At 50.1% G+C, this 57671-nt stretch carries 51 protein-coding genes, 9 tRNA genes and 2 rRNA genes (1 of these 62 only partly in view); 51 read left to right on the top strand and 11 right to left on the bottom strand.

Annotation, left to right across the window (positions count from 1 at the left end; genetic code table 11):
• Positions 1-2555 carry the 5' portion of an aconitate hydratase AcnA gene (gene acnA, locus NYR52_RS13590; protein WP_132221051.1) on the bottom strand. It extends 169 nt beyond the left edge of the window, so 2555 of the gene's 2724 nt are visible here — the first part of the coding sequence; its start codon is at positions 2553-2555; its stop codon lies off the left edge, out of view.
• A gap of 313 nt (positions 2556-2868) precedes the next feature.
• Here acnA and NYR52_RS13585 point away from each other — a divergent pair, with 313 nt between their 5' ends.
• Positions 2869-3618, top strand: a complete 750-nt coding sequence (locus tag NYR52_RS13585; RefSeq protein ID WP_259435831.1) for an IclR family transcriptional regulator — start codon at positions 2869-2871, stop codon at positions 3616-3618.
• A 132-nt stretch (positions 3619-3750) separates the two neighbouring features.
• A complete protein-coding gene (locus tag NYR52_RS13580) occupies positions 3751-4104 on the top strand; it encodes a hypothetical protein (protein WP_132221047.1) in 354 nt (117 codons plus the stop codon).
• A 305-nt stretch (positions 4105-4409) separates the two neighbouring features.
• On the opposite strand, the gene NYR52_RS13575 is transcribed toward NYR52_RS13580, so the two are convergent.
• On the bottom strand, positions 4410-4712 hold the full coding sequence (locus NYR52_RS13575) for a pyridoxamine 5'-phosphate oxidase family protein (RefSeq protein ID WP_259435830.1): 303 nt from the start codon (positions 4710-4712) through the stop codon (positions 4410-4412).
• Positions 4713-4743: 31 nt separating this feature from the next.
• Here NYR52_RS13575 and NYR52_RS13570 point away from each other — a divergent pair, with 31 nt between their 5' ends.
• The 8 genes from NYR52_RS13570 to NYR52_RS13535 all read left to right on the top strand — a co-directional run bounded on the left by NYR52_RS13570 (position 4744) and on the right by NYR52_RS13535 (position 11057).
• Positions 4744-5028 (top strand): hypothetical protein, encoded by a 285-nt coding sequence (locus NYR52_RS13570; RefSeq protein WP_158283266.1) that lies wholly within the window; start codon positions 4744-4746, stop codon positions 5026-5028.
• A gap of 407 nt (positions 5029-5435) precedes the next feature.
• A complete protein-coding gene (locus tag NYR52_RS13565) occupies positions 5436-6110 on the top strand; it encodes a 7-carboxy-7-deazaguanine synthase QueE (RefSeq protein WP_259436771.1) in 675 nt (224 codons plus the stop codon).
• A 6-nt stretch (positions 6111-6116) separates the two neighbouring features.
• A complete protein-coding gene (queC, locus tag NYR52_RS13560; RefSeq protein WP_132221043.1) occupies positions 6117-6806 on the top strand; it encodes a 7-cyano-7-deazaguanine synthase QueC in 690 nt (229 codons plus the stop codon).
• Positions 6807-6811: 5 nt separating this feature from the next.
• Entirely contained in the window at positions 6812-7198 is a 387-nt protein-coding gene (locus tag NYR52_RS13555; RefSeq protein WP_259435829.1) for a 6-pyruvoyl trahydropterin synthase family protein, read from the top strand.
• 12 nt (positions 7199-7210) lie between these two features.
• Positions 7211-7699 (top strand): preQ(1) synthase, encoded by a 489-nt coding sequence (queF, locus tag NYR52_RS13550; RefSeq protein ID WP_259435828.1) that lies wholly within the window; start codon positions 7211-7213, stop codon positions 7697-7699.
• Positions 7700-8005: 306 nt separating this feature from the next.
• A complete protein-coding gene (locus NYR52_RS13545) occupies positions 8006-9433 on the top strand; it encodes an RtcB family protein (protein WP_132221039.1) in 1428 nt (475 codons plus the stop codon).
• A 74-nt stretch (positions 9434-9507) separates the two neighbouring features.
• Positions 9508-9924, top strand: coding sequence for a BrxA/BrxB family bacilliredoxin (locus tag NYR52_RS13540; RefSeq protein ID WP_035952093.1), 417 nt, complete (start codon positions 9508-9510; stop codon positions 9922-9924).
• A gap of 95 nt (positions 9925-10019) precedes the next feature.
• A complete protein-coding gene (locus tag NYR52_RS13535; RefSeq protein ID WP_259435827.1) occupies positions 10020-11057 on the top strand; it encodes a UCP032817 domain-containing protein in 1038 nt (345 codons plus the stop codon).
• A gap of 44 nt (positions 11058-11101) precedes the next feature.
• Here NYR52_RS13535 and NYR52_RS13530 read toward each other — a convergent pair whose 3' ends face one another.
• Complete coding sequence (locus tag NYR52_RS13530; RefSeq protein WP_259435826.1) at positions 11102-11818, bottom strand: alpha/beta hydrolase; 717 nt, start codon at positions 11816-11818, stop codon at positions 11102-11104.
• A gap of 322 nt (positions 11819-12140) precedes the next feature.
• Between NYR52_RS13530 and NYR52_RS13525 the strand changes: the two genes are divergently transcribed.
• The 27 genes from NYR52_RS13525 (at position 12141) to NYR52_RS13395 (ending at position 34459) form a co-directional block, all read left to right on the top strand.
• Complete coding sequence (locus tag NYR52_RS13525; RefSeq protein WP_132221033.1) at positions 12141-13547, top strand: amino acid permease; 1407 nt, start codon at positions 12141-12143, stop codon at positions 13545-13547.
• Positions 13548-13724: 177 nt separating this feature from the next.
• Positions 13725-15674 (top strand): AMP-binding protein, encoded by a 1950-nt coding sequence (locus NYR52_RS13520; protein WP_259435825.1) that lies wholly within the window; start codon positions 13725-13727, stop codon positions 15672-15674.
• Between the two features lie 278 nt (positions 15675-15952).
• Positions 15953-16663: a sigma-70 family RNA polymerase sigma factor gene (locus NYR52_RS13515; protein ID WP_102993239.1), complete on the top strand. Its 711-nt coding sequence runs from the start codon at positions 15953-15955 to the stop codon at positions 16661-16663.
• 25 nt (positions 16664-16688) lie between these two features.
• Complete coding sequence (locus NYR52_RS13510; protein WP_132221029.1) at positions 16689-17723, top strand: anti-sigma-I factor RsgI family protein; 1035 nt, start codon at positions 16689-16691, stop codon at positions 17721-17723.
• 105 nt (positions 17724-17828) lie between these two features.
• Complete coding sequence (locus NYR52_RS13505; RefSeq protein ID WP_022736964.1) at positions 17829-18095, top strand: AbrB/MazE/SpoVT family DNA-binding domain-containing protein; 267 nt, start codon at positions 17829-17831, stop codon at positions 18093-18095.
• Positions 18096-18337: 242 nt separating this feature from the next.
• Positions 18338-19111 carry an enoyl-CoA hydratase-related protein gene (locus NYR52_RS13500; protein ID WP_259435824.1) on the top strand — a complete coding sequence of 258 codons (774 nt, stop codon included), beginning with the start codon at positions 18338-18340 and terminating at the stop codon, positions 19109-19111.
• A 15-nt stretch (positions 19112-19126) separates the two neighbouring features.
• Positions 19127-19921 (top strand): enoyl-CoA hydratase-related protein, encoded by a 795-nt coding sequence (locus NYR52_RS13495; RefSeq protein WP_132221025.1) that lies wholly within the window; start codon positions 19127-19129, stop codon positions 19919-19921.
• A gap of 312 nt (positions 19922-20233) precedes the next feature.
• On the top strand, positions 20234-21406 hold the full coding sequence (locus NYR52_RS13490) for a Leu/Phe/Val dehydrogenase (protein ID WP_259435823.1): 1173 nt from the start codon (positions 20234-20236) through the stop codon (positions 21404-21406).
• Positions 21403-22482, top strand: a complete 1080-nt coding sequence (gene pdhA / locus NYR52_RS13485; protein ID WP_246026888.1) for a pyruvate dehydrogenase (acetyl-transferring) E1 component subunit alpha — start codon at positions 21403-21405, stop codon at positions 22480-22482. Before NYR52_RS13490 ends, pdhA begins: the two co-directional genes overlap by 4 nt.
• Positions 22479-23459: an alpha-ketoacid dehydrogenase subunit beta gene (locus tag NYR52_RS13480; protein WP_259435822.1), complete on the top strand. Its 981-nt coding sequence runs from the start codon at positions 22479-22481 to the stop codon at positions 23457-23459. Before pdhA ends, NYR52_RS13480 begins: the two co-directional genes overlap by 4 nt.
• A 15-nt stretch (positions 23460-23474) precedes the next feature.
• Positions 23475-24719: a dihydrolipoamide acetyltransferase family protein gene (locus NYR52_RS13475; RefSeq protein ID WP_259435821.1), complete on the top strand. Its 1245-nt coding sequence runs from the start codon at positions 23475-23477 to the stop codon at positions 24717-24719.
• Between the two features lie 223 nt (positions 24720-24942).
• Entirely contained in the window at positions 24943-26313 is a 1371-nt protein-coding gene (locus tag NYR52_RS13470) for a cytochrome ubiquinol oxidase subunit I (RefSeq protein WP_259435820.1), read from the top strand.
• The gene (locus tag NYR52_RS13465) at positions 26297-27337 is read left to right on the top strand and encodes a cytochrome d ubiquinol oxidase subunit II (RefSeq protein ID WP_259435819.1); all 1041 of its coding nucleotides are present in this window, start codon (positions 26297-26299) and stop codon (positions 27335-27337) included. The genes NYR52_RS13470 and NYR52_RS13465 overlap by 17 nt, the downstream gene beginning before the upstream one ends.
• A gap of 840 nt (positions 27338-28177) precedes the next feature.
• Positions 28178-31215 (top strand): 23S ribosomal RNA (locus NYR52_RS13460).
• Between the two features lie 81 nt (positions 31216-31296).
• Positions 31297-31411, top strand: a 5S ribosomal RNA gene (gene rrf, locus NYR52_RS13455).
• A 135-nt stretch (positions 31412-31546) separates the two neighbouring features.
• A complete protein-coding gene (locus NYR52_RS13450; RefSeq protein WP_259435818.1) occupies positions 31547-31693 on the top strand; it encodes a hypothetical protein in 147 nt (48 codons plus the stop codon).
• Positions 31694-31820: 127 nt separating this feature from the next.
• Complete coding sequence (locus NYR52_RS13445) at positions 31821-31988, top strand: hypothetical protein (RefSeq protein ID WP_259435817.1); 168 nt, start codon at positions 31821-31823, stop codon at positions 31986-31988.
• 493 nt (positions 31989-32481) lie between these two features.
• Positions 32482-32691 carry a hypothetical protein gene (locus NYR52_RS13440; RefSeq protein ID WP_259435816.1) on the top strand — a complete coding sequence of 70 codons (210 nt, stop codon included), beginning with the start codon at positions 32482-32484 and terminating at the stop codon, positions 32689-32691.
• 77 nt (positions 32692-32768) lie between these two features.
• Positions 32769-33140 (top strand): hypothetical protein, encoded by a 372-nt coding sequence (locus NYR52_RS13435; protein ID WP_259435815.1) that lies wholly within the window; start codon positions 32769-32771, stop codon positions 33138-33140.
• A 179-nt stretch (positions 33141-33319) separates the two neighbouring features.
• The gene (locus NYR52_RS13430) at positions 33320-33601 is read left to right on the top strand and encodes a DUF4190 domain-containing protein (protein WP_259435814.1); all 282 of its coding nucleotides are present in this window, start codon (positions 33320-33322) and stop codon (positions 33599-33601) included.
• A gap of 227 nt (positions 33602-33828) precedes the next feature.
• A tRNA-Ser gene (locus NYR52_RS13425) sits at positions 33829-33922 on the top strand.
• Between the two features lie 42 nt (positions 33923-33964).
• A tRNA-Phe gene (locus tag NYR52_RS13420) sits at positions 33965-34040 on the top strand.
• 1 nt (position 34041) lies between these two features.
• Positions 34042-34117: transfer RNA gene (locus NYR52_RS13415), tRNA-Thr, on the top strand.
• A 3-nt stretch (positions 34118-34120) separates the two neighbouring features.
• Positions 34121-34194, top strand: a tRNA-Trp gene (locus NYR52_RS13410).
• Between the two features lie 8 nt (positions 34195-34202).
• Positions 34203-34276 (top strand) — tRNA-Cys (locus tag NYR52_RS13405).
• 10 nt (positions 34277-34286) lie between these two features.
• Positions 34287-34373, top strand: a tRNA-Leu gene (locus NYR52_RS13400).
• Positions 34374-34382: 9 nt separating this feature from the next.
• Positions 34383-34459: transfer RNA gene (locus tag NYR52_RS13395), tRNA-Arg, on the top strand.
• A 51-nt stretch (positions 34460-34510) separates the two neighbouring features.
• Here the strand turns inward: NYR52_RS13395 and NYR52_RS13390 are convergent.
• Positions 34511-35158, bottom strand: a complete 648-nt coding sequence (locus NYR52_RS13390; RefSeq protein ID WP_132222958.1) for a hypothetical protein — start codon at positions 35156-35158, stop codon at positions 34511-34513.
• Positions 35159-35400: 242 nt separating this feature from the next.
• Positions 35401-36495, bottom strand: a complete 1095-nt coding sequence (mnmA, locus tag NYR52_RS13385) for a tRNA 2-thiouridine(34) synthase MnmA (RefSeq protein WP_246026951.1) — start codon at positions 36493-36495, stop codon at positions 35401-35403.
• 126 nt (positions 36496-36621) lie between these two features.
• On the opposite strand from mnmA, the gene NYR52_RS13380 reads away from it, so the two are divergent.
• The 6 genes from NYR52_RS13380 (at position 36622) to NYR52_RS13355 (ending at position 43403) form a co-directional block, all read left to right on the top strand.
• A complete protein-coding gene (locus NYR52_RS13380; protein ID WP_259435813.1) occupies positions 36622-37974 on the top strand; it encodes a TrkH family potassium uptake protein in 1353 nt (450 codons plus the stop codon).
• Between the two features lie 237 nt (positions 37975-38211).
• Complete coding sequence (locus NYR52_RS13375) at positions 38212-39786, top strand: vWA domain-containing protein (protein ID WP_259435812.1); 1575 nt, start codon at positions 38212-38214, stop codon at positions 39784-39786.
• A gap of 10 nt (positions 39787-39796) precedes the next feature.
• On the top strand, positions 39797-40126 hold the full coding sequence (locus NYR52_RS13370) for a hypothetical protein (protein WP_022736944.1): 330 nt from the start codon (positions 39797-39799) through the stop codon (positions 40124-40126).
• A gap of 136 nt (positions 40127-40262) precedes the next feature.
• On the top strand, positions 40263-41663 hold the full coding sequence (locus tag NYR52_RS13365; protein ID WP_259435811.1) for a basic amino acid/polyamine antiporter: 1401 nt from the start codon (positions 40263-40265) through the stop codon (positions 41661-41663).
• 131 nt (positions 41664-41794) lie between these two features.
• Positions 41795-42415, top strand: coding sequence for a DUF47 domain-containing protein (locus NYR52_RS13360; protein ID WP_022736942.1), 621 nt, complete (start codon positions 41795-41797; stop codon positions 42413-42415).
• Entirely contained in the window at positions 42408-43403 is a 996-nt protein-coding gene (locus tag NYR52_RS13355; protein ID WP_259435810.1) for an inorganic phosphate transporter, read from the top strand. Before NYR52_RS13360 ends, NYR52_RS13355 begins: the two co-directional genes overlap by 8 nt.
• Positions 43404-43503: 100 nt before the next feature.
• Here NYR52_RS13355 and NYR52_RS13350 read toward each other — a convergent pair.
• A tRNA-Arg gene (locus NYR52_RS13350) sits at positions 43504-43580 on the bottom strand.
• Between the two features lie 9 nt (positions 43581-43589).
• Positions 43590-43676: transfer RNA gene (locus NYR52_RS13345), tRNA-Leu, on the bottom strand.
• 403 nt (positions 43677-44079) lie between these two features.
• Here NYR52_RS13345 and pepV point away from each other — a divergent pair.
• Positions 44080-45495 carry a dipeptidase PepV gene (pepV, locus tag NYR52_RS13340; protein WP_259435809.1) on the top strand — a complete coding sequence of 472 codons (1416 nt, stop codon included), beginning with the start codon at positions 44080-44082 and terminating at the stop codon, positions 45493-45495.
• A 40-nt stretch (positions 45496-45535) separates the two neighbouring features.
• Here pepV and NYR52_RS13335 read toward each other — a convergent pair whose 3' ends face one another.
• Positions 45536-46177, bottom strand: a complete 642-nt coding sequence (locus tag NYR52_RS13335; RefSeq protein WP_259435808.1) for an Asp23/Gls24 family envelope stress response protein — start codon at positions 46175-46177, stop codon at positions 45536-45538.
• A 21-nt stretch (positions 46178-46198) separates the two neighbouring features.
• Complete coding sequence (locus tag NYR52_RS13330) at positions 46199-47359, bottom strand: cysteine desulfurase family protein (protein WP_259435807.1); 1161 nt, start codon at positions 47357-47359, stop codon at positions 46199-46201.
• A gap of 174 nt (positions 47360-47533) precedes the next feature.
• Here NYR52_RS13330 and NYR52_RS13325 point away from each other — a divergent pair, with 174 nt between their 5' ends.
• Genes NYR52_RS13325 through nadA form a run of 3 tightly spaced genes read left to right on the top strand, consistent with a single transcriptional unit; the run spans position 47534 to position 51009 of the window.
• The gene (locus NYR52_RS13325) at positions 47534-49045 is read left to right on the top strand and encodes an L-aspartate oxidase (protein WP_259435806.1); all 1512 of its coding nucleotides are present in this window, start codon (positions 47534-47536) and stop codon (positions 49043-49045) included.
• Between the two features lie 12 nt (positions 49046-49057).
• Positions 49058-49906 (top strand): carboxylating nicotinate-nucleotide diphosphorylase, encoded by an 849-nt coding sequence (gene nadC, locus NYR52_RS13320; protein ID WP_022736936.1) that lies wholly within the window; start codon positions 49058-49060, stop codon positions 49904-49906.
• Positions 49906-51009, top strand: a complete 1104-nt coding sequence (gene nadA, locus NYR52_RS13315) for a quinolinate synthase NadA (protein WP_259435805.1) — start codon at positions 49906-49908, stop codon at positions 51007-51009. Before nadC ends, nadA begins: the two co-directional genes overlap by 1 nt.
• Positions 51010-51098: 89 nt before the next feature.
• Here the strand turns inward: nadA and NYR52_RS13310 are convergent, their stop codons facing one another.
• Together NYR52_RS13310 and NYR52_RS13305 are read right to left on the bottom strand one after the other, a co-directional pair.
• Entirely contained in the window at positions 51099-52256 is a 1158-nt protein-coding gene (locus tag NYR52_RS13310; RefSeq protein WP_259435804.1) for an SH3 domain-containing protein, read from the bottom strand.
• Between the two features lie 266 nt (positions 52257-52522).
• Positions 52523-53668, bottom strand: a complete 1146-nt coding sequence (locus tag NYR52_RS13305) for an SH3 domain-containing protein (RefSeq protein ID WP_259435803.1) — start codon at positions 53666-53668, stop codon at positions 52523-52525.
• Positions 53669-54003: 335 nt separating this feature from the next.
• Here NYR52_RS13305 and NYR52_RS13300 point away from each other — a divergent pair, with 335 nt between their 5' ends.
• The 4 genes from NYR52_RS13300 (at position 54004) to NYR52_RS13285 (ending at position 57586) form a co-directional block, all read left to right on the top strand.
• On the top strand, positions 54004-55143 hold the full coding sequence (locus NYR52_RS13300) for an HAD family hydrolase (protein ID WP_259435802.1): 1140 nt from the start codon (positions 54004-54006) through the stop codon (positions 55141-55143).
• Between the two features lie 142 nt (positions 55144-55285).
• A complete protein-coding gene (locus NYR52_RS13295) occupies positions 55286-55897 on the top strand; it encodes a superoxide dismutase (RefSeq protein ID WP_022736931.1) in 612 nt (203 codons plus the stop codon).
• A 169-nt stretch (positions 55898-56066) separates the two neighbouring features.
• The gene (locus NYR52_RS13290) at positions 56067-56348 is read left to right on the top strand and encodes an alpha/beta-type small acid-soluble spore protein (RefSeq protein WP_259435801.1); all 282 of its coding nucleotides are present in this window, start codon (positions 56067-56069) and stop codon (positions 56346-56348) included.
• A 137-nt stretch (positions 56349-56485) separates the two neighbouring features.
• Positions 56486-57586, top strand: coding sequence for an MGDG synthase family glycosyltransferase (locus NYR52_RS13285; protein WP_132222928.1), 1101 nt, complete (start codon positions 56486-56488; stop codon positions 57584-57586).
• The last annotated feature ends 85 nt before the right edge of the window (positions 57587-57671 follow it).

Raw genomic sequence — 57671 nt, 5'->3', positions numbered from 1 at the left:
GGAGTCACTTCGTCGTTCAAGCCGGCGATATCAATTTTCTCTGTGCCGTCAAGGCCGAGCGATTGCCAATTAGCTCCGTTGGCAAACTGTAACGGCAACACGCCCATGCCGACGAGGTTGCTGCGGTGGATCCGCTCAAAGCTTTCCGCGATGACAGCTTTTACCCCGAGCAAGTTGGTCCCTTTGGCGGCCCAGTCACGAGAAGAGCCAGTACCGTATTCTTTGCCCGCGATGACGACCAATGGGGTGCCTGATTTTTTGTATTCCATCGCTGCATCGTAGATGGACATCACTTGTTGGGATGGCACATGTTTGGTTACGCCACCTTCTGAACCCGGCACCATTTGGTTGCGAATGCGGATGTTGGCGAAGGTTCCACGTGTCATTACCCGGTCATTACCACGACGGGAGCCGTACGAGTTGAAGTCTTTGACAGCCACGCCTTTATCTTGCAAGTAGCGTCCAGCTGGGCTGGTCGGAGCGATGCTACCGGCGGGAGAAATATGGTCGGTGGTCACGGAATCGTTGAGCAGCGCCAGGATGTGCGCACCCGTGATCGGCTTGATTTCTTCCACATCGGCGGACATGTCGACAAAGAATGGAGGCTCTTGGATATAAGTTGAATCTTGATCCCATTCATACAGCACGCCTTTGGGGGTTGGCAGCTGGTTCCAACGTTCGTTGGCGTCAAAGACTTGCGCGTATTGTTTGCGGAACTGCTCGGCGCTGATTGCGGAGTTCATCACTTGACTGATCTCGTGCGAACTTGGCCAGATGTCTTTCAGATAGATGGCTTCACCCGCATCATTGTGGCCAATGGGCTCCGTAGCGAAGTCGATGTTCACCGTTCCCGCGAGCGCGTAAGCAACTACCAGTGGTGGGGATGCCAAATAGTTGGCTTTGACCAGCGGATGAATCCGTCCTTCAAAGTTCCGGTTTCCGGACAGGACTGATGCCACAGTTAAGTCGTTTTCTTCAATCGCTTTGCTCACTTCATCAGACAGCGGACCGCTGTTGCCGATGCAAGTGGCGCAACCGTAACCAGCGACAGTGAAGCCCAATTTGGCCAATGGTTCGATCAAACCGGCCTTTTCGAGGTAATCGGTTACCACTTTGGAACCAGGTGTCAAACTGCTTTTGACGAATGGTTTAACAGTGAGTCCTTTTTCAACCGCTTTTTTCGCTACCAAGCCGGCGCCAACCATTACGGACGGGTTGGAGGTGTTGGTACAGCTGGTAATCGCTGCGATCACAACTGCGCCTTGATCCAATTGATAGGAGGAACCGTCCGGCAGGCTGACTTGCGCTGATTTGGCGCATTCTTCTTCGCTCAAGCCGAAGCCGCGTTGATCGATAGGCTTGCGCAATGTTTCATTCCAAGCTTCTTTCATAGCGGTAAGTTCAATGCGGTCTTGCGGGCGTTTTGGTCCGGACAAGCTGGGGACGACGGTGCTGAGATCCAGTTCAACGGTGTCGGTGAAGACTGGGTCTGGCGTATCGTCGGTACGGAACAAGCCTTGTGCTTGGTAATATTCTTTCACCAAGGTGACCAATTCTTCATCCCGGCCAGTGTTGCGGAGGTAGTTCAACGCTTCGTCGTCGACGGGGAAGAAGCCGATGGTCGCACCATACTCAGGAGCCATGTTGGCGACGGTGGCCCGGTCTGCCAGGCTGAGATTGGAAAGTCCCGGTCCGTAGAACTCGACAAACTTGCCGACGACTCCTTTTTTACGCAGCATTTCGGTTACGGTGAGTGCCAAGTCAGTGGCGGTGGCACCATCTGGCAATTGTCCGGTCAGTTTGAAACCGATGACTTCCGGAGTGATGAAGTACAGCGGTTGTCCCAACATACAAGCTTCTGCTTCGATTCCGCCTACACCCCAACCGACGACGCCCAAGCCGTTGATCATCGTCGTATGGGAGTCGGTTCCGACAAGGGAATCAGGGAAAACGACAGTTTCACCGTCGACTTCGCGGGTAGCTGCTACATTGGCTAAGTATTCCAAGTTGACCTGATGCACGATCCCGGTTGCCGGCGGTACGGCGCGGAAATTGTCAAGCGATTCAGCTGCCCATCTGAGCAGGCGGTAACGTTCTTCGTTGCGCTCAAACTCCAAATTCATGTTGTACTCAAGTGCGTCTTGGGTTCCCGCTTTGTCAACCATAACAGAGTGGTCGATCACCAGGTCAACCGGAATAAGCGGATTAATGCGTTCTGGGTCGCCGCCGACGCGCGCCATAGCCGAACGGAGCGCGGCCAAGTCCACCACGGCCGGAACACCGGTGAAGTCTTGCAATACAATGCGGGCAGGCTTAAATGCGATCTCCTTGTCGGAGCGCTTGTCAGCCCAAGTGGCCAATTGTTCGATATGTTCTTTGGTTACAGCTTTGCCGTCGTATTGACGCACGGCTGCTTCCAGCAACACTTTGATGGAGAAAGGCAAGCGGGAGACAGGGCCAATCCCTTGCTCTTCCAATCCGTTCAGACGATAGTAAACATACTCTTGCTCCCCGACTTTCAGTTTGGAACGAACGTGAAACAGGTCGTTTGTCATCGTGGAACCTCCTTTTAGCGAACGCAAAATGATGTAGGTCAGTTTCATCTAGTGAAACTCGGTTTCTAATTTCGTTTTCATTATACAATGGTTTTGAAAAGTTGTATAGAGTGCTTTCATTGAAAAATCGCGGAATCTTTGTGCAAGCGGCGGGCGTTCTTTCTTTTCAAAAGGTCGGAATGCAGTATTCACAAGGGTTTTCGTAATCATCCTGCCTGTTTGAGGAGTCTTAAACATGCTTGTAGGTTTATCCCGCGTTTTTGGTATAATAGGTGAAAAGTTGTTTCGTAGAGTGAAACCGGAGGGGTAAACGGTGAGTGATGAGAAAAAGTCAACCGTGCGTGCGGCGGAACGGGCTTTGGATATCCTTCTCTGCTTTGTGGATGAAGGGAGCTTGGGCATGATGGAGATCGCCGAGCGTACCGGATTGAATAAAAGCACAGTATTTCGCTTGCTGGCGACGCTGGAAGGTAAGGGATTTGTGAAGCGGGATTCGGAGACGGACAAGTATCAGCTCGGTTTCCGCGTGTGGGAACTGGCTACTAGCCTCAACCAATCAGACGAACCGGCCGTTCTGTTTTTACCGGAGATGGAACGATTGCGAGATGAGTTGGATGAGACGGTTAGCCTGTATTACCGTATCGGCAAAGAGCGAGTCCGTGTCCAGGCGATTGAAAGCAAACAAGCCATTCGCCGCGTGGCGCCGGTCGGGGCGCGGTTGCCATTGTATTTGGGGGCTTCCAGCAAAGTGCTGATGGCTTATGCCAGTGAGGAAGAGCTTCAGGAGTTGCTGGCAGATCCCGATTGGCCTGACAATGTCAGCAAGGAAGTATATTTGGAACAATTGCAGCGCATCCACGACGACGGCTACGCCATCAGCGTTGAAGAGCGGGAAGCGGGAACCGCGGCGGTCAGTGTGCCTGTATTTTCACGGCAAGGGAGGTTGGTGGCGGCGTTGGCGGTGTCCGGCCCTGTTTCCCGCATGAATGTCAAGAAAATGGTACAGTGTGTGCCCAGTCTCAAAGAGTCAGCCCAGCGGATGGGCAAGTTGGTGCGTGAGTGAGGCCCCTAAAAAACACAAAGGGGCCTCACTCACTTGTGACAGTGTGGTGAGGGTTCGTGAAAAGTGGGAAGAGAGGCGCTTCGTTTGTGATATAAAAACTAGAGAGCAAAAGGGAAAGGGGAGCATGGCGTTATGAAAGTGGCGGCAATGGGATGCTTTTTGGGGTTTGTCTTCACTTTTCTGTTCACTTTGTACAGGTCCCAAGTGGAAAAAGCGAAACATGGGAAACTTCCTTCCTTGAGCAGGGCCAAATACCGTAAAATGTATGTCTCATCTTTTGTGTTTCTTGGTATTTTCATTATCGCGCTGCTAGCGGCCAAAGGGATGGGTGACGGCAAAGCAATACCGACTGTTTCTGATCCACCCACTTCCCAGTCAGAAATCGACGCAAATGGGACGTCGTCGAGCGACGATCTGGAGGATGACGACAAGCATGATAAAGATGAGTATAAAAAGAAGCGCAAGCATGACAACGATGATGACTGAGGCGGACAGCCCCATGGGCTTGGCGTGATTGCGGTAAAAATAAAAGAAGAACGCCTGCAAAGCGGCGTTCCTGTCATTGTTACAGCTCGACTTTAAACCGGTTTAACAGGATTTGTTTTATGCGTTGGCACTGTTGCTGGTGCCATTCATCACGATGATTTGATCCAAGGCGAAATTGATCACTTCAGCTTCATCGTCGGTAAAAGTCCATGTATACATATCATCGGTCGTTTTTGCTACCTGACTCCCTCCTCTTTTTCAGTCTGTTCAAGGAAAATGGCGGTTAGCCATGCCGGTCAAGACTTTTACATGTCATCTCGCTGGGTACGACTGCCGTAGCAAAGTGCTTCCGGTGCTGCGGTGGCTTCGGCGAGATCGGTGATGGGAGCGACGTTTCCAAACAACATGACGCCGGTGTAAGACGTGCCGGTCTCGGCCGGGACAGTGGACACGACGATGGTTTTGTACTCTTGGGCTAAAGTGAAACAGAGCGGGCTGGTGGCGGTGCTTAGCGCATCTGCTTTCCGCCCGCTTTCGCTTCCATGAAAATAAATCGCATCTTGATTACCAGACATCGTTGAACGGAACGACGTAAGTCCCTTCCGCATCGACGAGGCCCAAGTAGTTGACGCGGGTGGAATGAAGCAGTTGCCGCACCCGCTCTTTGTCATGCAAACGTTTGGTTTTGTGGAGGATCGGGCGTCTCGGGTTCCTTTGGCTGAACAACTGGCGCGGCAAGTGGTTGCTGCCAGCCGCTCAAGCCAGTTGCCGGCTGGGTCTGAACTACCCATGGTGCGCGCATGGGAACGGCGATTGCAAGTGTGCGGCGAAATGGTGCATTTGAGCAGCCCCGCCCGTGTGCCGGGATGTTTCCCCCGTCTGGTATTTCCACCCCGCCAGAGGAAGAGAGCGCCCACGTGTTGAAGCAAGTGGCAAGTCGGGCAGTAGAAGCTTCATGGCAAATGGAGCAGTAAGACCCTTTTGGACTGTTGCCGCCGCTCCGATCCAAGATTCAGAGTTTGTTAACGGGCAAAGATTTAAGGTGGGGAAACAATGGATGTCTTCCGGTTGTACCATTGGTGTTAGATGCGGTCACAGCGATACGGGTATTGTTTGCTTAATGTATGAGAGAGATCGTTACGGCCTTCTGTGTTTCTTTTTTGACATTGCCAATCATCTTCCTATTGCTAAGAGGGAAGCCCTTTTGCTAGCATGGCTAGTAGGTGTTTTTCATAGCGGCGACCGGAGTGTGTTGCCCCATTTTGTTGTAAAAGAGAAGAGGTGCATTTGTGCCACAAGCGCATCAAACGATAGATGAAGTGAAACTACCCATGGTCGAACTGTTTGAGACCGTAGAGGGGGAAGGGACACAGGCTGGGTATCCGACGACGTTTGTGCGGGTGTTCAACTGCAACCTGCGCTGTACGTGGTGTGATACGCCTTACAGTTATGCGCCGGCCAAGCCGGAATTTTTCGCTACCATCGCTGAGATTGTGGCAGAAGTGAAAAGGTACGGTCACCCCCGTATTTGCTTGACGGGCGGGGAGCCGCTCATCCACGGGGAGAAGTCACTTATGCTCATTGAGGCGTTGGCACAGCTGGAAGAAGTGGCAGACATCCACATTGAGACCAATGGCGCCATTCATTTGGCTCCGTTTCATGCTTGGCGGGAAGCCAATCCCGAGCGGGGGCAAAAGGTTCGGTTTGTCCTTGACTATAAACTGCCAGCCAGCGGGGAACAGGAGAAGATGATCGAGGAGAACTTCACTTTTTTGCGTGATACGGACGAAGTGAAGTTTGTCATCGCCGACGATACGGATTTTGATATGGCGGTTGAAGTAGTGAGACAGCGGATGAAACGGGGCGTCCCACTGTTCAGTCCGGTGTGGGAAAGCATGCCACCTGCCCGCTTGGTCGAGCGGATGTTAGCAGAGCGTTTGACGCAAGTGAAGTTGAATTTGCAATTGCATAAAGTGATTTGGGACCCAAATGCTAGAGGAGTGTGAGCAGGAATGAGCAAAAAAGCGGTCATCGTGTTGAGCGGGGGGTTAGACAGCACCACTTGCATGGGGATAGCCTTGGCAGAAGGGTATGAGTTGTACCCCATCACATTTCATTACAACCAACGCCATGACAAAGAAGTGGAGCATGCCCGCAAAGTTGCGGCACACTATGGGGTGGCTGAACGCCACAAAGTGGTGGATGTTTCCTTCCTCGGCCAAATCGGTGGCAGCAGCCTGACCGACACGGCGATGGAAGTGCCCACGGAGGGAGTGGGTGAGGGGATTCCGTCTACCTATGTGCCTGCCCGCAATTTAATCTTCTTGTCGTTGGCGACGGCTTATGCGGAAGTGATCGGTGCGCAAGTGCTGTACACCGGCGTCACGGCCGTGGATTATAGCGGCTATCCCGATTGTCGTCCGGAATTTATCAAATCGATGGAAGAAACCATTAACCTGGCCACCAAGCTGGGCGTCACCTCGGATGAGAAATTGCGAATCGCGACGCCGCTCATTTCGCTGACCAAAGGTGAAATCATCGCACGAGGCCTGGAGCTGGGCGTCCCATATGAATTGACCACCTCCTGCTACCAAGGGGAAGAGGAGGCTTGCGGGGAGTGTGACAGCTGTCTCTTGCGATTGAAGGGCTTCAAGGAGAACGGCGTACAAGATCCTATCCCATATAAAACGAAGATCGGGTGAGAATCATGCCTGGGAAATATACGTTGGTCAAGCACTTTTGGATTTCTTGTGCCCATCGCGTGCCTGGTGCGGGCAAGTGCGATCGGTTGCACGGGCACAATTACAAAATCACTTTTTGCGTAGAGGGGACGCAATTGGATGAACAGCAGATGTTGATCGACTTTCGTCAAGTAAAACATGCCATCGAGAAGAAATACGATCATCATCTGTTAAATGAATTTCCTGAGTTCGACCCCGCGCAAGGTGGACATGCCCCGACCACGGAGAAAGTGGCGGAAGTGTTCTTTTTAACGATTGAGGAATTATGCGAGCAAAAATCCAACCGCCCCATTGTGAAATGGGTGGAAGTAGAAGAAACCAATGAAGCGTTTGCCCGTTATGAAAGGGTGTAAGGAGGCAACTAGATGAGTGAGAAGCGACAGGAGCTCCAGCTCCATGCTCTCGGAGCTAAATCTGATTATGTGTTCCAATACAATCCGGATGTGTTGGAAACCTTCGACAACAAGCATCCGGGCACGGATTATTTCGTGAAATTCAACTGCCCGGAATTCACCAGCTTGTGCCCTATTACCAACCAGCCGGATTTCGCCACGATTTATATTAGTTACGTGCCGGACCAGAAGCTGGTTGAAAGCAAATCGCTTAAGCTGTATCTGTTCAGTTATCGCAACCATGGAGACTTTCATGAAAATTGTATTGTGACGATCATGAAAGACTTGATTGAGAAAATGGACCCCAAATATATTGAGGTGTGGGGGAAATTCCTGCCGCGCGGCGGGATCAGCATTGACCCGTATGCCAATTACGGCAAACCGGGTACGCGGTGGGAGCGGATTGCCGAACAGCGATTGGCGCAACATGATCTCTATCCGGAACGCGTGGATAACCGATGAGGATGTCACCCTCGGAGCGAACTAGCTCCGGGGGTTTTTTGTGTGATTAAATGTTTCAAAAGTGGATGCACGTGGAAAATCAGAGGGGAACATGTGGACGTTCTTCATGGGTAACCGTAGTTTTTGAAAAAATTTTTTTGACTCGCCGGCCATTTTACTTTTAAAAAAATCATCGGAAAATATCGTTCTTTACAAAAGATCGCGCATAATTATTCAAATCGCCGGTTGCCCCTTACGCGATAAGCCGGGCTCAGGGGTTTCTCCCCCGTCTGGTCGCAGTGGCAACGGGTGCAAAGGGGAAAAGGTATGATTAAACATCATGGAAACAATCATCGTGAACTGTCATTGGCGCACGGCACATTACATGTGTTTGCCAATGATGAAGTATTCGCATCCTTGGAACAACGCGTTTACGACATGGCTGATAACAATTTGCGCATTCCGCGCAATGTCTATATGAGCTATACTCCCGATGCTCACGTGGGGGTGGGTACGTGTATCGGAACAACGGCGGTCTGGAACATGAAGGATGGATTTGTCTCTCCGTCCATCGTCGGTTCTGATATCGGCTGCGGCATGAGGGTGCATCTGACACCGCTTACCAAGGACGACATCCAGTCGAAGTCGTTGCGGCGTGAAATGATTGAATCAATTGAGAAATATGTACCCGTCAACGAACGTCAATCTTCGTCCTATAGCAATATAGAGGTGGAAAAGGTGGTAACTGAGGGGATTGAAGGCCTGCCGGTCTCCTACATCCCCGACGAAAAGCCGTCGAAAAAAAGCAGATCCCTCACTCATGTGGAACATGCCAAGTTTAAATTTGTCAAAGATTACTTGTCCGCCGTCCCAGATAAGATGTGGGCACGCGCTTGGCAAACGATCGGGACATTAGGTGGCGGCAACCATTTTATCGAAATTCAAACCTTGGAAATCAATGAAGCGAAGCGTGATATCGCCGCCAAGTGGGGGATGTTTGACGGGCAAGTGGTGGTAATGATCCATTCCGGCTCTCGTGCCTGGGGTGGGATGATGGGGAATCAGTACACCCGCGACTTTCGCAACGCGATGGATTTATGGGGAATTGAGAATCCTGATCCTACCTTGGTATACGCACCGATCCAGAGCGCTGAGGGACAACGCTACATCAACCTGATGTATTCGGCTTTGAATTATGCAGTCGTCAACCGTCACATGATCGCGTTTGGTGTGCGCCAAGGTTTGAAAGATGTGTTTGGCTCCGCCTTTGAGATGCCGGTTCTGTATGATTTGATGCACAATTATGCCCTGCAAGAGTTTCACCGCAACAGAACGATGCTGGTACACCGCAAGGGGACGACCCGCGCTTTGCCGGCCGGTCATTTCCTCAACGCCAAACCTTACAAAGAGACGGGTCATCCTGCACTCATCCCCGGGTCGATGGGAACGGCTTCTTACATTATGGTCGGGGAAAAGGCGGGAGAAAAGAATTTCTATTCGATTTGCCATGGAGCGGGCCGTGTCCGCTCGCGCAAAGCGACCAAACAGGTGGTTACGATCGACCAATTTGCCCAGTCGATGAGAGTAGGTACGGAAGAAGAGATTATGGTGAATCAACGCACGTTGCGCGACATCTTGGATGAATGCCCGCAGGCGTACAAAGATGTGGATCAAATCATCGATTCTGTCGTTGGCGCAGGTCTAGCTTCGGTTGTGGCCAAATGTCATCCCATGGCCGTGATCAAAGGGATTTAAGTTCCAGCTGGGATGGGATACAATAAGGGCAAAGGAGGGAAGAGCAAGTGACTGAAAACTTCTACTTGCAACAAATGCAGACAATGGTTCAACATATGCGCGATGAGTTGACTTCGATCGGTGTGAAGGAGTTGCGTACCCCTGAAGAAGTGGATGAGGCGCTGAAAGGGGAAGGTGCCAAAGGGACCACCTTGCTCGTGATCAACTCGGTGTGCGGCTGTGCGGCTGGTCTGGCTCGTCCTGCCGTCGCGTTGTCGTTGAAGCATGATAAAGTTCCCGATCATTGGTATACGGTGTTTGCCGGCCAAGACCGCGAAGCGACGGAGCGGGCCCGTTCCTATTTGGTAGGTCAACCGCCGTCATCTCCGTCGTTTGCGTTGTTGAAAGACGGCCAACTGGTACATATGGTTCACCGTCATGAGATTGAGAATGTGCCGCTTGAAGAGATTGCGGCCAATCTGACCAACGCTTACGACAAATATTGTGATTGATGTGAGGACTCCCCTGTTTCTCCGGGGGAGTGCTCTCTTTTTTGAAAGCCCCAGGACGAGGGAGCCTTGACAGTGAAAGCGAAAGGGTGGTTCATGTGGAGGGAGTAGCGTTTATATTACTGGCCTTTTTCATTGCGATTATCATTTTGGTCAATGCGCTGTACCGCTCAGCTAAAAAGCCCCGCCCCAGCCAGTCGTATATTTTGCCCGACTTGGGGATGCAAGAACACAGTGAAGAGTTTGCGCAGGAATTGAAAGCACTCATCGATCACCTGGACAACGCGTTAGATGAAACCTATGTGGCGCGTGTAAAGGAACGCGTTTTCCGCGAGCATAAAGTGGGTTTGACCGAATGGGAAAACCGCTGGTTTGAGTGGAAACGGTACTTGGTGATGACCGCGCTGTTGAAGAGTGTTCCCATGTACAGCCGGGAAGTGGATGAAGTGTGGCATGAGATGCTGATGTTTACCCGCGAATACGAAGATTTCTCACGCCGTTTCTTAAGAACCACTTTGCATCACTCCCCAAATGATGGCGATCAAGCGCCTGACCCCTACGAGCGGGCATGGTTTGATGTGATCTATGTCTGCCTGTTCAAACCGACCAAATACAGTTCGCAAACATGGGGCGCCTTTTTGCGTCACCCGCTTCGCCGTGAGCTGATCTGGGCGTTAAAGGAAGATGATGTGGAAGAGATTGCGAGCCGCTATTTCAATACTCGTACTCAAGAACAGGTACCGCATGTGGCTAAGCTGGTTTCATCCTTGATCGTGTATCTGAAAGGGCAATTGGCCAAAATTGATGAGGTGGTCGCCAAAGAGGGACACACGGTGACGAAATTCAAGCGTTACCGTAAGAGCTTGGTACCGCAATCGAATGAAGCGTTGCTCATGTTGACAAGCGTCTTGTTTTTATCCGCTTATCATGATGAAGACTTTGCAACGCAACTGGCGCGGCTCCAATCACCGTCCGCGAAAGCCCATCATTCGAGCTCCGGCTCGGATGAGTTTGGATGTGCCAGTATCGACAACGGGGGAGATTCTGGGGGTTCGGGTGATTCTGATTCCGGGAACTCCAGTTGTTCGAGTTCCAGCTGCTCCAGTTCCAGCTCTGGTTGCGGCAGCTCGTCTTAATCAAAAAGCCATGACAAGTGAGTAAACTTGTCATGGCTTTTTTGTTATTGCCCAAAAAACAGGCGCAAGGCACGGGGCAGTTCACGCTGCCAGAACCCCCATGTATGGTCTCCCTCTTCCTCGTAATAGGCCACTTTTGCATTTTTTTCAAGCAAATGGCGTTTCATTTCGCGATTGCGTGCGACCAAGTCAAGGGTGCCCATATGTGTGGGAACCGCAATCTCCGACAAGCCGATCGATTGATAAATCTGAAGGTGTGAGAGGCTGGGTTGCCGCATCACTTCATCAATGGTTTGTTGCAGGAATGCTCCTGACTGGGATAAAACGCGGGAACAAACATCAGGATATTGAAGCGCCAAATGCAATGAGACGGTGCCACCAAGAGAGGAGCCGCCTATCACCAGGTCATCCCGTTTCGGACTGATGGGGTAACGGCTCCGCACCAAGGGAAGCAATTCTTCAACCACCATGCTCATATGCGGCACTTGCCGCTCTCCGATCGGCGAATATTCGCTGGTGCGGCGCTCTTTGTTCACCGGAATCGCCATCATGGCGAAGGGTGTAAGTTCTCCGGCTTCGATCAATGGCGTCGCTTGGGTGACGATGCGGCCCAAGTTGAAATAATCGGGCCCGTCATGAAGCACCAGCAGTGGCAAGTCGGTCAATGTTTCGTGGCCGGGAGGCAGATAAATGAGGATTTCTTTGGTTTCATTCAGCCAGCGGCTCGTTACCAATTCTTTCTTAATGGTGCGTTTTGCCATGTTGTCTCCGCCCTTTTCTGCATTGATTGTATACAGGTTCGTATTCAATGAATCGTGTCAAAATAGCTTTGATCGCTATATGTATTCAATACTATACCCTATTTTTGAAGTGATTTCCTGTTGATTATTTATTTGGTTGTCGTGTATATTTATACTACAAAGCGATAAAGTTTTAATATAATATATTCTCTACGAAAGGGTATAATAACGACGAGATAAAGGAATTGTTGGAGTTGGATAAAAATGAACCTTTTCTTTTTTTGAAAAAAATTATAATATCGACATATGATAGATTGCGTTGCAGTGACGAGGAGGAGGATTAATGCACGAAACTAATCAGCAGCAAGAATTGAAAAGGACAATGAAAAGCCGCCACTTGTTTATGATTGCCCTTGGGGGTGTGATTGGAACCGGGTTCTTTTTGAGCACGGGATATACCGTGGGGCAAGCCGGTCCATTTGGTGCGGTATTATCTTACCTCATCGGCGGTTTGAGCATGTACCTGATTATGCTATGTTTGGGGGAATTGGCTGTCGCCTATCCTGTTGCAGGATCATTCCAAGACTATACGACGAGATTTATTAATCCAGCGACGGGTTTTACGATCGGCTGGCTGTATTGGCTCGGCTGGGCGGTAACTGTGGCGCTCGAGTTGATCTCGATCGGAATGTTGATGGATCGTTGGTTTCCTGATGTTTCCCTGTGGGTATGGTGTTTGGTGTTTGGAATTATTCTGTTCGTTGTAAACGCTTTCTCTGCAAAGGGCTTCGCGGAGACGGAATTTTGGTTTTCCAGCATTAAAGTGTTAACGATTATTGTCTTTATTATCCTGGGTGGAGCGGCAATGTTCGGCTTTATCACGTTGAAAGGCGGAGAAGCTGCTCCGATGCTGAATAACTTTACGAAAGACGGCTTGTTTCCCAATGGATTTGGTGCGGTCTTGATGACCATGTTGGCAGTAAACTTCTCATTCCAAGGAACCGAATTGATCGGGATCGCCTCGGGAGAAAGTGAGAATCCTGATAAGACCATCCCACGGGCAATCAATCAAACCGTCTGGCGTACGATTCTTTTCTTCGGTCTGGCGATTTTTGTGTTGGCTGGCTTGATTCCCTGGAAAGAAGCTGGTGTGATGGAAAGCCCGTTTGTCGTAGCATTTGAGAAGCTGGGCATTCCTTACGCTGCAGACGTAATGAACTTCGTCATCTTGATGGCGCTGTTGTCTGTTGCTAACTCCGGATTGTACGCGACGACCCGGATGTTGTACTCCTTGTCACACAATGGCATGGCAAGCCCAATATTCGGCAAAGTGACCAAAAAGGGTGTGCCGCTAAATGCGTTGATCCTCAGCATGGGCTTTGCCTGTCTATCCCTGTTGTCCTATCGTTTCGCAGAAGACACCATTTATATGAGCTTGCTTTCCATCGCCGGAGTGACGGCGGTGCTGGCTTGGATGTCGATTGCCGCATCCCAATTCTTCTTCCGCATCAAATATGTGAAAGAAGGTGGGAAAGTGGAAGATCTGAAATTTAAGACTCCGCTGTTCCCGATTGTGCCGATCTTGGCCTTTGTGATCAACTTGGTGGTTTTGGTGAGCCAGTGGTTTGATCCTGCCACCCGCAGTGCGATCACCTTCGGTGTGCCGGCGATCATCATCTGCTACATTGTGTATTTCTTGTTCTTCAGAAAAAAATTCGCCGCATTACAAGCACAGCGGGTAACTGAATAAATTGATTAGGCAAATCGCCTTCCCAATGCGTAGCACTCCCTGGTATGCAGACAGGGGGTGTTTTTTTGTGTGTGTGATTAAAGACTAAAATCATTCAATATTGTGATTTTTCAATTGGAAAGTTAAAATGAATGTACAACGAGCCCTGATATTTCATGTGGGAAATGGAGTGGTACCATGTATAAACCGGTTTGGTTTCCCAAGCGGGAGATGATCGAGCAGACAAGGCTATATCGTCTGATGCATAAGTTGGGGTATGAAGATTATGATGCATTTTACCAAGAGTCAATTAAGGATATTGGTTGGTTTTGGGATGAAGTAGCCAAAGACATGTCGCTTGCTTGGACGGTACCTTATACAAAAGCAGTCGATTTGGAGAGAGGCATCGCTTGGCCGCGCTGGTTTGTCGGGGGGAGGTTAAATATTTCTGTCAACGCGCTGGATCGGTTTGCGGAAGATCCAGCCAGACGCCACCAGCTTGCCCTGATCTGGGAAGGCGACGACGGCGCGACGGAAAAACTGACGTACCGCGAATTGTTGCGCGAGGTGAACCGTTGCGCTCGCGGGTTACGTGAATTGGGCGTCCGACGGGGTGACCGGGTCGCGTTGTATCTGCCCATGATCGTGGAGAATGTGGTGGCGATGCTGGCGATTGCCCGGCTGGGCGCGATTTTCACCCCGTGTTTTTCCGGTTACGGCGCGGAAGCGGTGGCGACTCGAATGCAAGGCTGTGAAGCGAAGTGGCTCATTACGGCGGACGGTTACAAGCGCCGCGGAAAGACAGTGGCGATGAAAGAAGAAGCTGACCGGGCTGCGCAATTGTCTCCATCGCTTGAAAAGGTGATTGTGGTGCGGAGGCTGGGGAGAGAATGTCCTTGGCATGATTCGCGGGATGTAAGTTGGGATGAGTTGATGAAAGATATGGAACCGCTTCCACCCGTTGATACCGATGCCAGTGAGCCATTGATGATCATCTATACTTCTGGCACCACGGGCAAGCCGAAAGGAACGGTTCACACCCACAGCGGTTTCCCGCTCAAGGCCGCATTTGATGCGGGGTACGCTTTTGATGTGGGGCCTGGAGATGTACTGTTCTGGGTGACGGATATGGGTTGGATGATGGGGCCGTGGATGGTGTTTGGATCTTTACTGATGGGTAGCACCATGCTGTTGTACGAAGGCACTCCTGACTATCCCCAGCCAAATCGGTTGTGGCAATTGGTCGCGCGGCATGGGGTGACGCACTTGGGCATCTCCCCAACCTTGATCCGTTCTTTGATGAAAGAAGGGGAATCGTGGCTGGAAGGAAACGACTTAAGCTCGCTCCGGGTGTTCGGCTCCACGGGCGAACCATGGAATCCAGAGCCGTGGATGTGGCTGTTTGAGCAAGTGGGACGAAAGCAGATCCCCATTTTCAACTACTCAGGCGGAACAGAGGTGTCAGGTGGCATCTTGGGTAATCACTTTTTCAAACCGATTGCACCGTGCGGTTTTGCCGGCCCTTTGCCGGGAATGGATGCCGATGTGTGGGATGAACAGGGAAACCCGGTGCGCGGCGAAGTGGGCGAACTGGTGTTGCGTCAGCCTTGGGTCGGCATGACCAACGGCTTTTGGCAGGATGACGACCGGTATGAAGAGGCGTATTGGCGGCGTTGGCCCCAAACATGGGTGCATGGGGATTGGGTGGCCATTGATGAAGAAGGGCAGTGGTTTATCACGGGGCGTTCGGACGACACTCTCAACATCGCCGGCAAACGAATGGGACCAGCAGAAATGGAGTCGGTACTGGTGGACCATCCAGATGTCTTAGAAGCGGCCACCATCGGTGTTCCAGATTCGGTCAAAGGCGAATGCGCGGTGTGTTTTGTTGTGTTAAAAGTGGAGCCGGATGCGGGAGAGGACATAGAACGGGAGTTGATTCACTTTGTTGGCGAGAAGATGGGGAAAGCGTTGAAGCCGAAACGCGTTCTTGTCGTTGACGAGTTGCCGAAGACACGAAACGGCAAAATTTTGCGCCGCGTCATCCGAAGCGCCTATCTGGGGCGGGAGACCGGGGATTTATCGTCTTTAGAGAATCGTGCAGCTGTTGAAATCATACGAAAAATGGGAGATAATCATACAAACTGAAGAACGGTCTATAGGGGTAAAATATTTAAACACAGAGGTTCCTGTTCGATTCATTTTTAAATAATTTTAAAAATCGTTGGTTTCCTGTTAAAGGGAACCAATTTCTTTTATCCTGACCGAATATAAAAGGGTTGATTATTTTATGTTTTTAAAAAATCTTTCTTTTAATTAGTCAAATATGTGGGCAAACATGGTAAAATGATCTTGCTTCCGCGAAGAGAGACACAAAAAAAGGGAAACGATGCGAATAAATAGATAGGGAGAGGTGTCGGTATTGCATGTTCCGGGGAACTACAGATTTAGAAGCACGTGTGTTACAGGTGCAAACTGCTCACTCTCCTGAACAGAGAGACGATTTGTTGCGTGAATTGGAACCTCACGTTCGTCGAATCGCTTCCCGGGTTTGCCGGAGAGTGATAACGCAGCAAGATGATGAGTATATGATTGCTTATCGGGCGCTGGATGAAGCGTTGGAGAAATTCAAACCTGATTTTAATGCTTCATTTTTATCCTTCGCTTACAAAGTGATCCAGCGCCGCTTAGTCGATTATTTCCGTCAAGAGGGCAAGCATCATCGAGTGTTGCCGATGGGCGGGACTGGCACACGGGCTGATGAAAACCAAAATCAAGAACTTGTATCCGTATCCTTTGAAAGGCATAACAATGAAGAGTTGGATCGCATGCGCAGGATGGAAATTGAAATTTTCATCAAAGCTCTAGCCAAATTTGACATCAGCTTGAATGATTTGGCCAAGAAAAAGCCCAAGCATCGTGACACGCGTGAAAATCTCTTCCAGATAGCCAGACAGCTTGTAGCGGATCAAAGCTTGCTACATAAATTTTATACACAGAAAAGACCTGACAAAGAATTGGCTAAAGCTTTAGGTATGCATCGCCGAACGCTAAGCAGGCACCGCGATTATTTGATCGCGTTGACGATTGTTCGAGTGGAGGATCTTGGTTTGTTGCGAAGTTATATTGGATTGTGACGGGGAGAAAGGGGGGGCGGACCTTATGCACAAAGGAATTATAATGGAAGTGCAATCACGGCATTGGATTGTGCTCACCCCAGAAGGCGATTTTATCAAAGTACCAAGAACCAATCCTTCCTTATTGGTTGGGGAGGAAATCACTTTCCAAGCGACGAAGCGCAATCGCCGGAGGCTTGTCCCGGCATTTGTCTCCGTTGCAGCCGCCGCCGTACTGGGGATGTTTTTCGTTTTGCCGCAGCTGGCTCCAGATCAGGTTGATGCTCAAACATACATTTATGTTGATGTGAATCCGAGTGTGGAAATAGGCATAGATGAAGAGCGCAATATAGTGGAACTCCATCCGCTGAACAAGACAGCCAAACAATTATTGGATGGGGAAGAATGGAAAAAAGAGAGCCTCAACCAATTCGTTATCGATTTCTTAGGAAAAGCCAAGCAACACGGCTATGTACAACAAAAAGACCAAGTGGTGTTGTCCGGTTATAAAGAAGAGAAAAATAGTGAAGAAACGCTGGATCATCTCAAAACGATCCTGGACAACAAGAGCAAGCAGGAAAATTTGCAATTGGAAGTACGATCATTAGTCGTTCCCAAAAAAGTGAAAAGCAAAGCAAGCCAATTCGGCTTATCTCCTGTGAAGTACGCTGCTTGGCTGATAGCTAAAAAAGAAGGCAAACAATTGGAAGCTGAAGAGATGGAAGAAACGCCATTGACAGAGCTGGCGTTGGAAGTGCCGCCGGTTTCTGAGATGTTAAGTAAACCAGAAGTGTTGCCGGAGATTGTGGACATCATCGAGAAAGAACAGCCGAAGGCAACCGAGACGAAACAGGAACCGCGCACGACAGATGAGCCGAAGCCACCGGCCACAACGCCAAACAAGCAGGATGAACCAACACAAGAACCGCAACCTGAGCCGAATAACGAGCAGCCTGAGCAAGATCATTCGGGTACGGGTGACACAGGCGGGACAAATCAACCGCCAACGGATCACAATACTAATACGGACACATCACAAAGCACCGACACAAACACTGGATCGACGCAAAAGACGCCATAGCACATTACACCGTCCGATACCAGCCTAGTCCACGGCAAGGCTCGCATTTTCAGTTGCAAGCTGACACCTCCCACCAGCTTCAACAGAAAAGAGAGGGGCCAACCTATGAAGGGAATCGGGATCGTTCGGAAAGTAGACCACCTAGGACGCATCGTTTTACCCAAAGAACTTAGGGATATGATGAATATCAATCCCCATGACGGGGTGGAAATATATGTTGACAATAATAGTATTGTCTTAAAAAAATATAACCCCACATGCGTCTTATGCGGAAACGCCGATAAACTCTTTTATTTCCGAGAAAAAATCATTTGCGAAGAATGCGTTGAAGAAACCGCCAAATATGTGTTGGCATCCGGAGAGCAAAGATAAATGGCAAGGCATCCCTTTCAAAGGGGTGCTTTTTTCATGGTGCCCAGAAGCACAAGACTTTTGTACTGTGATGCTGGACAGCTGTTGTGTAACAAACTGACAAACAATCGCTTGTTTGGTAAAATAAAATCGTATCATCAGAAAAGAGAGTTTTTTTAAAAAAGTTTATTTGTAATCGCTTCCAACATATCAAAGCTGGATAAACACCAGATTGGATGTATGGAAGATGGAGGAGGGACAAAATGAGCGAAGCGCGCATAATGGTTGAAACCAAAGACCATGTTGCATTGCTCCGTTTGCACCGGCCGCATGTGCTAAACGCCTTGAACCAAGCATTGGTGAAACGGCTGGCTGATCTGTTGGAAGAGTTGGATCGGGAAGACGGGGTGCGCGCGATTGTCTTGACTGGTGGAGATAAAGCGTTTGCTGCTGGCGCTGATATTCAGGAGTTGGCCGGCATGGATGCGGTCGACTTTGTCAACCGGCCTTATTTTGCCGATTGGGAGCGCATTCGTCGGGTTGCTAAGCCGCTCATCGCCGCAGTCAAGGGATATGCCTTGGGTGGCGGGAATGAACTCGCCATGTGCTGTGACATGATTATCGCAGGAGAGTCGGCCAAATTTGGCCAACCGGAAATCAACATCGGCGTGATGCCGGGGGCGGGCGGTACTCAGCGGTTAACCAAGGCGATTGGCAAAGCGAAGGCCATGGAGCTGATTCTCACCGGCCGGATGTTGACGGCAGACGAGGCGCTAGCTTGGGGCTTGGTCAACCGCGTTGTGCCGGATGCGCAGGTAGAGGAAGAAGCATTGGCTTTGGCCGGGGAGATTGCTCGGAAGCCTCCTATCGCCGTCCGTTTGGCCAAGCAGGCGGTCAACCGAGCGCAAGAGTTGACCGTAGAGCAAGGATTGCAGTTTGAGCAACACGCGTTTTACTTGCTGTTTTCTTCGGAAGACCAGCAGGAAGGAATGAAAGCATTCATGGAGAAGCGCAAGCCCCAATTTAAGGGGAAATGAGGGAGGAACCAGATCATGAGTGAAGCGACGGTGTTACTGAATAAACAAGACGGCGTAGGGGTAATCACCCTCAACCGGCCGAAGGTGTACAATGCGATCAACCAGCAATTGAGCCGGGAGCTGGTGGATGTGCTACAACAAGTGGCCCAAGATGATGACATCCGGGCTGTTCTGATCACTGGGGCCGGCAAAGCGTTTTGTTCGGGACAAGATCTTGGAGACCGGTCCGCCATGCAGAAAAAGGGAGACCATTTCGCCTTGGGGGACAGTGTGCGTGAGCGGTACAACCCTTTGATTGAAACACTGTCGGGACTGGACAAGCCGGTGATTGCGGCAGTGAATGGTGTAGCGGCAGGAGCCGGTTGTAGTTTGGCTTTGGCTTGCGATATTCGTTTTATCACGCCATCAACCCGGTTTGTTGAAGCGTTTGTGCGCATCGGCTTGGCGGTTGACAGTGGTTCAAGCTATTTTCTGCCACGTTTAGTAGGCTTGGGCAAGGCGTTGGAACTGGCGATGAGTGGCCGGGATGTGGAAGCAGAAGAAGCGCTCTCCATCGGCCTGGCAGAGCGGATGGTCGAAGAGGGCAAATTGTTTGATGAGGCGTTCGCGTTTGCTCGGCAATTGGCTGAAGGTCCCACAGTGGCTATTGGTTTGACGAAGCGGGCGATCATCCGCGGGATGGAGTCTAGCCTCAGTGAGGCGCTGGAGTTTGAGGCCGAGGTGCAAGAGTTGGCTGGGCGCACACACGATTTCCTGGAGGGTGTTCAGGCATTTGCGGAAAAAAGAAAACCACAATTCAAGGGAAAATAAACCCTTTGCCAGCACAGTGTCATATGATGGATCAACAAGAAACTTTTGAAGGGGCGTGTTGATTACCCATATTCAACATACGGACGGAGGCGGGTTTTGTGTTTGCATTTCTAAGTCTTTGTCTGGGAGTTGTATCACTTGCTGGGCGGAGACAGCGGGCAACCAGGGTAGAAGAATCAAGACCCGCTTTCTCCCAGCAGCAATATCACTTGAATAACGTGCTCCCGGTGATTTTCGCATGGGAAACCGGCTTCTGTTTCACTGGCTAATCAACATGCATGACTTTGAATAATAAAGTGGAGATGGTTGATCATGGGGAGTCTGAAAATGGATCACCTTGAGCTAAAAGAGAAACGGGCGGAAATCGCCCAGATGCGTGATGTTTTCGCTCTGATGGAGGAACACGGTCATGAGCAGGTGGTATTTTGCCGGCATGCGCGTACGGGATTGAAAGCAATTGTTGCCATTCACAACACGACATTGGGGCCGGCCATTGGCGGATGTCGAATGATTCCTTATGAAACAACAGATGAGGCGCTGGAGGATGTCCTGCGTCTTTCTAAAGGGATGACTTATAAATGCGGATTGGCAGATGTGGACTTTGGCGGGGGGAAAATGGTGATTATCGGTGATCCCGCAGAAGATAAGTCTCCGGAGATGTTCCGAGCGGTCGGCCGGTTTGTCGGGGGGTTAAACGGCCGGTTTTTCACGGGTACGGATATGGGTACCGAACCAGAAGATTTTATTCATGCTGCCAGAGAATCAGCATCTTTTGTCGGCCTGCCTCAGTCCCATGGGGGGAGCGGAGATACTTCGATACCGACTGCGTTGGGCGTGTTGCAGGGCATGCGAGCCATTGCAGTGCATCTGTGGGGAACGCCGTCGCTGGCAGGGAAGAAAGTGGCTGTGCAGGGAATCGGCAAAGTTGGGAGCAAGTTGGTGGAGATGTTGTTGGAGGAAGGCGCGTTGGTGGTTATTGCCGATTTATGCGAAGAGCGTTGTGCGGAGTGGAAACAGCGGGCGCCAGAACAGGTTGAGATTAGTCAGGTTGATGTTATCCATCAGGTGGACTGTGATATTTTCGCGCCTTGCGCCCGGGGCGGGATCATCAACGATCGCACCCTTGACGAATTGCAGTGCAGAGCTGTAGTTGGCTCCGCCAACAACCAACTGGAGGAGGATCGACATGGCGATCTTCTGCATGTGAGGGGTATTTTGTACGCCCCTGATTATTTGGTGAACGCAGGAGGCCTGATCCAAGTGGCTGATGAGTTGGAAGGCTACCAGGCGGAGCGCGTCTTGGCCAAAACCAAAGCAATTTACGACATGGTGCTTGAAATATGCGAACGTTCCAAAAAAGAGAATATTCCAACATGTCGTGCCGCTGATCGCATCGTCGTGGAGCGGATGGAAAACATTGCGGATTTGCGCAGAATGATTCTCGGTTATGACCGCAATCAAAACAGAAAGGTGGGACGCGGGTGATCGGTCAATTGAATAAAGAGATGGTGCAGTATGTGACACCGGAAGGGGATTTGACCGAGCAGGGCCGCTCCTGCTGGCGGGCGCTTCCTGATGAAAGCAAGCTTCAGTTTTACCGTTGGATGACAATGGTGCGGCTGTTTGACCGCCGCGCCGTTCTGTTGCAACGCCAAGGTCGGATCGGAACGTACGCCCCATTGGAAGGACAAGAGGCGGCCCAAGTGGGCAGCGCCTTGGCCCTTTCCCGAGCCGATTGGATATTCCCCAGTTATCGTGAGCATGGGGTGGCGATGGTTGCCGGCATGCCCTTGTCCCAAATCTTCCTGTACTGGATGGGGCGGGTAGAGGGATGTGAAGCGCCGGAAGGTGTCCGATTGATGCCGCCGTATGTTCCGATTGCGACCCAGATTCCACAGGCGGTTGGTGCAGCTTGGGCTGCCAAGCTCAAAGGCGAAGAAAGTGTGGCTGTGGCTTACTTTGGCGATGGGGCGACCTCTGAAGGGGATTTTCATGAGGGATGCAATTTTGCCGGTGTGTTTCAAGTGCCAGTCATCTTGTTTTGTCAAAACAATGGGTATGCCATCAGCGTTCCTTTCTCCAGGCAATCAGCGACCGAAACCGTAGCAGAAAAAACGGCAGCCTATGCATTTGAAGGCGTCCGTGTGGATGGCAATGATGTTTTGGCCGTATATGACGCGATGCGGCAAGCCGTGGCGAAAGCGAAAACGGGGGGTGGGCCGACGCTCATCGAAGCGGTCACATACCGCAAAGGTTCCCATACCACGGCAGATGATGCCAAACGATATCGACCTGAAGCTGAAGTGAAAGAATGGGTTGAGCAAAAAGATCCGCTCCAGCGTTATGTACGGTTGCTCAAAGCGGAAGGGTTGTTGTCCGATGCGGACGAGTTGGCCTGGGAGGCAGAATGTAAAGAGCGCATCGACTTGGGCATTCGTGAGGCGGAATCGGCTACCCCGCCCCCAGCAACCCATTTGTTTGAGCATGTTTACGCCCAGATGGGTCCCAACGAACGACGGCAACGGCAACAATGTGAGCAAGGCGGTGGGCAAGTGGGATGAAGCAATTAACATTGGTGCAGGCGATCAACGATGCATTGCGGGTGGCCTTGGAGAATGATCCACGGGTGATTGTGCTTGGCGAAGATGTGGGTCGCAACGGCGGAGTGTTCCGAGCAACAGAAGGGCTATGGGAAACTTTTGGCGATGATCGTGTCATTGATACGCCATTGGCTGAAGCGGGTATTGTCGGCACATCGATCGGCATGGCCATCAACGGTCTAAAACCAGTGGCTGAAATCCAGTTTCTGAGTTTTATCTATCCAGGGGTTGAACAAATCATCACACATGCCGCTCGGCTTCGTACCCGCACGCAAGGAACCCATCCGGCTTCGTTGGTGATTCGCGCTCCGTATGGCGGTGGGATTCGCGCTCCGGAATTGCATTGCGATTCTACAGAGAGCCTCTTTGTTCATATTCCGGGATTGAAAGTGGTGACTCCTGCCACTCCGAGAGATGCCAAAGGGTTATTGCTGGCGGCGATCAACGATCCAGATCCGGTCATTTATTTGGAACCGATGAGGCTGTATCGGTCGGTGCGGGAAGAAGTGCCCGAGGGGTGGTTTGAAGTGCCGCTGGGCAAAGCACGCAAAGTGCGCGAAGGTGATGAGCTCACCGTGATCGCCTGGGGTGCGATGGTGCCAGTCGCTTCCGAAGCGGCTCAACAGTGGGAAAGACAAGGTGTCTCCTGTGACGTGATTGATCTGCGTTCCTTGTATCCGCTGGATGAAGAAACCATCATTGAATCCGTCAAAAAGACGGGCCGGGTAGTGATCGTGCACGAGGCACCGAAAACGGCGGGTCTGGGAGCGGAATTGACCGCTTTAATCAATGAACAGGCCTTTCTCTATCTGGAAGCTCCTGTTGCGCGGGTGACAGGCTATGATGTTCCGGTGCCGATGTATGCGTTGGAAGATGCATTCCGCCCTGATGTGAAACGTGTTTCCCAAGCGATTGAACAAGTGTTGGCGTTTGAATAGAAGGAGGGAGCTTGGATGTCGTTAGCCTTTCGCTTGCCGGACATCGGTGAAGGTGTGGCTGAAGCCGAGGTGGTCCGCTGGCTGGTCAAACAAGGAGACGAAGTGGAAGAAAACCAACCTGTCATAGAAGTTCAGACTGACAAAGCTGTGGTAGAATTGCCGGCACCCGCAAGCGGCAAAATGGCGGAATTGAAATGGAAAGAAGGCGATGTCGTCCCTGTCGGTGAGGTGCTGTATGTGATCGGGACGGAAGCGGGGCGAGAACAGGAACCGAAGGAAGTTCCGCACCAACCGAATGATTCCCACTCCAACGCATCGCCACCCGTACCGCAAAAGAAAAAGCGCGTGTTGGCTGCTCCTTCGACACGCCGGCTTGCCCGTGAGCTGGGTGTTGATCTGACTGAAGTTAAAGGGACGGGAGCCCATGGGAGGATTACTGCCGCGGATGTGCGCAACCATGCTGCTATGCACGGCGAACAATCAAGCGTGCAGGTGGCGCAGGCGGAGAGTTCGTTGATGGTGCCACCAACTATTATGCCGACCCCAACGGAAACCGGCGAGTGGAGCGAAACCGGCTTGTCCCCGGTGCGAAAGGTGATCGCGGAGCGCTTGCTGTTTTCTGTGACTCGCAAGCCGCATGCGACGCACTTCGCCGAATTGGCGGTGGATGGATTGGTAGAGTGGCGCCAGCGCCGCATGGCAGAGAGAGAAGAGGGTTCACCTCGCCTTTCCTATCTAGCAATCATCAGCAAGTTGGTCGCGCACACCCTAAAGCGCCATCCTCAATTTAACGCCCACTTTATAGAAGAGACGCAAATGGTTCGGCAGTACCATACCGTTCATTTGGGGATTGCGGCCGATACGCCCAAAGGGTTGTTGGTTCCCGTATTGCGGCAGGTCGAACGGAAAACGATGGAGCAATTGGCGCGGGAGCTTGATGAATTGACTCAAGCGGCGCGGGCAGGGAAGCTGTTACCGGAGCAGATGAAAGGGAGCACTTTCACGATCAGCAATGCAGGGGCGCTTGGAGGGACTTGGGCCACTCCTATTATTAATCCTCCGGAAGTGGCGATTTTGGCGCTTCATCCGATTGAACAAAAACCGGTTGTGAAAGAGGGGCAATTGACTGTAGGCTGGCGGATGAACATTTCATTGAGCTTTGACCATCGAGTGATTGATGGGGCTGATGCCATCCGGTTCACCCAGACACTTGAAACGTTTACGAAAGACCCCGGACGGTTGTTGCAAGAGCTGATATGACAATCGAATTGGTTATCGTGAGGACATCGCCTTAGCTGCCAAGGCGGTGTTTTTTGCATGCATAATGAGTTGTCGATTCGCGCATTCGAGGCAATGCGGTCGTCCCAAGGCGCGCCAGTCAACTTTATCAGAAAGGACATGGACTGCCATCCGCTTTTGTATAAAAATGAGCGGACTGCCAAGAATAAGGTTACATTATTTGGCAGAAAGGGCGGTTGTGTCAATGGATACAGTTACGCTGGCGCGCGCTTTTTTTGGGACATCCCTGGCATTTCACATCATTTTCGCCACACTGGGGATCGGGATTTCGGCAATGGTGTTTCTCAGCGAATTTCTTTATTGGTGGAAAAAAGATATTCATTACAGTGTCATGGCCAAACGCTGGACCAAATCGGTCGCCATTTTGTTGGGCGTGGCTATTCCCAGCGGAACCATCGTAGCCGTGCAGCTCAGCTTGTTATGGCCCGGATTTATGAAAATTGTGGGTCAGGTTATCTCAGTGCCGTTTCAGGTGGAGATTTTCGCCTTTTTCCTGGAGGCATTGGCTTTATCTATCTATGTGTATGCAGCTGATCGTTTGCCCCCGGCGTTTCGAGTGGTCTCCGTGTTCCTGGTTGCATTGGGAGCCACCGCTTCGGCTGTGTTAATCACGTCAGCCAATACATGGATGAACACACCCGCCGGTTTTACCATGCGAGCGGACGGTACGATTACGGACGTCAATCCGTGGAAAGCATTTTTTAACCCCAGCTTTTTCGGTAGCGCTTATCATGTCGTGGTTAGTGCCCTGATGACCGGGGCCTTTGTCGTGGTGTCGGTCGCTGCGTATCGTTTGTTAAAAAACAGGAAAGAAGAGGAGCGGAGCGTTCACCACAAGGCGTTGCTCTTGTCACTTGTCGTCGCCTTCATTTTCTCTTTTCTTACGGCTATGTCTGGACATGGTTCAGCACAAAATTTGCACCGTTATAGCCCGGAAAAGTTGGCCGCAGCCGAGGGGTTGTTTGAAACCCAACGCTATGCGCCGTTGGCTGTGGGTGGGTATGTCGATTATCAAAAAAAAGAAATCCGTTATGGAGTAGAGATTCCTTACATGCTGAGCGTGTTGGCGGGCGACCGTTTTGATACGGAAGTGAAGGGATTAAATGATTTTCCGCGTGAGACATGGCCGCCAGCTTATACGCACACCCTGTTCAATGTGATGGTGGGATTAGGCATGTTGTTGCTGGTGTTGGCCGCACTGGGATTGTTTGTTTATTGGCGTGGGAAACGCGGCGGACAGAATTGGCCGGAGTGGTTACTACGATGTTTGGTCGCGGCGGGTCCGTTGTCCATGATCGCCATTGAATTCGGTTGGATTTTTAGTTGCAGTGGCCGACAGCCATGGACCATTTATGGCATTCAAACTACAGCCGAAGCAGCTACCAAAGCGGAAAATTTGGGCGTGTTGTTTGTTCTTTTCACCTTGGTCTATCTTTTCTTGGCCACAATCGTAGCTGTAGTAATGACCCGCTATTTCCGTCGCCATCCCTTGGTACAAGATTTACATCGGCTTAACCGAGAGTTAGGAGTGAATGCCCATGGTTCAACCCATTGAACCCTCTGTCGCCATTCTTGCTGTTTGGGTTGTACTTTATATCTACAGCATGGCGGGCTCCATTGATTTTGGCGCCAGTTTTTGGGCGATGGTCTACGGAAACCAACAAACGCAAGCAGGCAAAATCGCCAATCGATTCTTATCGCCGACATGGGAAGTGACCAACACTATCTTGGTTTTATTGGTGGTCATGGGTGTTGGCTTTTTTCCCCGCGCGGCCTATATGCTAGGCAACGTTTTGATTGTTCCGGTCAGCGTCATTTTGCTATTGATCACCATTCGCAGTTCCTTTATGGTCTTCGCTTATTATGTAGAAGGATATCAGCGGTTGCTCCAAGCGGTGTCCGGGATTACCGCGCTGTTCATCCCCGCCTTGTTGATCAGTGCGCTGCCTGTCACGCAAGGCGGTTTTGTCCATAGAGCAGATGGGCGGGAGCTGCTTTTGTTTGACAAACTGCTAACCAGCCCGTCGGTTTATCTGTATATCCTGTTTGGTTTGACTTCAGAATTGTTCTTGGCGGCGCTCTTTTTGGCAGACTACTCGAGGGAATCGGGGGATGAGGAAGCATACGCCGCATACCGCAAACATGCGATTGTGTTCGGGCCGATCACGTTGTTGGTGGCTGTCTTCACGCTGTACACATTGGAACCGGAAGCGTTTTGGTTGTTGAAGCGCCTGCAAGAATTTAAGGTTTGGTATGTGTGGTCGATTCTTGCATTTTTAATCGGGTACTTGGCGCTATGGTGGAAGACGCCAGAGGGAAAAGTGGGCCGGCCGAGAGTGGCGGTCATCGCCATTGCCATCCAATATGCTATCGCCACTTTTGCTTATGGAGCGGCACATTTGCCATATATCATTTATCCGTATTTGACTGTTAACGAGGCGTTCACACAAATCAACACTTTTTATTCGTTGCTAAAAGTGTTTACAATGGGGTTGGCTATTTTGTTGCCCGGATTTATCATTTTTTGGAGGCTGTTTATGAAAGACAAGCGCTATTTGCAGGGAGAGAGACGCCCCTGACTTGGAGTGGATGGCCGGTTTGTCTGATAGTGTTTTTGCTGTGACCCATTTTAAGTTTTCTCCATTAAACTAGCCGTATGGCGGAGTCAAATTCCTGCTTCCTTTTATAGAGTAAGGTAGAGCATATAAAAGGAGGCCAAAGGGGAATGATCAGAACATCTGAATTGACACACTCCCAAGTGAGTCAAATTCTTTTGCGTCCAAACCGGAGAGAGGAGTTTAACATTCGTTTGCGCCGTGGCGAAATCGCTATTGTAAGATGTGGCCGGTTGAGGTTCCGTCCAAGAATCGTTGGATTGCAGCGTGGGGAGATGGTGAGAATCCGATGTGGAAACAGCTCCGCAAATATCACCTGTGGACGTGGAAGCGGGTCCACCCGAACAATTTGGTTGAACCGGGGAGAATCCGTTATTTTGGTATGTAGAAGAAGGAGAAGAGGCGGAGGAGGAAGAGGTAGACTTCTCGAAAGTGGTGGAGCCAATAGTGTGGTGAATAACTTATAAGCGCGGTTCAGACTGGTGGATGGGCCACAGCCTTTTCTGTTTCAAAGGTTGTGGCTTTTATCATGCGCAGAGTATACTTGGTGACGGAGTGAGATTGCGAAAGTCCCATTGCTTTGTACCGAGAAAAAATTTATAAAAAAGGGTTGCATTTATTTTTGAACCGTGGTACATTATTACTTGTCGCCGCGACGCGGTGATAACAAAGAGAGACGCACCTTGAAAATTAGATATGGAATAAAGCAACGAGGTTAAGAAGGAGATCCTTCTTAGATCGTCGATGTTGCAAATCACCGAGGAGATACCGAGCGGCATAGCGATATGCCGGATAAACCTGGTAGGTTAAGCTACTAAGGGCACACGGTGGATGCCTTGGCGCTAGGAGCCGATGAAGGACGGGACGAACTCCGATAAGCTTCGGGGAGCTGTAAGTAAGCTTTGATCCGGAGATTTCCGAATGGGGCAACCCACCAGCTTGAAGAGCTGGTACCGCCACCTGAATCCATAGGGTGGTCGGGGGCAGACCAGGGGAACTGAAACATCTAAGTACCCTGAGGAAGAGAAAGCAAACGCGATTCCCTGAGTAGCGGCGAGCGAAACGGGAACAGCCCAAACCGATGGCCTTGTGCCATCGGGGTTGTAGGACGTCTCACACGGAGTCACAAAGGGAGCGAATAGGTGAACTGGTCCTGGAAAGGCCGGCAATATAAGGTAACAGCCCTGTAACCGAAATTCGTTTCCCTCCGAGACGGATCCTGAGTACCGCGGGACACGTGAAACCCCGTGGGAAGCTGGGAGGACCACCTCCCAAGGCTAAATACTCCCTAGCGACCGATAGTGAACCAGTACCGTGAGGGAAAGGTGAAAAGCACCCCGGGAGGGGAGTGAAAGAGAACCTGAAACCGTGTGCTTACAACCAGTCGGAGTCCCCTTGAGGGATGACGGCGTGCCTTTTGTAGAATGAACCGGCGAGTAACGGTTGCGTGCAAGGTTAAGGTGAAAAGCTGGAGCCGTAGCGAAAGCGAGTCTGAATAGGGCGCTTCAGTACGTAGTCGTTGACCCGAAACCGGGTGATCTACCCATGTCCAGGATGAAGTTCCGGTAACACGGAATGGAGGTCCGAACCTGTTGGTGTTGAAAAACCATAGGATGAGGTGTGGGTAGGGGTGAAATGCCAATCGAACCCGGAGATAGCTGGTTCTCCCCGAAATAGCTTTAGGGCTAGCCTCGGATCAAGAGTCATGGAGGTAGAGCACTGATTGGGCTAGGGGCCCCCACAGGGTTACCGAACTCAGTTAAACTCCGAATGCCATCGACTCATGTCCGGGAGTCAGACTGCGAGTGCTAAGATCCGTAGTCAAGAGGGAAACAGCCCAGACCACCAGCTAAGGTCCCCAAGTAATCGTTAAGTGGCAAAGGATGTGGAGTTGCCCAGACAACCAGGATGTTGGCTTAGAAGCAGCCACCATTCAAAGAGTGCGTAATAGCTCACTGGTCAAGTGACTCTGCGCCGAAAATGTAACGGGGCTAAACGATTCACCGAAGCTGTGGATGCCGCCACATTCACTCTGTCTTTCATGATCGTCGGCGAAGGACATTTGCCGAAAACATCTTTTCGGCTAAATGCCATAGCGAAACGATGTGTGGAAGCTGGAGTGAATGCGGTGGCATGGTAGGGGAGCGTTCCAAGCAGCAGCGAAGCTGCTTCGTGAGAAGTGGTGGAGCGCTTGGAAGTGAGAATGCCGGTATGAGTAGCGAAAAGAGGGGTGAGAATCCCCTCCACCGTAAGCCTAAGGTTTCCTGAGGAAGGTTCGTCCGCTCAGGGTTAGTCGGGACCTAAGCTGAGGCCGAAAGGCGTAGGCGATGGACAACAGGTTGATATTCCTGTACCACCTATTTTCGTTTGTACGATGGGGGGACGCAGGAGGGTAGGGAATCGCGCGACTGGAAGTGCGCGTCCAAGCAGTGAGGCCGAAAGGATAGGCAAATCCGTCCTTTCTACAGGCTGGGCTGTGATGGCGAGGGAAATTATCAGTACCGAAGTTCCTGATCTCACACTGCCAAGAAAAGCCTCTAGGAGAAAATAGGTGCCCGTACCGCAAACCGACACAGGTAGGCGAGGAGAGAATCCTAAGGTGCTCGGGAAAACTCTCGTTAAGGAACTCGGCAAAATGACCCCGTAACTTCGGGAGAAGGGGTGCCCCGGTAGGGTGAAAGCCCGAGGGGGCCGCAGTGAAGAGGTCCAGGCGACTGTTTAGCAAAAACACAGGTCTCTGCTAAGCCGCAAGGCGATGTATAGGGGCTGACGCCTGCCCGGTGCTGGAAGGTTAAGGGGAAGGGTTAGCGCAAGCGAAGCTCTGAACCGAAGCCCCAGTAAACGGCGGCCGTAACTATAACGGTCCTAAGGTAGCGAAATTCCTTGTCGGGTAAGTTCCGACCCGCACGAAAGGCGTAACGATCTGGACGCTGTCTCAACGAGAGACCCGGTGAAATTGTACTGCCAGTGAAGATGCTGGCTACCCGCGACAAGACGGAAAGACCCCGTGGAGCTTTACTGTAGCCTGATATTGAATCTAGGTACGACTTGTACAGGATAGGTGGGAGTCTGAGAAGCCGGAGCGCCAGCTTCGGTGGAGACGCCGGTGGGATACCACTCTGGTCGTATCGGGGTTCTAACTCGCCGCCGTCACCCGGCGGGAGGACCGTGTCAGGTGGGCAGTTTGACTGGGGCGGTCGCCTCCTAAAAAGTAACGGAGGCGCTCTAAGGTTCCCTCAGCGCGGTCGGAAATCGCGCTCCAGAGTGCAAAGGCAGAAGGGAGCTTGACTGCGAGACCTACAAGTCGAGCAGGGACGAAAGTCGGACTTAGTGATCCGGTGGTTCCGAGTGGAAGGGCCATCGCTCAACGGATAAAAGCTACCCCGGGGATAACAGGCTTATCTCCCCCAAGAGTCCACATCGACGGGGAGGTTTGGCACCTCGATGTCGGCTCATCGCATCCTGGGGCTGTAGTAGGTCCCAAGGGTTGGGCTGTTCGCCCATTAAAGCGGTACGCGAGCTGGGTTCAGAACGTCGTGAGACAGTTCGGTCCCTATCTGTCGTGGGCGTAGGAAATTTGAGAGGAGCTGTCCTTAGTACGAGAGGACCGGGATGGACGCACCTCTGGTGTACCAGTTGTTCCGCCAGGAGCACCGCTGGGTAGCCAAGTGCGGACGGGATAAGCGCTGAAAGCATCTAAGCGCGAAGCCCCCCTCAAGATGAGATTTCCCATTCCCCTGTGGAAGTAAGACCCCTTGTAGATGACGAGGTTGATCGGTCCGAGGTGTAAGCGCAGCAATGCGTTTAGCTGACGGATACGAATCGGTCGAGGGCTTATCCTACTTCATCTCTTCATCTTGCAACTCGCTTTATTCCAATCTAATTTTCAGGGTGTGGTTCACATCTTGAACAACAACATAACGTCTGGTGATGATGGCGGAGGGGATCCACCCGTTCCCATACCGAACACGGAAGTTAAGCCCTCCAGCGCCGATGGTACTTGGGCTTAAGCCCTGGGAGAGTAGGTCGTTGCCAGGCCATACAAAAAAGCCTTAAGCAATCAAGCTTAAGGCTTTTTTGTATGCACAAATGGAGTTACAAGGGAATCGTGTGCAGTTTATTTTTGCGGTGAAACGGGACACCAAATTGAAGCCGATGATGGAGGCGTGAAAAATGGTGAATGAAGAAAAAGCTGCGCATATTCTGATCTCCGTATCTGACATTGCCGAAAATCTTTCTATTTCTACACTTAATGACGTGAAAGAAGGAGGCGTGCAGGTTCCTGAAAAGAGAAACAAAAGCGTCACCTTGTCTCCGTAACGGCTTCGTTTGTTTGAAGAGCACTTTGAAGTGGTGCATAAGGATATCAAAGAATATATCATGGAAATTTTGTTCGATTTGTTTATCCTCCGAAACAATAAAGAGATGGGAGAAGAAGTTTGCTTGATTGATTACCGAGACCAAAGATGTCAAGTGGCAGGGGGACATTCTGCGAAAATTGGTTCACTTATATGGTGAAGAGAACACTGCGGCAGACAAGGCGATTGAAACATCGGAGCAGCAAGGTAGAGTGGACTCCCTGCTTTATCACATCAAAGGGTTGTACATAAGATAAGCTAAATGCACTGAAAACGAAGTACACAAAGCAGCCCAAGCTTCTTTCGGGGAAGAGTTGGAGGAAGTAAAAGCGTTGGCGAACCATGTGGGGAGTTGGTTTAAACGATCCCGCGACCACAACAACTTGTTGCATGTAACTCTATCTCCCATGTTGAGATGATCATCCATATGATTGACGATGTGGTTAAAATCAGGACTCACACAAGAATTTTTTAAGCGTCCAAATAACCAATGGTTTTTGGCTTGTCTGGATTTGGCTAAATGCCTTTTTGAAAGCGTGAAACAAACCCATATTGAAGAGGAAACCAACCCCTATACACGCATTGTGAAAGTGATTTGAAGAAACTGTACATGGATTTGAACATCTTGATACAAAACTATTGCCGTCGATCTCTAGCAAACCAATGATCCGTCGGCAAATCGTTCGCTTGAAAGAGAGAAATACAAGGATTTTATCAAAACCGGCACAAGAATTGCTGAGAGACAATCCCATGGAAGAGCCGGACAATGAGAAAAGCATTTATTTATGGTTACAAGCGGCATGCCATTATCCCAATATGACGCTTGATGATGCAATTGAATATTTGTCCGCTTGGAGTAGCAGAACCAATCAGGTGCAGGCTCTTTATTATCATTATGTCCACATGGTCTTGAAAGAGATGGAAGGAATAAGCTTGAAAAAAGCAGGGCGAAGAGATTAATTGAAGCTTGTGCCAAAGCAGCGGATAAGTCCCCCTACAAGACCTTCTGTTTTGAATGGTTTGGAGTAGGAGAAGGCTTGCAGTCATTGGTTCATCATCGGATGCTTGATGAAGCTGGGGGAAATCAGTTGCGGACGGTAAGAGGCATTGTGACGGAGTATAAGCATCCCGACAATGGAAAAGTCGAGGACAATGGATTTGTGGCATTTTTCAAGCCAGGGAAAGCAAAAGGAATTACAAAGGATTCTCTCAACAAAGAGGTTCCGTTGCAATTTGGATTTAGTTGCGACGGGCTTCGGGCCAAGAGTAAAAGTGTCAGGGCACTCAACTACCTTGAAGAGAACGTAACAGCAGATGATAAGAAAACGGCTCACAAGAAGACACAACAAGCGCAAAAAGAGACCACTATTGGACTTGCTTACCAAAAATCGCGTTCCAGCCATACATAAAGGTAAAAACTGCCATCAATTGCTTTTTTTATCAATCCGCCACATGAAATGAAGGGGGGACAGGGAAAAATTTATAAAAAGGGGTTTGCGATAGAAGGAAAATGAAAAGAATAAAGAGAGAGGGAATATCTGCTACCTGATGAATAAACTAACATTAACATGCGGGTTGGAGGGATTTGATGGAACCAACGCAAATTCAAACCAATTTGGGAAGAATGCCACAGCGAAACAAAGAAGCGCAGATTGCATTGGTGTTGGGTATCGTCGGCTTTTTTTCAGCCTTTGTGTTTGCCCTGGTCGGGATTGTGTGTGGAGTGGTCGGATTGGTGCTGGGGCTGAGGGGTAGAAGATCAGAAAAAGGGAACTTGGCGAGCGTGGGGATGATGTTAAGCGGATTGGCAATTGGGTTCAGTTTTATTCATGCACTGTTAAAAGCAGTGTTGATGACCGCACTCCCATAAAGCTGATAGCAATCGGTTGCGGAAAGGAAGTTAAATCATATCTTCGTTCGATGGCGGAGTATTGGGGTTGACCAGTGAGGGAATATTCAAGCATGCGGGAGTGGCAACCAAATAAATTCAGAATAGAATTAAATTAAAATTCCCGTTGACAACATGAATGAACCAGTGTAATATATATTTTGTCAGCGAGATGAGCTGACGAAAACGAAAACTTCACTTCACAACACGGAGAGATGTCCGAGCTGGCCGAAGGAGCACGATTGGAAATCGTGTAGGCGGGCAAAACTCGCCTCGAGGGTTCGAATCCCTCTCTCTCCGCCATTTTTGACAAATGCGGTTGTCTATGTTATAATAATTAAATGTGGCTCGGTAGCTCAGTCGGTAGAGCAGAGGACTGAAAATCCTCGTGTCGGCGGTTCGATTCCGTCCCGAGCCACCACGCTGGTGTAGCTCAATTGGTAGAGCAACTGACTTGTAATCAGTAGGTTGGGGGTTCAAGTCCTCTCACCAGCACCATACAGGGGCGTAGTTTAGTGGTAGAACAGAGGTCTCCAAAACCTCCAGTGTGGGTTCGATTCCTACCGCCCCTGCCAATTTTCATGGCGGCATAGCCAAGTGGTAAGGCAGAGGTCTGCAAAACCTTTACCCCCGGTTCGAGTCCGGGTGCCGCCTCCATATGAAGTTTGCGGACGTGGCGGAATTGGCAGACGCGCAAGATTCAGGTTCTTGTGGCCGCAAGGCTGTGGGGGTTCAAGTCCCTTCGTCCGCACCAATCGCATATGTGCCCTTAGCTCAGCTGGATAGAGCGTCTGACTACGGATCAGAAGGTCGGGAGTTCGAATCTTCCAGGGCACGCCATATAAAAAGTAGCCGGCTTTGAAAAAAAGTCAGCTACTTTTTTTATTGGCTTCAATTGGTTAAATCTCGTAATATTTCTGTCAACTTATTTTTGGTAGATCTTGTCGCTTCGCAGGCCAGATCGCATGTGGGCGTATTTTGCTGTGGGTTTTCCTTCTGTACAACGGTTGTCTTTGAAGGTTTATTATGTATGTCTGAACTTGGTGAAGGGTTTTTTTCATATGAAGGCGTCGCGCTGGCCACTACATTTGAGGAGGCGTGAAAAATGTTAAGCGGGTCCCGGTTGTCGTCATTCCCGATGGGAGAGGGTTTGTTCGGAGATTGGTCAGAGTGAACCGCATTTGGGGTTGGGCTGGCATCTCCGTCAACCGTGACAGGAAGATGTTTTGCCGGGTTACTGGGTTGATGGCCATTGTCCGATGCATTCGCTTTTGTAGCGGTGGATATGGACTGGTTTGACCTGTTCAGTTTTTGTTCCGTTTCTGGCGTGGGCCGTTTCGTTTGCTTAGCGGTGACTCCGTTGTTGTCAGTTGAAATAGAGCCAGTAGAGTTGGTGAAAATGGCGTAGGAAAAGACGGAACAAGCAATGCCAGCACCAATCAGAGCAATGGTTTTTCGTTTGATTTGCGTGCTGTATTCTTCGGGAGACAGGTCATCTGTGTCAAACTCAGGGGTGGGTAAATACGCTTTGTCCTTCAATGCTACAATCCCCCTTTATACTATGAAACTCGACTTAATGCTACTCTATTTTCCAATATTTGAATAGTAGACTAAAGTCCCGTTTTCGGTTGTGCCATAAAACGGAAACATGTTGACAGCCCAAAGAAACAGAGTAAAAGAAGTTTGCTGAACGATGTCGAGAGAGGCATCGTAAAAATAAGGTGCGGCTTTCTTGAATCAGCCTGTGGCCGCTCAAGAAAACCGCCCAATGCTATTTTATGTTAAAAGGTGCTGTCAATAATGCCCCCACCTAAACAAATTTCCTCATCATAGAAAACTACAGATTGCCCTGGGGTGACTGCCCGTTGCCGTTCGACGAATTCCACGCGGAAGGTGCCGTCCGGTTGCGGAAGTACGCGCACCGGTTGGTCTTTTTGACGGTAGCGGAATTTAGCGGTGCATGTAAAAGGCTCGTTTGGAGTGTCGCCTTGGCCTAACCAATTGATATCGGTGGCGATGAGTCCACCGGAGTACAGCGCTTCATGGTCATGGCCTTGCGCCACATAGAGAATGTTCTTTTCAATGTCCTTTTTCACGACAAACCAGGGTTCGCCTGTTCCGCTTCCACCGATCCCCAATCCTTGACGTTGACCCAACGTATAATACATCAAGCCATCGTGCCGCCCTTTCACTTCCCCATCCAGGGTAAGGATCTCTCCAGGTTGTGCAGGCAGATAGTGGCTGAGGAATTCACGGAAATTCCGTTCGCCGATGAAACAGATGCCGGTGCTGTCTTTCTTTTTGGCTGTGGCCAAACCGACTTTTTGCGCGATCTCACGCACCTCCTGTTTCTGCATGTGCCCAATGGGGAACATGGCCTGCAACAATTGTGGTTTGTTGACGGCGTACAAGAAATAGGTTTGGTCTTTATTGGGGTCTGCGCCACGGGCAAGGTATTTTTCTCCGTTTTTCTCGATGATTTGTGCGTAATGGCCCGTTGCAATGAAATCGGCCCCCAGTTGTTTCGCTTTGTTTAAGAACTCGCCAAACTTGATCTCCCGGTTGCACATGATGTCCGGATTGGGGGTTCTGCCTTTTTTGTATTCATCAAGGAAATACTGAAACACTTTTTGTTCGTATTCCTTTTCGAAGTTGACAGAGTAATAGGGAATGCCAATCTGTGCGCAAACGCGGCGCACATCTTCGAAGTCTTCCGTGGCTGTGCAATGGCCGAATTCGTCGGTGTCATCCCAGTTTTTCATGAACAGCCCGATCACTTCATAGCCTTGCTCTTTTAGCAACCAGGCGGTTACGGACGAATCCACGCCGCCGGACATGCCGACCACCACGCGTATATGTTTCTTGCTCATTTGCATCACTTCCAGTGTTCGGTTTCATACCCTTGTTTCGATGGCATGTCTTCATTATAATCGAAACCAAATGTTTTCAACAAATCCGCAGGCAAACGATCTGATTGATTAGAGATTGGTGGATGTGCAAATATGGACCAAAAACAATTATTGCAAAGCAGGCTCACTTCGACACAAATTTTGGTGCTCGGATTTGCTGTGACGATTTTGATCGGGGCGTGTTTGTTATCTTTGCCGATGGCTACAGAATCCGGACAGGGATTGCCGTTTATTGATGCGTTGTTCACAACCACCTCGGCTGTATGCGTGACGGGGCTAGTGGTGGTTGACACAGCAACAACGTTTAACACCTTTGGCGAAGTAGTCATCTTATTGCTCATTCAAGTGGGCGGATTGGGCTTTATGACGTTCGGCACGTTTTTCGCATATCTTGTGGGCAAAAAAATCGGATTTCGGGAGCGGTTGGTGTTGCGGGAGACATTCAACCAGTTCAACATGCAAGGGGTAGTCAACCTCGTGTTGAAAGTCCTCAAAATTACCTTCATTATTGAAGGAATCGGATTTGTATTGTTGAGTGTGCGGTTTGTTCCCGAATTCGGATTGGAAAAAGGACTTTATTTCTCTCTTTTTCATTCCATTTCTTCATTTAATAGTGCCGGGTTTGATTTGTTTGGAGAAAAGGAACCGTTCAGTAGCATCACCCATTATGTTGCAGATCCGTGGATGAACCTGGTTGTTTCCTCCCTTGTTATTTTGGGTGGGATCGGGTTTGTTGTCATTTTAGAATTGCTTCATTATCGAGCGACCAAACGGATCAGTTTACATACCAAGATTGTTCTAACCATGACGGGCATCTTGATCGTGATGGGTATGTTGGTGATTTTGGTGGTGGAATGGACCAATCCCAAAACTTTGGGCGGGCTGTCGTTTCAAGGAAAAATCATGGCATCTTATTTTCACTCTGTTACACCGAGATCAGGTGGCTATAACACGCTCAGCATGGGGGATATGTACTCAGCGACACTGTTTTTCACTGTGTTGCTGATGTTTGTGGGAGCTTCTCCCAGTTCCACGGGCGGGGGAATCAAGACGACCACCTTGGCGACCATTCTGCTGTCGGTCTGGTCAATGATCCGCGGACGGGATGATGTCATCGCATTTAAGCGCCGCATTCCCCACGGGTTGGTGTACAAAGCGCTCACCGTGACTGTGGCGGCGACTACGCTGGTCATCTTGGATACGATGTTGTTGACGATCACTGAGCAAACGGATCTGTTGACCGCTGGGTTTGAGACGGTTTCCGCGTTTGGCACAGTTGGTTTGACCATGGGATTGACCCCGACGTTGTCAGTGCCAGGCAAAGTGATTGTTCTGCTCACAATGTTTGCCGGTAGGTTAGGGCCGCTCACCATCGCTTTTGCCATTGCTCACAGTCAGCAACAACCGCCTTACCGTTATCCTGAAGATAGACCGTTGATCGGTTGACGAACAGGTCGGATGGGGGGAGTACCCTCCCGGCATGGCAAGTGGTTGATCGGTCGTTAAAGTGGGCATGCTGGTAAGGAATGTGGTGTGACGGAGTTGGCTAAAAAATCGTACTAAGATTGTCGAAACGCCAGGCTTAAAAGCGGTTGTCAAAGCAAAGTGGTTCCAGTAAGCTATTTACAAGCGCAATGGCATAGAAATGAGTATCATGTAACCACTTTCAGTAAGGAGGGGCTTATGCGAATCAAAAAAAAAGATTTCTTGCCATCGGCTCTCCTCTGCTGCAGTTTTCTTTTCTTAAGCGGTTGCGCCACCGTGATAGAAAAAATTCAGCATACGACTGGAAACCAAGTTGAAAAAGTAGAACAGTTGGCAGTAGACGATATTCAAAAGCAAGAGACGGAAGAGACACCGAGACAAGAGGATACATCGGATTTGCCCAAGAGCCCGGCTCCACATACGGAGTTAAATGATATTTTAAACGATGAAGGAAAAGGGGAGTACGCCGGCGAGAAGTTCAACCGGAGTAAGGTGGTTCAAGCTTTGAACCAGATGCCCAAAGGTTTGAGCGATGACAAGGCGTATGCCTATTTATTGGGTTTAGTGGGTGAGAACTACCGGAGCGATGTGGAACGCTTCAAAAATCTAGAGGAAGCCGATTATAAAGAGATGGTCGATGTTTGGGTGGCAGCGCGCCACAAATACCCCAAGCCGACACCTGCTTCCGCTTCCAAGGATAAGCCGTCTTCAACGCTTACACCTGAACAGCCCAAGAAAATGAACATGTCCGTCATGCTCGACGCCAGCGGCAGCATGAACAGCCAGTTGTCGAATCACAGCAAGAGCAAGATGGACAGTGCCAAACAGAGCATTGAACAATTGGCTGCCGCCTTGCCTCCGAAGCGCTCCCTGTTGCAAGTGAAAGTGTATGGCCATGAGGGAAGCAGCGCGCAAAAGGATAAAGAACGGTCATGCCGAAGTCAAGCGAAAATCTACGCCGGGGATAAATGGGACCGAGAAAAACTGCGTAAAGCGCTGAGCCAAATTCATCCGACTGGATACAACCCATTGGCACTGGCTATGGGTAGCAGTTCCAAAGACATGCAAAAAGGGGCTCCGGCTACCGTGGAAAACCATATACTCATCATCAGCGATGGGTTTGAGAATTGCGGCGGGGACCCGGTACAAACGGCTAAACAGTTGCATCGCGAGTACATGGCCAACATTCATGTGATCGGTTTGGATGTGGAACCGGAAACGGAGCGGCAATTGCGGGAAGTGTCTACCGTTACGGGAGGCGCTTATCAAACCGTGACGGATGAAAAAGAATTGAAGCAGGCCGTAAAAGAACGAGTGGAGATGGTGAACCGACTGAATGATCCATGGCAGATCCGGGCACTCCAAACTGCGATCCATGCGCATCACCAAGACGAAAAAGAACTGACTAAACAGCATCAGAAGATGAAGAAGAAAGTGGAAACCGAGCATCAGCGTTTGAATGAGGCCAATATGTATATCAAGAATGAAGGAAAAATTGACAAAAAGACATGGACGGAAATCGATACATGGATCGACCAACGTTGGCAACAGCTTGAATCATTCACGGAAGATCGATATGGGGAAGTAGACTCCCTGTTGGATTCTGAGTTTCAAGAAGAGACACACCGCTTGATGAATGAATGGGAAAAAGATGGCGGCAAAAAGGAAGAGTTTCAGAATAAAGCCGTGCAGCTGTTAAAAGAGGATTTGCTGAAGAAAAAAGCGGAAGAGGCTGGCGGGCTGACGGACCTGTCGAATCAGCAGAGCGAATGAGGGGAATGTGATGTCTGAGTGTCCATTTGCGTTTGTGTATGATGAGCGTCTGGGATTGGCTCGACCTGTTCTTTATGTCGAATATGAAGAGCTTTCCCAAGAGAAGCAAGATGAATTTGAATTGAAATGCCAAGAGTGCTGTTCGTATATTCCAGAACGGATTAAGGAGATCGAGCAGGACTATATGCAGCGGTATGAAGCACTAGCAAATACGGAGGATGAAACGGAATTTTTGCGGTTGAACGACGAATTGAACGAGTTGTCCAAGCGCATCTGTGAATTGAATTTGCTGTATTTGCAAATAGAAGGAACCTATTTGTCTGCCAATGTACATGCGTAGATTAAAGGTTGGGGTGTGGAAACATATCCCAACCTTTTTTATTACTATAAGACTTTACCATGCTAATGTATTAGTGTATCATCAAACAATAGTGAAACAATGTACAGAAAGAAGACGTGTTTTAGGAGTGGAGAAAATGAAACAGAAACAATTGGGTTTATTCTCTTTGATGGCGGCGGTCGTGGGAACCATCGTCGGCGGCGCCGCCTTCAATTTGCCAAGTGATATGGCGGCAGCAGCAGGAAGCGGTCCGGTCATCCTGGCTTGGGTGATCACCGGCTTGGGCATGTTGGCGCTGGCGATGGTTTTCCGAAATCTTTCGTCGCGGAAGCCGGAGTTGAGCGGTGGGATCTACAGCTACGCCAGAGCCGGATTTGGACCGTTCATCGGTTTTAGCAGTGCTTGGGGTTATTGGATTGCATCAATTTTGGGGATTGTTGCGTTTGTGACATTGTTTTTCCAGACACTTCGCTTTTTCTCTCCGTTGTTTGGTCAGGGGGATAATCTGCCTTCCTTGGTGGGAGGGATTGCGTTTGTGTTGTTTTTTCACTGGTTGGTAGCACGTGGGATCAAGGAGGCAGCTATTATCAATATCATGACGACAGTGGCCAAGTTGATCCCGATCCTGATCTTTTTAATCATTGTAGCGGCGGCATTTAAGCGCGATGTGTTCATGGCCGACTTATGGGGCCCGGGGAGCTTTTCTTGGCAGTCGGTCAGCCAACAAGTGAAAGACACGATGTTGGTTACTTTATGGGCTTTCGTAGGAATTGAGGGTGCCATTGTCTTGTCGGGTCGGGCTAAACGAGCAAAGGACGTGGGCGTGGCGACCATTGTGGGGTTGCTGGGCACTTTGGCGATTTATCTGTTGATTTCCGTACTGTCGACAGGGATTTTATCACAAGCTGAGCTGGCTGCATTGCCAGAACCGTCCATGGCCTATGTCTTGAAAGCGATCGTGGGGCCTTGGGGGGCAGTTTTGATTGTGATTGGCCTTCTGATTTCTATCTCGGGAGGCATGCTCAGTTGGTATTTGGTGACGGTTGAGATTCCGTATGTGGCGGCGCAAGATGGCGTGTTTCCGGATCGATTTGCCCAGGTGAATCGTCAAGGTACACCGATGGTATCGCTGTGGTGGTCGACGGGAATCACTTTGCTCTTTACCGGTTTGGTGTACGTGTCGGCGTCCACTTATCAAAAAGTATATTCAATGGCCAGCGTTGCCATATTAATCCCATATCTATTGTCTGCCTTGTACCAAGTAAAATTGGCCTTGGTGGGGGAAACTTATCTTAAGGATGGACGGAGAACAAGAGATCTTTTGATCGGCGCGTTGGCTACAGGCTATTCGCTATGGACGCTTTATGCCGCTGGCCTCACTTATTTGTTGATGGTTTCCGTTGTGTACGCGGTGGGCATGGTGCTGTATCTCTGGGTGCGACGAGGGCAGGAACAGAGCATGCGCAAGTGGGATTGGATTGTTGCCGGAATCATTGTGATGGCGGCTTTGGTAGCACTGGGCGGCGGGATGGTGTAAATTGGTATATTAATTTTTTGTAAAGGCGAAATTAATATATGGTTAAATGTGCGTCCGAACTCTGTTCAATCCCTTTTGTTAAGTCTATGATTATTTTTGGTTAAATAATGGTTAACTAGGAGGAATTGAACGTGCTGTTTAACCGCTCAAAAGACCGCCTTTTTTTCAAAATAATGGTTGACGCAACCACCAACATCGCGGAGGCCGTCCAGCTTTTCCGCGAAAATGTGGAGACGCTGGAAGAAAAGGAAGCCTATGCGGAACGCCTGAAAGAACTGGAAGACAAAGGGGACCATTATACGCATCAGCTCATTAGAGAGTTGAATCAAACCTTTGTTACGCCATTAGACCATGAAGATATCCTCAAGCTGGCCTATACGCTGGATGACGTCATTGACGGCGTGGAAGCCTGCGCGGCTCGCTTTGTTTATATGCAGGTGGACAAAACAAATTCCTGCCTGATCAAGTTTGGAGAGATCTTGGAGAAGAGTGCCCGCCATCTCCATGATGCTTTCATCGCTTTGGAAAAGCGCGACTATGAGTTGATCCGCAAGATTTCCATCGAGATTAACTTGCTTGAGAATGAGGGCGACCGGTTGATGCGCGAAGGCATCATGGAGTTGTTTGCGGATCCGGTGGATGTGGTTCATCTCATCAAAATGAAAGAGATTTATGAGAAACTGGAAGATGTAACGGATGCTTTTGAAGATGTGATGGACATCATGGAAAGTGTGGTCATGAAGTATGCTTGATCCATTTTGGGTTTTAGTCGCCGTTGTCGTATTGGCTCTCGTGTTCGACTTCACCAATGGATGGCATGATACGGCTAACGCTATTGCTACTGTGGTGGGAACACGAACACTTTCTCCGGCGATGGCGATTCTGATGGCTGCCTTGCTCAACATAGCGGGGGCTTTTTTTTCGACGGAAGTGGCGAAAGCGATCGGAAAGGATATTGTCGATCCAAATCACGTGACATTGATTGTGTTATTGTCGGCGTTGTTGGCAGTAATCTTGTGGAATATCATTACAGTGATCCTGGGTTTGCCGACAAGTTCGTCCCATGCCTTGATCGGTAGCTTGATTGGCGCTGCCGTCGCTTATAAAGGCACTGCGATTCTGCAAACTCACGGTATCCTGATGATATTGGTCGCGTTGCTGGTTTCACCGGTGTTGGGTGCGTTGGTTGGGGCTGGTCTTATTAAACTCATTCGTGCGTTATTCAGCAATATCCCTCGTTCCAAGGTGAAAAGGACGTTTAAGCCGTTGCAGATCTTTTCCTCCGCGTTCATGGCGTTCAGCCATGGTGCAGCCGACGCCCAAAAGGCGATGGGAATCATCGCGATGGCATTGGTTGCGTATGGCTCCCATACCGAGTTGTATGTGCCAGATTGGGTGAAGATTGCAGCTGGGCTCGCCATGGGCTTGGGTACAGCGATGGGCGGTCAGAAAATCATCCACACCATTGGCTCGCGTCTGAGTCGCTTGGAAACACCACAAGGTTTTGCTGCTGAGACGGGAGCTGCGCTGTTGTTGGCGACAGTGGCGAAAATCGGAGTTCCGGTAAGCACCACGCACACCATCACGGGTGCCATCATGGGCGTGGGTGCGGCGGAACGGGTTCGTAGCGTTCGCTGGAGTGTTGCCACCAAGATTGTGTACGCTTGGGTTTTGACATTGCCCGTTACTGCTTTGATGGGCTATATCTTTTATACCATCTTCAAAGTGTTAGAAGGATAAAATGCCAAAGCTTGCGCTCCGTTTGTTCATTGGATGGGCGTAAGCTTTTTCATGGCAAAGAAATATGAAAAAACCCAGTGGATTTCCACTGGGTTTTGATTGGCGTGCCCTGGAAGATTCGAACTCCCGACCTTCTGATCCGTAGTCAGACGCTCTATCCAGCTGAGCTAAGGGCACATATGTGATTGGTGCGGACGAAGGGACTTGAACCCCCACAGCCTTGCGGCCACAAGAACCTGAATCTTGCGCGTCTGCCAATTCCGCCACGTCCGCATAAATGGTAGTGGTGAAGACAGATTTAAATATATCATCATCTTAAAGAGATTGCAATCATTTTTTTGCAACAAAATCATATTTTTAATATTCGGCCCTTTTTTGGTAAATGGGAATGGCTTGTTTATTCGGATAGGGCGTGTAGTGCAGGAATGGCGTGGCGTTTCTGCTGTTGATGGGTTGTTTGATTTTAAAAAAATTTGGTCGAATGTTTGGCCGCATGGTATAGTAAAAGCAGTCAAACTTCAATGAGCGGGGGATTACCCACCCCTTATCTTGCAGGTGAACGCCTTAAGAGGCAGCTTACTGGCTCCCCATTACAGGGTGGGGAGGTTCGCAAAGAACATAGCAACGGTCTGTATACAACATCGCGGAAATAGAGAAAAAGCAGGAGGAATGACCGATGAGTGAGATTCGCTGGTTGGACGAAGTGGAAAAACGCAAAGAAGATATATTAAAAGATCTGGACGGGTTGCTTAGAATTGAAAGCGTACTCGATGAATCCACAGCGGGGGAGAAGGCGCCATTTGGGCAAAAAATTGCTGAAGCGTTGGAATATATGATGCAGTTGGGGGAGAAAGACGGGTTCCTCACAAAAAATGTGGATGGGTATGCAGGTCACATCGAATACGGTGAAGGTGAAGAACTGATTGGTTTGATTTCCCATATCGATGTCGTTCCGGCAGGTGAAGGGTGGACTTCTCCTCCTTACGAGCCGGAAGTGCGTGGTGGCAAACTTTATGCCCGTGGTGCAATCGATGACAAAGGGCCAACCATGGCCGCATACTACGCCTTGAAAATCGTTAAAGAGTTGGGCTTGCCTCTCTCAAAGCGCGTGCGGCTGATCATCGGTACTGACGAAGAATCGAAGTGGCGGGATATGAAGGCTTATTTTGCGCGTGAAGAGATGCCGACAATGGGATTTTCGCCGGATGCTGATTTTCCGATTATCGCCTCTGAAAAGGGGTTGTTGGATATCCTGCTCACTGGAAACGGTCAAGAACAACCAGTTGATGGGGATTATTGGACACTGGCTGAATTCAAGTCAGGCCAGCGGGTCAACATGGTTCCCGATCAAGCGGTGGTCAAATTGGCAGGCGAGGGCGATGTGTTTGAATTAAAAGAGAAAGTGCAAGACTTTTTGCTGACACATCGAATTCAAGGTTACGCGGAAGAAAACAACGATGGTGTGTCGATTGTGATCCAAGGGCAATCCCACCATGGTTCCGAACCGCATAAAGGGTTGAATGCCGCATTGGAAATGGCTCGCTTGCTGGGGCGTGTTCCGCTTGATCCGTCGGGGCGGAACTTTGTTGACATGCTGAATGATCTGCTTGTTGACGGGTATTTTGGCGAAGGATTGGGTATTGCCCAAGAAGAAGAAGTCTTAGGCAAACTGACTGTAAATGCGGGCGTTGTTGAACATGTCCACAACGGGCGCCAGTCGCTCCGCATCAACGTCCGGTATCCGCTCGGAGGGGATGCTGAATCCATCTTGCAGACCATCACGGACAAAATGTCGGCTTATGGCTTTACTATTGACAATGTGGATCACAAACCGTTGCATCACGTGGAGCGCAACCATCCATTGATTCAAACCCTGGCCAAAGTCTACGAAGACCAGACAGGAGAAAAGGCCGAAATCCTGGCCATCGGCGGCGGCACGTTTGCACGGGCACTTAAGACGGGAGTTGCTTTCGGCCCGTTGTTCCCAGGCAGTGAAGAGACAGCCCATCAACGGGATGAACACATCCTGCTGGAAGATTTATGGCGGTCTACCGCAATCTATGCGCAAGCAATTTACGAATTGGCGCGCTGATAACAAACCCCCCGGCCCATTTCAGGGTCGGGGGGTTGCGTTATTTTGCATGATACATTTTATAGATAAAGCTGTCCGGTGTGACGTCTGGAGGAAGAGGTCGCATCGTTTTCACCCTAATTTTGTTATTGAGGATCGTGCGGTGAAGGGCTTCAAACTCCGTTTGTTTGTATAAAGGGGAGTTGTAACCGTTCAAGTAGATCATGGTGTTGTCTTTGAAATAAACCATGTATTTTAACCGCAAATGGCGGTCGTCATGAAATGGCCACCGCTCATAATCGTAATCCAGCACGACTTGGTCGATATCGCGCCATCGTTTTACTTTGGCATCGTCCAAACTAAATAAGGTATTATAGGCAATTCCTTTGGGAGTCACCAACAGATAGTTGTCAAAGGCCAAAATGACCAACGGACTGGATACCAAATACAAGGAGGCGAAGACCAAAAAGGTTCGCCGTAGTTTTTGTGGGTGTTGTCGCATCCGGAAAAAAGCGATGACAAAGAAGACGACGCCACACAAGAACAAGAAGACAAATCCATAAGCAAATGGGGTGCCCATCAGGTAAACCTGATCGGGTTCTGCGTAATTTTCCAACTGATAATAGATGAAAGCAATCCACAGCAAGGTGGACACAATCAACCCGCCAGCTAGCCGAAGAATCCAATTTATCATCGTCCGCAATGAAGTCGAGCCTCCAGATTGTTAGAGTTCTTGGGGAGATAAGGAACGCAGATAATGCATGACTTCTTTCAACTCGTCAACGAATCGGTCGATCACTTCTAGGGTCGTGTCTTTGCCAAAGGTGATGCGTAAGCTTTCGAACGCGGTGTCCAAGCTTTTGCCCATGGCGATTAACACATGCGAGGCGGCGTGCTTGCCAGCGCTGCAGGCGGAACCGCTGGACACGTAGATTTGTTTACGATTCAGTTCCAAAAGAATCGCTTGCCCCTCTACACCATGAAAACTTAAATTCAAGTTGTTGGGTAGACGGTCGGTGGGGTGTCCGTTTAAATCTACATCGCCGATTTCCGACTGGATCCGCCGCCAACAATGATCGCGTAGCGCGGTGAGGCGCGCCTGTTCATCAGCCACTTCCTGTGAGATGAGTTGGCAAGCGGCACCGAATCCGACGATGGCGGGCGTGTTTAGTGTGCTGGCACGCAAGCCGCGCTCCTGTCCGCCGCCGTGAAGCAGGGGTTCAATCCGCACTCCTTTTTTTATATACAGGGCTCCAGATCCTTTTGGTCCGTACACTTTGTGCGAACCGAGGGAAAGGAGATCGACGCCCAACTCGATGACAGAAAAAGGAACCTTGCCAAAGTATTGAACGGCGTCAGTATGAAACAATATAGGAGAATCCTTCAGTAATTGCCCGATTTCGCGGATGGGTTGCAGAGTTCCCACTTCGTTGTTGGCAGCCATGACGCTGACGAGAATGGTGCGGTCGGTGAGCGCCTGTTTTAATTGATCCAGCTTCACCAACCCATTGGAATCCACCGGCACATAAGTAACTTCAAACCCTTCCCGTTCCAAAAAACGGCAGGCTTCCAAAACCGATGGATGTTCCACGGATGATGTGACAATATGGTTGCCGAAGGCTTTCCGTTTGCGGGCGGCGCCGATCAAGGCGAGATTGTTTGACTCGGTTCCGCTGCTGGTGAAAATAATTTCACGCGCAGTGGATGCCCCGATTGCTTGGGCTACCTGTTTTCGAGCCGTTTCAATTGCCTCGCGGCTTTGCTGGCCGAAATCATGGATGCTGCCGGAATTACCATAAGCTTGGCTAAAGAATGGCAGCATTGCCTCCAGCGCTTCGGGGCGCACAGGGCTGGTTGCCCCGTAATCAAGGTAAATCGGTTTCATTGGTTGTGCCTCCGCTCTTTCTTTCCTTTCTTCATACATTATAACGGAAAACGCTTGGTTGAAGACCTGCATTTCCAATCTGTTCACAATGAAGTCGCTTAAAATAAAGGTTGACATTCGTCATTTTCCTGAGAAAATAAAAATGTTAAGATTTCGTGAAAGGATTAAATGAAAATGACCCGATTAGTGACCGATTATGTTGTGGTGGGAAGCGGAATCGCAGGCTTGACGACGGCTCTTTCTCTTGGGGAATCAGGCCGTGTGATTGTGCTGACCAAATCGCGTGAGCAAGAAAGCAATTCTTTCCGGGCCCAGGGAGGGATCGCGGCCGCCATTGGCGAAGGGGATTCTCCTGAATTGCATAGACAAGACACCCTGCGCACCGGGGTTGAATTATGCATTCCACAATCGGTCGACGTTCTGGTAGAGATGGCTCCCCAAACCATTCAACTGCTGTCTGGATGGGGTACTCCGTTTGACCAGGAAGGTGCGCAATTTGCTTTGGGGCGGGAAGGCTCCCATAGTGTTTCGCGCATCTTGCATGTCGGTGGGGACTCGACGGGGGCGGGCATCACAGACAGCTTGTTGAAGCAGGTGCAAGCTCATGAGCGGATTGAAATCATGACGCACACCATGGTGGCGGATCTGATTGTGCATGGGGGAGTCTGCCTTGGGGTCACCGCGCTCGATGAAGGCCGTGAACCGATCGCTTACCTGGCGCGCAAAGGGGTAGTTTTGGCCACGGGCGGTTGTGGACAGTTGTACCGCTATACAACGAACGATCTGGTGTCCACCGGCGATGGTTTTGCGATGGCCCATCGTGCCGGCGTTAAATTGATGGACATGGAATTTGTGCAGTTTCATCCAACCGCGCTCGCGATAGAGCAAAATCCGATGTTTTTGGTTTCGGAAGCGGTACGTGGAGAAGGCGCGCATTTGGTGAATGACCGGGGCGAAGCGTTTATGGAGCGTTACCACTCCTGGAAAGATTTGGCCCCGCGCGATGTTGTCTCCCGCGCGATTTATACGGAGATGAAAGCAGGAAGAAAGGTTTTCCTCGATGCTCGCGTTCTGGGAGAGCGGTTTGAGAAACGCTTTCCGAAGATCTACCGGCAAGCGCGCGAACACGGAATCGATCCTGAAACAAACCTCATTCCTGTAACTCCGGCGGCTCATTTCATCATGGGTGGGATACAAACGGATTTGCACGGACAAACCTCGTTGCCGCGTCTGTTCGCGTGCGGGGAAGTCGCTTGCACGGGTGTTCACGGAGCGAACCGCTTAGCGAGCAACTCCTTGTTGGAAGGAGCCGTGTTTGCGCAACGGGTGGCGGATAAGCTGTCTTCCTTGGCGGAGCAAGCAGTTGAGGATGTGCCCGATTTTTCTATTCCGACTTTGTGCAATGATAAGCAATCTGAAGAAAAGTTAAAACAATCCATACGTCAGATCATGTGGGACTATGCAGGAATTGTAAGAACGGATGAAGGTTTGCGCAAAGGTCTATCCCTACTGGATAAGGTGGCGGCACAAGTAAAAGATGGGATGCTTGAAACGAGAAATATGTTAATAACTGCACAAATCATTATGAAAGCGGCGTGCATGCGTGAGGAGAGCCGCGGCGGTCACTACCGGCGCGATTTTCCGGAAACTCGGGTAGAGTGGTCTCATAAACATTTGGTGATATAGGGAGTATGGAAGATGAATCCAATTTATTTAAAGCAGTTTATTCGTGAAGTTTTGAACGAAGATATCGGCGCCGGTGATTTGACGACGGAAGCACTCGTTCCGGAAGGGCACCGTAGCACCTGCGTGCTTCTAGTCAAGCAGCAGGGGGTGGTGGCCGGTCTGCCGGTTGCTGAACAAGTGTTTAAAGAATTGGACCCCGCCTGTGAATGGACTCCCTTGGTTGAAGAAGGGGCGGAGGTGGACAAAGGAACGGTGATCGCGCGGATCACGGGAAGCACCCGTGCTATTTTGACCGGAGAACGGGTTGCGCTCAACCTGATGCAGCGCATGTCGGGTATTGCAACCGTTACCCGTGAGCTGGTCAACAAGCTGGAAGGGCTTTCATGCCGTGTATTGGATACGCGCAAGACGACGCCGGGGTTGCGCCAGCTGGAGAAATACGCGGTACGTGTTGGAGGTGGCGTCAATCACCGCTTTGGTTTGAGCCACGGGGTGATGATCAAGGATAACCACATCGCCATGGCCGGAAGTTTGGAAGAAGCCATCAAGCGTGTACGCGAACGGGTTGGGCACATGGTGCAAATTGAAGTAGAGGCCGACACACTGGAGCAAGTGAAACAGATATTGGCGTTCGATGTTGATGCGATCTTGTTGGACAATATGGATCTGGATACTATGCGCCAGGCAGTGAAGTTGATTGATGGCCGCGTGTGGACGGAAGCATCAGGAGGCATCACTCCCGAGACGATCCGCCCGATTGCGGAGACCGGGGTGGATGCGGTGTCTTTGGGCTGGCTCACACACTCTGTCTCTTCACTGGATATCAGTTTGGATTTTGAAGATGAAAAGGGGGATGAATAATGTCTATTGACACGCTCACCTATTTGGACGCGGAGTTGCCCGAAGTTTACCGCAACATGTCCAGCCAGGAGCTGGATGAACGCATCGCTCGCGCTAAGCAACAACTGGGGCGGGATCTCGTGATTTTGGGCCATCATTATCAACGGGATGATGTGATCAAGTTTGCTGATTACCGTGGAGATTCGTTGAAGTTGGCGCGGATCGGCGCGGAGCAGAAAGAAGCCAAAACCATCATTTTCTGTGGAGTACATTTTATGGCCGAGACGGCTGACACATTGGCTCAAGATCATCAAATCGTCATTTTGCCTGATTTGCGGGCGGGATGTTCGATGGCCGATATGGCTGACATTGAAGACCTGGAAGAGGCGTGGGAGATCCTGCAAGAACGGTTCGGCGACACGATCATTCCGCTGACATATGTTAACTCCACTGCTGCGATTAAGGCGTTTGTCGGCAAACATGGTGGAACCACATGTACTTCTTCCAATGCCCACAAGGTGCTGGAGTGGGCTTTCAGCCAGAAAAAGCGAATTCTCTTCTTGCCTGACCAACATCTGGGCCGTAACACGGCATATGCGATGGGCATCCCGTTGGAGCAGATGGTGGTTTGGAACCCGCAAACGGAAGAATTTGAAGAAGTAAAAGGCGATTTGGAGCAAACACGGATGATTTTGTGGAAGGGCCACTGCTCTGTGCATCAGAAATTTACGGTTGAGCAAATTAAACGCATTCGTGAGCGGGACCCGGAGATGAAAGTGATCGTGCATCCGGAATGTTCGTTTGATGTGGTGCAAATGGCTGATGACTCCGGATCGACGGAGTACATCATCAAAACGATTGAAGCGTCTCCAGCGGGGAGCAAATGGGCTGTGGGAACGGAAGTCAATTTGGTGCAACGGTTGGCCAATGAGAATCCGGACAAAAAAGTGGTGCTGTTAAGCACGACGATGTGCCCTTGCCTCACCATGAACCGCATCGACCGTCCTCATCTTTTGTGGGCGTTGGACAGCGTCTTGGAAGGTCGTCCCATTCATGTGATCAAAGTGGATGATGAAACCAAGCATTGGTCCAAAGTGGCTTTGGATCGGATGTTGGCAATTTAATAAAGAGGGAATACAAAATCACCTCTTGCTTTGCAGAAAAACGAAAAGGAGCCCGATCATGGGCTCCTTTGTTATATGAAGGGGAACAGTTATTTGGCGACGGAATTGTGAATAAATCCAGTGCGTCCGTCTTTTAACTTCACAATAAACCATTCGCCGTTTGTGCCTGTGCGTTCCAGTTTGGTGCCTTTGGCCACTCGCATGATAATGGTTGCTTTTTGTGAAGGGGCGTTGCGAATGTTGGCCAAGTTCACCGTTACGGTCACCATTTGCTTTTGCACCGGTGCTGTTGCGGAGATTTTGGCGACCGATTTATGGACATACGCTGTGTAGCCTGTTGTCAGTTGAACCCGGAACCAATCTTTGTTCTCACCGGTCAGCGCGATTTTGGTTCCTTGTTTCACTTTTTGCACGATCGGTGCACTCAGTGAAGGGTTGGAACGAATGTTGACCACGTTTTCAGTGGTGACCACGGTTCCGCTTTTGGAGACAAACGAGGAAGTTGGTGTGTCGCTTGGTTGACCGGAAACTTTGGTAACGGTCGAGTTGTGGATGAAACCAATCTTCCCGTTTTCCAGTTTTACCTGGTACCAATCTTTGACGAAGCCGGTCAATTCCAAGACGATACCTGTTTTCTCCTGTTGGATGATAAAGGCACCAATCGATGGACCGGTACGTACATTGGCCAAATTGACGGTGACTTTCACTTTCCCTTCAGTTGGTTGTACAGCGAACGAGGGGTCGCCTGACCATTTGCCGTTGGAAGCGCCTTTGTGAATCCATACCGGCGTTCCTTCAGGGATGGTATTGTACAATTCAATCAAGTCTTCTTTTTTCATGCGCACACAACCACTGGAAGCGTGCGTGCCGATAGACTCAGGCTTGTTGGTGCCGTGAATGCCGTAAGTGCGGCCATTGTCGCCGTTGACGCTCAGACCCATCCATTTTTCCCCAAGGGGATTGTTTGGGTCGCCGCCAGGAATGTTTTTCCAACCCGGTTTGTTGATCTTCACGACCATGGTGAATGTGCCTTCAGGTGTGAGTTCTTCCGTCCGCCCGGTAGCGACCGGATAGGTTTTTTTCAATTCACCGTCTTTATACAAATGCAACTTATTGTTGGTTTTGTCGATCTCTACTTGGTAATTGGGTGCGGCCCCAGACGTCGTGTAGTAGAACCCGAACACGACGGCGATGGTAACAAGTGTGGGGACGAACCATTTCAGATGTCTACCCGTAACTCTTCCCACCTGCGGGCCAGATGACGAGCAGGTGGGTTTCACCTCTCTTTGTTTATGTTTTTCAATGTATTTGTGATTTGCTCTCTTTTCTAAATGCGAACAGACGGCTTCCCCTTCATGTGTTCATGAGGACAAGCCATTTGCAGGCTTGTCTTTTTTACTATACAAGGAAAAGGAAGCGAACGGGGGAGTATATTTTAGCTAAAATATGAATTATTGATTAACAAAATATGGCGCCCGTAAGCGCCATGAAAGACCGTCGCGGATATGCACTTTCAGGAAACACAAGAACGATGGATGTATGCCGTGCTTCCGCTTTTCAGCCGGATTTGTACCCACTCTCCCGACATGCCTGTCTTGGTCAGTGTCGTGCCCTTGGCCACGCGTTGCAGTACCTTGCCGGTAGTAGAAGGCGTGGCGCGGATATTGGCGAGATTGACACTCACTTTTACGGTGGAAGTGGAGGCTGTGCTTCGGGTGGCCACCGTGTAGTGCAGATATGCGGTGTTGCCATTAGCCAATTTGATGCGGAACCATTCCTTGCTAGCTCCAGTCAAAGTAAATTTGGTACCTTTTTTCGCTTTGGTGACAATGGAAGCGGACAGGCTTGGAGCGGAACGGACATTGGCGACCGAAGCCGTCACCGTCACTTGCCCGGTAGCCGGTTGGATGCCGGATGTCGGGGATTGGTCGCTCCCCTTGGCCTCATACTTTACATAGGGACTGTACACAAATGCGAGGCGCCCATTGGGCAATTTCACTTGATACCAATCGCCGGAAATGCCGGTGACCGTCAAGCGGGTGCCTTTTGCCAGGGTTTGAATGACGAAGGAACCGGTTGATGGGCCTGTACGGGCGTTGACATTGCTACCCGTGATCGTGGCTGTCCCTGATTTGGGTTTGAGTCCGACGCGGCTGTCCCCACGCCATTGGTTGTTGCTGGTTCCGGAGTGAATCCAAACCGGAGTTCCTTCATAAATGGTGTTATACAATTCAATCACGTCTTTGTTGTGCATCCGGACGCAACCGCTGGAGGCATGTTTGCCAATGGATTGAGGATTGTTTGTCCCGTGAATGCCATAGGTGCGGCCGTTGTCGCCGCGGACGCTGATGCCATTCCAACGCTCCCCGAGCGGATTGTCGGGATGGCCGCCAGGAATGTTTTTCCAGCCTGGCTTGTTGATTTTGACTACTACGGGCCAAGTGCCTTCAGGTGTGAGTTGGCTGGTTCGCCCAGTTGCCACGGGGTACACCTTGCTCACTTTGTCATTTTTGTATAAGTAGAGTTTGTTCGTTTTTTTGTTAATTTCGATTTTGTAGTCAGTTGAAGCCGCGAAGCTGTGTTGTGGAATGATCAATGTGGCCATTAAGGCGATGATGGCAATCAAGCCCATGTTCAAAAGTATCTTTCTATGGAACAATATGTCCCCCTCCCTTTAAGTAAAAAGCCTTTGGCGACGGGCAAAATTTGACAAATGCCTCTATTTCGATCATACTTCATGTCAAATTCCCTGTGAAGACTATATAATCAAAAATATTTAAAAATAATCGTAAGATCATTAACTTGCCTTCTACCTGCCAGATTGGGATGTCTGCATTGTGCCGGTGGGTAGGGGATTGATGGCGAGTGACATCATTTTAATAAAGAATTAATGCGATAAAGGCTAGAAGTCGGCGGCGGGTTAATGGTAACATCAATCTCATAACAAACGGCAAGGCAAAAGCGAATGCCATCACTTTGGGGGAGGGTTTTGCTGTGTATAAGACGGTTTTGTTTGATGTGGATGGTGTGTTTTTGAGTGAAGAGCGGTGTTTTGATGCTTCGGCTCTGTCAGTGTGGGAATTGTTGCATGCCCCCCACTTCCTTGCGTTGCCGCAAGCGGAGCATGATGTTCAACCGGAAGAATCTGCCATTCGGCTGATCCGGGACCGGGTGTTCGACCGCAATCGGGTTTTGGATTGGATGAAGACGCGGGGGCTTAATTCCAATTGGGACATGGTATATCTCGCTTTTGCGGGCCAACTGCTTTTGTTGTTGAAACATCTGTATCCAACGCATCCGACGGAAGTGAAGGATTTTGTCAGCCAGCCGATCACGGAGGAAGCGCTTGCCGGAATCCAGCAGTGGGCAGGAAAAGATAAGAATGGATTCGCACCAGAGTTCACCCGGTTCCCGGATCTTTTTGCAGGGCAAGAGCAGTTGGACAAGATGGCTTTGCTCACCTATTTCAACACGTTAGCCTCTGATTGGTTTGACGTAGAAGTGAAGCAGTTTTCACGAAACAGCGCCTTGTGGGAATGCTGTTACTCCGTTTATCAGGAGTGGTATCTGGGGGATGAATTGTACCGAAAAAGCGAAGGTGTCGATGTGCGCATGCCCGGAAAAGTAGGCTTTTTGCAACAGGAAATTCCCATTGTCGCCCCTGAACGGATGGGGGAGATGCTCAAGCTGCTCAAAGAGAAAGGGATTGCCGTGGGCATCGGAACCGGGCGCACCTTTGAAGAAACGGCAGTGCCGCTAAAACAGCTGGGGCTATTCGGATTGTTCGATAAGTCGCACATCGCCACGGCATCAGACGTGATCGCTGCAGAGGAAGCCTATCCTGAAAAGGCGCCGCTCGGCAAACCCGAACCATATACGTATATTAAGGCTCTCTTGGGGGCGTCGTCCTCCATAGAAGCGTGTCTCGATTGCGCTTTGCCGCTGGCAGAGGGTGCTGAGATCTTGATCGTGGGGGATTCCGTCGCCGACTTTTTGGCAGCCAGAAAAATGGGTTGCGCTTTTGCGGCCACTTTGACAGGTTTGACTGGGAAGGCGGCGCGGGCTAAGTTTGAGCAGCTGAGGGCGGATTACATTCTGGACGATGTGACTGAATTGATGAAGGTGTTCACTTAAGAAAAATAAGTTTTTGGGTGAGTTCGTTGACTAACATCACCGATTTTTTGCATAATAAAAATTGAGACGCAATCATGATAGCAGCTCTTCTCCCCATCTTGGGGAATAGGAGTGTGGACATATTACATAGGAGGGTTCTGGAATGGCGAAATTCGAATTGCCCGCATTGCCTTACGCTTTTGATGCTTTGGAGCCGCATATTGACGCGCAAACCATGGAAATTCACCATGACCGCCATCATGCCACATATGTGAACAACTTGAACGCCGCTCTGGAAGGAGTGGAAGTGAGCGCTACTTCCGTAGAAGCGTTGATTGCCAACCTGGATGCACTGCCAGAGAACGTGCGCACCGCTGTTCGTAACAATGGTGGTGGCCACGCTAACCACAGCCTGTTCTGGGAAATCTTGAGCCCAAATGGCGGCGGTGAACCAACTGGCGAAGTGGCTCAAGCGATCAAAGATACATTTGGCGATTTCGACAGCTTCAAGAAACAATTCACCGATGCGGCGACCAAGCGCTTCGGTAGCGGTTGGGCTTGGTTGGTTGTGAAAGACGGCAAGTTGGCTGTGACCAGCACCCCTAACCAAGACAGCCCGCTGATGGAAGGGGCTACACCAATCTTAGGCCTGGACGTATGGGAGCACGCTTACTACCTCAAATACCAAAACAAGCGCCCGGCTTACATCGAGGCTTTCTGGAATGTGGTCAACTGGGAAGAAGTAAACAAACGTTATCTCGCCGCGCGCGGATAATCGGGAAGCGCAACCCGTTATGGGGTTGCGCTTTTTTTGCTCTGGCGGGGCATGCCGGGGCGGAGTGTGCGCTTTTGCGCCGTGTAAACAAAAAGTGTAGAATAAAAAAAGTTCACCCCTTATATTTGCTGAAGTGTTGTCGCAGACTATCCAACAAGGAGGGGATGTGATGGCGCGCAAAAGAAAAAACCGGTTGCTCCATCCCGCAGCCAGACAGGGAATGGATATGCTTAAGAAGAATGTGATGGGCAAGGCGTTGGGCAAGCATATCGCAAGCCCAGATGACGTAAGTATGGAAGTAGCCAAGCAATTAGGCATTCCGTTTGAGGAGCGGGGGAACGGAGAGCTGAAGGCTGAAGACGCCGGCAAGATCGGCGGAGTCATCGGAGGAAGCATGGTGAAAGAACTGGTGCGCATGGCTGAGGCCTCGTTGGCTCACAACCGAAAATGAGGGCAAATCGGTATGAACGGTTAGTTAAGATTAGTATAGAAATCAACAGATTCATATATATGCGCTAAATGAGCGCGCTATAATGGGGAAGACGGGTTAAGGAGGGGAGTGCCATCGAACGCATACTCTTGCTTACAATGGGATTTGGGACAGGCCACAACTCCGCCGCCAAAGCGTTGGCGTGCGAGTTTAATAAACAACCGAACGTCACCGCGGAAGTCGTTGATCTGCTGCAACTCATTCCAAACAGTTTTCATCCCCTGTTGCAGTCCGGATACCACGGCATGCTAAGTAAGTTTCCGACCTTATACTATTATTTATATGATTGGACTCACCATAACAAAGTCATTCGGTACGTTTCTAGTGAAGTGATTGAAAAGATGGGCTGGTCCATTCGCAAAAGGTTGAATCAGCTGATTCGCGTGACGGAGCCAACCAAAATTGTGACCACCCATCCTTTCGGATTGCTCATGTGTCCGGACATCTACGAAGAGATCCCGACGGTTGGGGTGGTGACGGATTATGAGTTGCATCCCATTTGGCTCGCTCGCGTGCCCCATGTGTTGTGCGTGCCCAAAAAATTGCCTAATTGGCATCAGTTTGAGCGGATACAGTGGCAAACCGGGTTGTCATTGATTGAGACCGGCATTCCGGTCAATCCCACATTTTATGAGCATGTATCCAAGCAAGAGGCGTGCCGCCGGTTGGGGTTGTCCCCCGTGCGCCCGGTGGTGCTCGTCATGGGCGGAGGCACTGGCCTGGGACCGTTGGAACAAGTTGTGGGCGAATTGCAAGAGTTGGACCATTTGCAGTTGGTGGTGCTGACAGGGAAGAATCGGGGGTTGTTTGAGCGGCTGACTCAACAGTTTGTTGCACCGCACATACGGATTGAGGGGTATCGCACCGATGTACCCTTATGGATGTCCGCCGCCGACCTTTTGATCACCAAGCCGGGTGGGGTGACCATCACCGAGGCTATTGCTAAACAGTTGCCGATGCTGTTGTTTGAAGCTTTCCCGGGTCAGGAAGAAGCTAATCAGCAATATCTCTTGCATCATCGCGTCGCCATGATTACGCGTCCGTCAACCATTCGCCTGCAAGTCTCCAAACTGCTCGATTCACCGTTGCAATTGGGGCGGATGCGCGAACGGTTTGAGGTACTGATGTCATCAGACGCGTGTCAGAGAATCGTCAAAGAGACATGCAATGCCAAAGCTCCCATTTTACAGACTTTGTAATGAAGTCTGTTTTTTTATGCGCCGTAGGATGAATCATTTCGCCGCTTGCTAAACGATTCAAAGTTGGAATATTGTAAAAAGGAGG

It is taken from the genome of Laceyella sacchari (genome assembly GCF_024927925.1).
Lineage (GTDB): Bacteria > Bacillota > Bacilli > Thermoactinomycetales > Thermoactinomycetaceae > Laceyella > Laceyella sacchari.
Note: the sequence above shows the minus strand (reverse complement) of the source record. Positions and strands in the feature narration are given on the sequence as shown.

Bases quoted from the DNA above. Each gene is read 5' to 3' on its own strand.
- NYR52_RS13580 (WP_132221047.1), top strand. From the start codon at position 3,751: ATGAAAGTGGCGGCAATGGGATGCTTTTTGGGGTTTGTCTTCACTTTT.
- NYR52_RS13575 (WP_259435830.1), bottom strand. From the start codon at position 4,712: ATGCGGAAGGGACTTACGTCGTTCCGTTCAACGATGTCTGGTAATCAA.
- NYR52_RS13570 (WP_158283266.1), top strand. From the start codon at position 4,744: ATGAAGCAGTTGCCGCACCCGCTCTTTGTCATGCAAACGTTTGGTTTT.
- NYR52_RS13565 (WP_259436771.1), top strand. From the start codon at position 5,436: ATGGTCGAACTGTTTGAGACCGTAGAGGGGGAAGGGACACAGGCTGGG.
- queC (WP_132221043.1), top strand. From the start codon at position 6,117: ATGAGCAAAAAAGCGGTCATCGTGTTGAGCGGGGGGTTAGACAGCACC.
- NYR52_RS13555 (WP_259435829.1), top strand. From the start codon at position 6,812: ATGCCTGGGAAATATACGTTGGTCAAGCACTTTTGGATTTCTTGTGCC.
- queF (WP_259435828.1), top strand. From the start codon at position 7,211: ATGAGTGAGAAGCGACAGGAGCTCCAGCTCCATGCTCTCGGAGCTAAA.
- NYR52_RS13545 (WP_132221039.1), top strand. From the start codon at position 8,006: ATGATTAAACATCATGGAAACAATCATCGTGAACTGTCATTGGCGCAC.
- NYR52_RS13540 (WP_035952093.1), top strand. From the start codon at position 9,508: ATGCAGACAATGGTTCAACATATGCGCGATGAGTTGACTTCGATCGGT.
- NYR52_RS13530 (WP_259435826.1), bottom strand. From the start codon at position 11,818: ATGGCAAAACGCACCATTAAGAAAGAATTGGTAACGAGCCGCTGGCTG.
- NYR52_RS13525 (WP_132221033.1), top strand. From the start codon at position 12,141: ATGCACGAAACTAATCAGCAGCAAGAATTGAAAAGGACAATGAAAAGC.
- NYR52_RS13520 (WP_259435825.1), top strand. From the start codon at position 13,725: ATGTATAAACCGGTTTGGTTTCCCAAGCGGGAGATGATCGAGCAGACA.
- NYR52_RS13515 (WP_102993239.1), top strand. From the start codon at position 15,953: ATGTTCCGGGGAACTACAGATTTAGAAGCACGTGTGTTACAGGTGCAA.
- NYR52_RS13510 (WP_132221029.1), top strand. From the start codon at position 16,689: ATGCACAAAGGAATTATAATGGAAGTGCAATCACGGCATTGGATTGTG.
- NYR52_RS13505 (WP_022736964.1), top strand. From the start codon at position 17,829: ATGAAGGGAATCGGGATCGTTCGGAAAGTAGACCACCTAGGACGCATC.
- NYR52_RS13500 (WP_259435824.1), top strand. From the start codon at position 18,338: ATGAGCGAAGCGCGCATAATGGTTGAAACCAAAGACCATGTTGCATTG.
- NYR52_RS13495 (WP_132221025.1), top strand. From the start codon at position 19,127: ATGAGTGAAGCGACGGTGTTACTGAATAAACAAGACGGCGTAGGGGTA.
- NYR52_RS13490 (WP_259435823.1), top strand. From the start codon at position 20,234: ATGGGGAGTCTGAAAATGGATCACCTTGAGCTAAAAGAGAAACGGGCG.
- NYR52_RS13480 (WP_259435822.1), top strand. From the start codon at position 22,479: ATGAAGCAATTAACATTGGTGCAGGCGATCAACGATGCATTGCGGGTG.
- NYR52_RS13475 (WP_259435821.1), top strand. From the start codon at position 23,475: ATGTCGTTAGCCTTTCGCTTGCCGGACATCGGTGAAGGTGTGGCTGAA.
- NYR52_RS13470 (WP_259435820.1), top strand. From the start codon at position 24,943: ATGGATACAGTTACGCTGGCGCGCGCTTTTTTTGGGACATCCCTGGCA.
- NYR52_RS13465 (WP_259435819.1), top strand. From the start codon at position 26,297: ATGGTTCAACCCATTGAACCCTCTGTCGCCATTCTTGCTGTTTGGGTT.
- NYR52_RS13450 (WP_259435818.1), top strand. From the start codon at position 31,547: ATGGTGAATGAAGAAAAAGCTGCGCATATTCTGATCTCCGTATCTGAC.
- NYR52_RS13440 (WP_259435816.1), top strand. From the start codon at position 32,482: ATGGAAGAGCCGGACAATGAGAAAAGCATTTATTTATGGTTACAAGCG.
- NYR52_RS13430 (WP_259435814.1), top strand. From the start codon at position 33,320: ATGGAACCAACGCAAATTCAAACCAATTTGGGAAGAATGCCACAGCGA.
- mnmA (WP_246026951.1), bottom strand. From the start codon at position 36,495: ATGCAAATGAGCAAGAAACATATACGCGTGGTGGTCGGCATGTCCGGC.
- NYR52_RS13380 (WP_259435813.1), top strand. From the start codon at position 36,622: ATGGACCAAAAACAATTATTGCAAAGCAGGCTCACTTCGACACAAATT.
- NYR52_RS13375 (WP_259435812.1), top strand. From the start codon at position 38,212: ATGCGAATCAAAAAAAAAGATTTCTTGCCATCGGCTCTCCTCTGCTGC.
- NYR52_RS13370 (WP_022736944.1), top strand. From the start codon at position 39,797: ATGTCTGAGTGTCCATTTGCGTTTGTGTATGATGAGCGTCTGGGATTG.
- NYR52_RS13365 (WP_259435811.1), top strand. From the start codon at position 40,263: ATGAAACAGAAACAATTGGGTTTATTCTCTTTGATGGCGGCGGTCGTG.
- NYR52_RS13355 (WP_259435810.1), top strand. From the start codon at position 42,408: ATGCTTGATCCATTTTGGGTTTTAGTCGCCGTTGTCGTATTGGCTCTC.
- pepV (WP_259435809.1), top strand. From the start codon at position 44,080: ATGAGTGAGATTCGCTGGTTGGACGAAGTGGAAAAACGCAAAGAAGAT.
- NYR52_RS13330 (WP_259435807.1), bottom strand. From the start codon at position 47,359: ATGAAACCGATTTACCTTGATTACGGGGCAACCAGCCCTGTGCGCCCC.
- NYR52_RS13325 (WP_259435806.1), top strand. From the start codon at position 47,534: ATGACCCGATTAGTGACCGATTATGTTGTGGTGGGAAGCGGAATCGCA.
- nadC (WP_022736936.1), top strand. From the start codon at position 49,058: ATGAATCCAATTTATTTAAAGCAGTTTATTCGTGAAGTTTTGAACGAA.
- nadA (WP_259435805.1), top strand. From the start codon at position 49,906: ATGTCTATTGACACGCTCACCTATTTGGACGCGGAGTTGCCCGAAGTT.
- NYR52_RS13295 (WP_022736931.1), top strand. From the start codon at position 55,286: ATGGCGAAATTCGAATTGCCCGCATTGCCTTACGCTTTTGATGCTTTG.
- NYR52_RS13290 (WP_259435801.1), top strand. From the start codon at position 56,067: ATGGCGCGCAAAAGAAAAAACCGGTTGCTCCATCCCGCAGCCAGACAG.
- NYR52_RS13285 (WP_132222928.1), top strand. From the start codon at position 56,486: ATGGGATTTGGGACAGGCCACAACTCCGCCGCCAAAGCGTTGGCGTGC.